Origin of the sequence: Streptomyces sp. NBC_01445 (assembly GCF_035918235.1) — a bacterium.
GTDB lineage: Bacteria > Actinomycetota > Actinomycetes > Streptomycetales > Streptomycetaceae > Streptomyces.
Window position 1 is genome coordinate 1,141,269 of the sequence record NZ_CP109485.1, and the last position, 55,281, is coordinate 1,196,549.

The 55,281-nt window shown below is 71.5% G+C and carries 54 protein-coding genes and 3 pseudogenes (2 of these 57 running past the window's edge); 29 read left to right on the plus strand and 28 right to left on the minus strand.

Annotation, left to right across the window (positions count from 1 at the left end):
• The 8 genes from OG574_RS05515 to OG574_RS05550 form a co-directional block, all read right to left on the minus strand.
• On the minus strand, positions 1-789 hold the 5' portion of the coding sequence (locus OG574_RS05515) for a universal stress protein (protein WP_326772135.1). Its footprint begins 84 nt before the window's first position; the window shows 789 of its 873 coding nt (coding positions 1-789); it begins with the start codon at positions 787-789; the stop codon falls past the left edge of the window.
• A gap of 73 nt (positions 790-862) precedes the next feature.
• A complete protein-coding gene (locus OG574_RS05520) occupies positions 863-2,134 on the minus strand; it encodes a hypothetical protein (protein WP_326772136.1) in 1,272 nt (423 codons plus the stop codon).
• Positions 2,135-2,262: 128 nt separating this feature from the next.
• Positions 2,263-3,603: an FAD-binding oxidoreductase gene (locus OG574_RS05525; RefSeq protein WP_326772137.1), complete on the minus strand. Its 1,341-nt coding sequence runs from the start codon at positions 3,601-3,603 to the stop codon at positions 2,263-2,265.
• Between the two features lie 112 nt (positions 3,604-3,715).
• Entirely contained in the window at positions 3,716-4,168 is a 453-nt protein-coding gene (locus OG574_RS05530; protein ID WP_326772138.1) for an ATP-binding protein, read from the minus strand.
• A gap of 138 nt (positions 4,169-4,306) precedes the next feature.
• On the minus strand, positions 4,307-4,678 hold the full coding sequence (locus OG574_RS05535; RefSeq protein WP_326778372.1) for a peptidase inhibitor family I36 protein: 372 nt from the start codon (positions 4,676-4,678) through the stop codon (positions 4,307-4,309).
• Between the two features lie 23 nt (positions 4,679-4,701).
• Entirely contained in the window at positions 4,702-5,250 is a 549-nt protein-coding gene (locus OG574_RS05540; RefSeq protein WP_326772139.1) for a hypothetical protein, read from the minus strand.
• A gap of 7 nt (positions 5,251-5,257) precedes the next feature.
• Positions 5,258-5,650, minus strand: a complete 393-nt coding sequence (locus OG574_RS05545) for a hypothetical protein (protein WP_326772140.1) — start codon at positions 5,648-5,650, stop codon at positions 5,258-5,260.
• 117 nt (positions 5,651-5,767) lie between these two features.
• Complete coding sequence (locus OG574_RS05550; protein ID WP_326772141.1) at positions 5,768-6,184, minus strand: hypothetical protein; 417 nt, start codon at positions 6,182-6,184, stop codon at positions 5,768-5,770.
• A gap of 270 nt (positions 6,185-6,454) precedes the next feature.
• On the opposite strand from OG574_RS05550, the gene OG574_RS05555 reads away from it, so the two are divergent.
• Positions 6,455-6,964, plus strand: a complete 510-nt coding sequence (locus OG574_RS05555) for a mycothiol transferase (protein WP_326772142.1) — start codon at positions 6,455-6,457, stop codon at positions 6,962-6,964.
• Positions 6,965-7,152: 188 nt separating this feature from the next.
• Here the strand turns inward: OG574_RS05555 and OG574_RS05560 are convergent, their stop codons facing one another.
• Positions 7,153-7,440 carry a DUF1905 domain-containing protein gene (locus OG574_RS05560; RefSeq protein WP_326772143.1) on the minus strand — a complete coding sequence of 96 codons (288 nt, stop codon included), beginning with the start codon at positions 7,438-7,440 and terminating at the stop codon, positions 7,153-7,155.
• A gap of 209 nt (positions 7,441-7,649) precedes the next feature.
• Between OG574_RS05560 and OG574_RS05565 the strand changes: the two genes are divergently transcribed.
• A complete protein-coding gene (locus OG574_RS05565) occupies positions 7,650-9,341 on the plus strand; it encodes a chitinase (RefSeq protein ID WP_326772144.1) in 1,692 nt (563 codons plus the stop codon).
• A 25-nt stretch (positions 9,342-9,366) separates the two neighbouring features.
• Here OG574_RS05565 and OG574_RS05570 read toward each other — a convergent pair whose 3' ends face one another.
• The 4 genes from OG574_RS05570 to OG574_RS05585 all read right to left on the minus strand — a co-directional run bounded on the left by OG574_RS05570 (position 9,367) and on the right by OG574_RS05585 (position 11,486).
• Positions 9,367-9,600, minus strand: coding sequence for a hypothetical protein (locus tag OG574_RS05570; protein ID WP_326772145.1), 234 nt, complete (start codon positions 9,598-9,600; stop codon positions 9,367-9,369).
• 27 nt (positions 9,601-9,627) lie between these two features.
• Positions 9,628-10,284 carry a TNT domain-containing protein gene (locus tag OG574_RS05575; RefSeq protein WP_326772146.1) on the minus strand — a complete coding sequence of 219 codons (657 nt, stop codon included), beginning with the start codon at positions 10,282-10,284 and terminating at the stop codon, positions 9,628-9,630.
• Between the two features lie 164 nt (positions 10,285-10,448).
• Entirely contained in the window at positions 10,449-10,889 is a 441-nt protein-coding gene (locus OG574_RS05580; protein ID WP_100593222.1) for an OsmC family protein, read from the minus strand.
• Between the two features lie 123 nt (positions 10,890-11,012).
• Positions 11,013-11,486: a cupin domain-containing protein gene (locus OG574_RS05585; RefSeq protein ID WP_326772147.1), complete on the minus strand. Its 474-nt coding sequence runs from the start codon at positions 11,484-11,486 to the stop codon at positions 11,013-11,015.
• Positions 11,487-11,607: 121 nt separating this feature from the next.
• On the opposite strand from OG574_RS05585, the gene OG574_RS05590 reads away from it, so the two are divergent.
• Both OG574_RS05590 and pgm read left to right on the plus strand, forming a co-directional pair.
• Entirely contained in the window at positions 11,608-12,363 is a 756-nt protein-coding gene (locus OG574_RS05590) for a Clp protease N-terminal domain-containing protein (protein ID WP_326772148.1), read from the plus strand.
• Between the two features lie 98 nt (positions 12,364-12,461).
• Positions 12,462-14,090, plus strand: a complete 1,629-nt coding sequence (gene pgm, locus OG574_RS05595) for a phosphoglucomutase (alpha-D-glucose-1,6-bisphosphate-dependent) (RefSeq protein ID WP_326772149.1) — start codon at positions 12,462-12,464, stop codon at positions 14,088-14,090.
• A gap of 77 nt (positions 14,091-14,167) precedes the next feature.
• Here the strand turns inward: pgm and OG574_RS05600 are convergent, their stop codons facing one another.
• Positions 14,168-14,857 carry a phosphonatase-like hydrolase gene (locus OG574_RS05600; protein ID WP_326772150.1) on the minus strand — a complete coding sequence of 230 codons (690 nt, stop codon included), beginning with the start codon at positions 14,855-14,857 and terminating at the stop codon, positions 14,168-14,170.
• Complete coding sequence (locus tag OG574_RS05605; RefSeq protein ID WP_100593217.1) at positions 14,850-15,623, minus strand: GntR family transcriptional regulator; 774 nt, start codon at positions 15,621-15,623, stop codon at positions 14,850-14,852. Before OG574_RS05605 ends, OG574_RS05600 begins: the two co-directional genes overlap by 8 nt.
• A 179-nt stretch (positions 15,624-15,802) precedes the next feature.
• Between OG574_RS05605 and OG574_RS05610 the strand changes: the two genes are divergently transcribed.
• Both OG574_RS05610 and asnB read left to right on the plus strand, forming a co-directional pair.
• On the plus strand, positions 15,803-16,987 hold the full coding sequence (locus OG574_RS05610) for a TIGR03364 family FAD-dependent oxidoreductase (RefSeq protein WP_326772151.1): 1,185 nt from the start codon (positions 15,803-15,805) through the stop codon (positions 16,985-16,987).
• Between the two features lie 385 nt (positions 16,988-17,372).
• A complete protein-coding gene (gene asnB, locus OG574_RS05615) occupies positions 17,373-19,214 on the plus strand; it encodes an asparagine synthase (glutamine-hydrolyzing) (RefSeq protein WP_326772152.1) in 1,842 nt (613 codons plus the stop codon).
• A gap of 79 nt (positions 19,215-19,293) precedes the next feature.
• On the opposite strand, the gene OG574_RS05620 is transcribed toward asnB, so the two are convergent.
• Positions 19,294-22,461, minus strand: a complete 3,168-nt coding sequence (locus OG574_RS05620) for a cytochrome P450 (RefSeq protein WP_326772153.1) — start codon at positions 22,459-22,461, stop codon at positions 19,294-19,296.
• A gap of 234 nt (positions 22,462-22,695) precedes the next feature.
• Between OG574_RS05620 and OG574_RS05625 the strand changes: the two genes are divergently transcribed.
• Positions 22,696-23,325 carry a LuxR C-terminal-related transcriptional regulator gene (locus OG574_RS05625; protein WP_326772154.1) on the plus strand — a complete coding sequence of 210 codons (630 nt, stop codon included), beginning with the start codon at positions 22,696-22,698 and terminating at the stop codon, positions 23,323-23,325.
• 29 nt (positions 23,326-23,354) lie between these two features.
• Here the strand turns inward: OG574_RS05625 and OG574_RS05630 are convergent, their stop codons facing one another.
• On the minus strand, positions 23,355-23,897 hold the full coding sequence (locus OG574_RS05630) for an SRPBCC family protein (RefSeq protein WP_326772155.1): 543 nt from the start codon (positions 23,895-23,897) through the stop codon (positions 23,355-23,357).
• A gap of 5 nt (positions 23,898-23,902) precedes the next feature.
• The gene (locus OG574_RS05635; protein ID WP_100593211.1) at positions 23,903-24,241 is read right to left on the minus strand and encodes an ArsR/SmtB family transcription factor; all 339 of its coding nucleotides are present in this window, start codon (positions 24,239-24,241) and stop codon (positions 23,903-23,905) included.
• A gap of 159 nt (positions 24,242-24,400) precedes the next feature.
• Between OG574_RS05635 and OG574_RS05640 the strand changes: the two genes are divergently transcribed.
• Together OG574_RS05640 and OG574_RS05645 are read left to right on the plus strand one after the other, a co-directional pair.
• Entirely contained in the window at positions 24,401-25,573 is a 1,173-nt protein-coding gene (locus tag OG574_RS05640; protein WP_326772156.1) for a dihydrofolate reductase family protein, read from the plus strand.
• A 78-nt stretch (positions 25,574-25,651) separates the two neighbouring features.
• On the plus strand, positions 25,652-26,089 hold the full coding sequence (locus tag OG574_RS05645; RefSeq protein WP_326772157.1) for an SPW repeat protein: 438 nt from the start codon (positions 25,652-25,654) through the stop codon (positions 26,087-26,089).
• On the opposite strand, the gene OG574_RS05650 is transcribed toward OG574_RS05645, so the two are convergent.
• Positions 26,028-27,056, minus strand: coding sequence for a DMT family transporter (locus OG574_RS05650; protein WP_326778373.1), 1,029 nt, complete (start codon positions 27,054-27,056; stop codon positions 26,028-26,030). The genes OG574_RS05645 and OG574_RS05650 overlap by 62 nt on opposite strands.
• Positions 27,057-27,176: 120 nt before the next feature.
• On the opposite strand from OG574_RS05650, the gene OG574_RS05655 reads away from it, so the two are divergent.
• From OG574_RS05655 to OG574_RS05665, 3 genes are all read left to right on the plus strand, one after another.
• A complete protein-coding gene (locus tag OG574_RS05655) occupies positions 27,177-27,647 on the plus strand; it encodes a phosphatase domain-containing protein (RefSeq protein ID WP_398376789.1) in 471 nt (156 codons plus the stop codon).
• Between the two features lie 188 nt (positions 27,648-27,835).
• Positions 27,836-29,755 (plus strand): tetracycline resistance ribosomal protection protein Otr(A), encoded by a 1,920-nt coding sequence (gene otr(A), locus OG574_RS05660; RefSeq protein ID WP_326772158.1) that lies wholly within the window; start codon positions 27,836-27,838, stop codon positions 29,753-29,755.
• 125 nt (positions 29,756-29,880) lie between these two features.
• Complete coding sequence (locus OG574_RS05665; RefSeq protein ID WP_326778375.1) at positions 29,881-30,930, plus strand: PHP domain-containing protein; 1,050 nt, start codon at positions 29,881-29,883, stop codon at positions 30,928-30,930.
• A 45-nt stretch (positions 30,931-30,975) separates the two neighbouring features.
• On the opposite strand, the gene OG574_RS05670 is transcribed toward OG574_RS05665, so the two are convergent.
• Positions 30,976-31,791, minus strand: a complete 816-nt coding sequence (locus tag OG574_RS05670) for a putative protein N(5)-glutamine methyltransferase (RefSeq protein ID WP_326772159.1) — start codon at positions 31,789-31,791, stop codon at positions 30,976-30,978.
• A gap of 424 nt (positions 31,792-32,215) precedes the next feature.
• Between OG574_RS05670 and OG574_RS05675 the strand changes: the two genes are divergently transcribed.
• The 8 genes and pseudogenes from OG574_RS05675 to OG574_RS05710 all read left to right on the plus strand — a co-directional run bounded on the left by OG574_RS05675 (position 32,216) and on the right by OG574_RS05710 (position 39,966).
• Complete coding sequence (locus tag OG574_RS05675) at positions 32,216-33,040, plus strand: slipin family protein (protein WP_326772160.1); 825 nt, start codon at positions 32,216-32,218, stop codon at positions 33,038-33,040.
• A 29-nt stretch (positions 33,041-33,069) separates the two neighbouring features.
• On the plus strand, positions 33,070-33,495 hold the full coding sequence (locus OG574_RS05680; RefSeq protein ID WP_326772161.1) for a nuclear transport factor 2 family protein: 426 nt from the start codon (positions 33,070-33,072) through the stop codon (positions 33,493-33,495).
• 113 nt (positions 33,496-33,608) lie between these two features.
• A complete protein-coding gene (locus tag OG574_RS05685; protein ID WP_326772162.1) occupies positions 33,609-34,331 on the plus strand; it encodes a FadR/GntR family transcriptional regulator in 723 nt (240 codons plus the stop codon).
• 126 nt (positions 34,332-34,457) lie between these two features.
• A pseudogene (locus OG574_RS05690) lies at positions 34,458-35,609 on the plus strand (sialidase family protein); the annotation flags it as partial.
• Between the two features lie 179 nt (positions 35,610-35,788).
• A complete protein-coding gene (locus OG574_RS05695) occupies positions 35,789-36,748 on the plus strand; it encodes a dihydrodipicolinate synthase family protein (protein ID WP_326772163.1) in 960 nt (319 codons plus the stop codon).
• Positions 36,745-37,674, plus strand: coding sequence for an ROK family protein (locus tag OG574_RS05700; RefSeq protein ID WP_326772164.1), 930 nt, complete (start codon positions 36,745-36,747; stop codon positions 37,672-37,674). The genes OG574_RS05695 and OG574_RS05700 overlap by 4 nt, the downstream gene beginning before the upstream one ends.
• A gap of 22 nt (positions 37,675-37,696) precedes the next feature.
• The gene (locus tag OG574_RS05705; protein WP_326772165.1) at positions 37,697-38,389 is read left to right on the plus strand and encodes an N-acetylmannosamine-6-phosphate 2-epimerase; all 693 of its coding nucleotides are present in this window, start codon (positions 37,697-37,699) and stop codon (positions 38,387-38,389) included.
• Between the two features lie 88 nt (positions 38,390-38,477).
• A pseudogene (locus OG574_RS05710) lies at positions 38,478-39,966 on the plus strand (sialate:H+ symport family MFS transporter).
• Here the strand turns inward: OG574_RS05710 and sigJ are convergent.
• Complete coding sequence (gene sigJ, locus OG574_RS05715; RefSeq protein WP_326772166.1) at positions 39,928-40,908, minus strand: RNA polymerase sigma factor SigJ; 981 nt, start codon at positions 40,906-40,908, stop codon at positions 39,928-39,930. The pseudogene OG574_RS05710 and the gene sigJ overlap by 39 nt on opposite strands.
• A 145-nt stretch (positions 40,909-41,053) precedes the next feature.
• On the opposite strand from sigJ, the gene OG574_RS05720 reads away from it, so the two are divergent.
• Together OG574_RS05720 and OG574_RS05725 are read left to right on the plus strand one after the other, a co-directional pair.
• On the plus strand, positions 41,054-41,521 hold the full coding sequence (locus OG574_RS05720) for a nuclear transport factor 2 family protein (protein WP_326772167.1): 468 nt from the start codon (positions 41,054-41,056) through the stop codon (positions 41,519-41,521).
• Positions 41,518-42,150, plus strand: coding sequence for an LUD domain-containing protein (locus tag OG574_RS05725; RefSeq protein WP_326772168.1), 633 nt, complete (start codon positions 41,518-41,520; stop codon positions 42,148-42,150). Before OG574_RS05720 ends, OG574_RS05725 begins: the two co-directional genes overlap by 4 nt.
• 62 nt (positions 42,151-42,212) lie before the next feature.
• On the opposite strand, the gene OG574_RS05730 is transcribed toward OG574_RS05725, so the two are convergent.
• Positions 42,213-42,614, minus strand: coding sequence for a hypothetical protein (locus OG574_RS05730; protein ID WP_326772169.1), 402 nt, complete (start codon positions 42,612-42,614; stop codon positions 42,213-42,215).
• A 106-nt stretch (positions 42,615-42,720) separates the two neighbouring features.
• The gene (locus OG574_RS05735; RefSeq protein ID WP_326772170.1) at positions 42,721-43,167 is read right to left on the minus strand and encodes a MarR family winged helix-turn-helix transcriptional regulator; all 447 of its coding nucleotides are present in this window, start codon (positions 43,165-43,167) and stop codon (positions 42,721-42,723) included.
• A 181-nt stretch (positions 43,168-43,348) separates the two neighbouring features.
• Here OG574_RS05735 and OG574_RS05740 point away from each other — a divergent pair, with 181 nt between their 5' ends.
• The 3 genes from OG574_RS05740 (at position 43,349) to OG574_RS05750 (ending at position 46,637) form a co-directional block, all read left to right on the plus strand.
• Complete coding sequence (locus OG574_RS05740) at positions 43,349-44,518, plus strand: serine hydrolase domain-containing protein (RefSeq protein ID WP_326772171.1); 1,170 nt, start codon at positions 43,349-43,351, stop codon at positions 44,516-44,518.
• 149 nt (positions 44,519-44,667) lie between these two features.
• Positions 44,668-45,045, plus strand: a complete 378-nt coding sequence (locus tag OG574_RS05745; protein ID WP_326772172.1) for a hypothetical protein — start codon at positions 44,668-44,670, stop codon at positions 45,043-45,045.
• 122 nt (positions 45,046-45,167) lie between these two features.
• Positions 45,168-46,637, plus strand: a complete 1,470-nt coding sequence (locus OG574_RS05750; protein ID WP_326772173.1) for a SulP family inorganic anion transporter — start codon at positions 45,168-45,170, stop codon at positions 46,635-46,637.
• Positions 46,638-46,656: 19 nt separating this feature from the next.
• Here the strand turns inward: OG574_RS05750 and OG574_RS05755 are convergent, their stop codons facing one another.
• Complete coding sequence (locus tag OG574_RS05755) at positions 46,657-47,265, minus strand: TetR/AcrR family transcriptional regulator (protein ID WP_326772174.1); 609 nt, start codon at positions 47,263-47,265, stop codon at positions 46,657-46,659.
• 124 nt (positions 47,266-47,389) lie between these two features.
• On the opposite strand from OG574_RS05755, the gene OG574_RS05760 reads away from it, so the two are divergent.
• The 4 genes from OG574_RS05760 to OG574_RS05775 all read left to right on the plus strand — a co-directional run bounded on the left by OG574_RS05760 (position 47,390) and on the right by OG574_RS05775 (position 51,509).
• Positions 47,390-48,871: a cytochrome P450 gene (locus tag OG574_RS05760; RefSeq protein WP_326772175.1), complete on the plus strand. Its 1,482-nt coding sequence runs from the start codon at positions 47,390-47,392 to the stop codon at positions 48,869-48,871.
• A gap of 132 nt (positions 48,872-49,003) precedes the next feature.
• Positions 49,004-49,234 carry a hypothetical protein gene (locus OG574_RS05765; RefSeq protein ID WP_100593188.1) on the plus strand — a complete coding sequence of 77 codons (231 nt, stop codon included), beginning with the start codon at positions 49,004-49,006 and terminating at the stop codon, positions 49,232-49,234.
• Between the two features lie 136 nt (positions 49,235-49,370).
• Positions 49,371-50,621, plus strand: a complete 1,251-nt coding sequence (locus OG574_RS05770; RefSeq protein ID WP_326772176.1) for a cytochrome P450 family protein — start codon at positions 49,371-49,373, stop codon at positions 50,619-50,621.
• A gap of 108 nt (positions 50,622-50,729) precedes the next feature.
• Positions 50,730-51,509, plus strand: a complete 780-nt coding sequence (locus OG574_RS05775; protein WP_326772177.1) for an arylamine N-acetyltransferase family protein — start codon at positions 50,730-50,732, stop codon at positions 51,507-51,509.
• Positions 51,510-51,591: 82 nt separating this feature from the next.
• On the opposite strand, the gene OG574_RS05780 is transcribed toward OG574_RS05775, so the two are convergent.
• The 4 genes and pseudogenes from OG574_RS05780 to OG574_RS52665 form a co-directional block, all read right to left on the minus strand.
• The gene (locus tag OG574_RS05780; protein ID WP_326772178.1) at positions 51,592-52,380 is read right to left on the minus strand and encodes a nucleotidyltransferase domain-containing protein; all 789 of its coding nucleotides are present in this window, start codon (positions 52,378-52,380) and stop codon (positions 51,592-51,594) included.
• The gene (locus tag OG574_RS05785) at positions 52,377-53,015 is read right to left on the minus strand and encodes a TetR/AcrR family transcriptional regulator (RefSeq protein ID WP_326772179.1); all 639 of its coding nucleotides are present in this window, start codon (positions 53,013-53,015) and stop codon (positions 52,377-52,379) included. Before OG574_RS05785 ends, OG574_RS05780 begins: the two co-directional genes overlap by 4 nt.
• Before the next feature lie 4 nt (positions 53,016-53,019).
• Entirely contained in the window at positions 53,020-54,489 is a 1,470-nt protein-coding gene (locus OG574_RS05790; RefSeq protein WP_326772180.1) for an MFS transporter, read from the minus strand.
• Positions 54,490-54,807: 318 nt separating this feature from the next.
• Positions 54,808-55,281 (minus strand): annotated as a pseudogene (locus OG574_RS52665) (LysR substrate-binding domain-containing protein); its annotated part runs 93 nt beyond the window's last position; the annotation flags it as partial.

Sequence of the window (55,281 nt, forward strand, 5' to 3'; positions counted from 1 at the left end):
CGAACGTCGGGCGCGGCGGCCCACGACCACCAGCTGGGCCCCCGCCGCCGACGCGAGAAGGACCTGGCCGGCGCTGCCGATCTCGACGTGCTCCACCACCGGCACGTCGGGATACCGCGTGCGCAGCGATTCGAGCGCCTCGCCGAGCGCCTTCTTCTCGTACGGCTCCATGCCGCCGGCCTCGTCGAGCAGCCTCAGCGAGGCAGGGCTGTACGCGTACAGGGGCGGCAGTGTCCACGCGCGGACGACCCTCAGCGTCGCGCCGCGGGCGGAGGCGGTGGCGAAGGCGAACTCGAGGACCGCGCGGCTGTCCTCGGGCGCGCCCTCCTGGCCGACGACGATCTCGCGGCCCGCCGCCTCCGGTTCGGCGCGGTCGTCGGCCCTGACCAGGACGACGGCCCGCGCCGACTCGGCGATGACCTGCTGCCCGACCGACCCGACCAGGAAGCCGACGAGCGCACCGTGTCCGCGGGAGCCGAGGACGAGGAACTCCGCGTCGGCCGCGGCGCCGAGGAGCGCGGGAACGGCTTCGTCGGACGGGGACTCGACCGACAGCGCCAGCTGGGGGTGGCCGCCGGCCACGGCGCGCCCGGCCTCGTCGGCCACACTTGTGGCCCACTCGGCCTGCGCCGCGAGATCGGGCGCGGACGCCGCCACGTCCGGCAGCGGGGACCAGGCGTGCAGCAGGCGCAGCCCGTATCCGCGGCGCACCGCTTCGCGCGCAGCCCACGCCGCCGCGGCCGAGCTCTCCGGCGATCCGTCCACTCCCGCGGTGATCCAGCGGTCCATGCGCCTGCCTCTCCGTCGCAGATCAGGTCCCGACCAGTGTGCGTCAGCGAGGCGGACAACACGTCAGAACCAGCTAGGTGCCGCCGCGTGCGGCGCCGGTGGGTGCCGTGACCGCGTCGCCGAGGTACCGCGCCCAGCCACCCGCGGGTACCTCTCCGACCTCCAGCGAGCGGAGCCGGTCGAGCACGTTCGGATCCTGGGCGTCCAGCCAGTCGACGAACTGCCGGAAGGAGACGAGGCGTACGTCCTTCTTGCCGGCGATCTCCTTGAGCGCGGCCTCGACGGCGTCCATGTAGATCCCGCCGTTCCAGTCCTCGAAGTGGTTGCCGACGAAGAACGGCGCCCGGTTCGTCTCGTACGCCCTCTTGAAGCCCGCGAGGTACGACTCGATGGCCTGCTGGCGCCAGCCCGCGTAGTTGTAGGACGGCCCTCGCGTGGAGTTCTTCGACTGGTTGGCCAGGATGTTGTAGTCCATCGAGAGAACCTCGAAGGTGTGGCCGGGGAACGGGATGGCCTGGAGCGGCAGATCCCACAGGCCCTGCCGCTTCTCGGGCCAGCGCTGCACGCCGCCGGGGGACGAGGCGTCGTAGCGCCAGCCGAGCTCGCGGGCGGTGGGCAGCAGGTTGTCCCGTCCGAGCAGGCAGGGCGTGCGGCCGCCGATGAGTTCCTTGTCGTAGTCGAACGGCAGGGGGTCGTGGTCGTGCCAACCCGTGTTCGTACGCCAGGTCTTGATGAACCAGCTCGCCTGCTCGATCTCGCTGTACCACTGCGCGGGCGTCCAGTTCGCCACGGAACCGGAGCCGGCGCAGAAGTGGCCGTTGAAGTGCGTGCCGATCTCGTGGCCGTCGAGCCACGCCTGCCGGGTGTACTTCAGCGTCTCCTTGAGGTGCTCGTCGGTGAGATACCCGACGTCGGAGGCGCCCACGGGGTTGTTGGGCGGGTCGTAGAGCCGCTTCTTCGACTCGGGCAGGAGGTACAGGCCCGACAGGAAGAACGTCATGTGGGCGCCGTGGGTCTCGGCCAGTTCGAGGAAGCGCGGGAAGAGGCCTTTGCCGACCTCGCCCGCACCGTCCCAGGAAAAGATCACGAACTGCGGTGGCGTCTGGCCGGGTTCGAGGGGGAAGGGCGACTCGGGCTGGTTCGGCTGCTTGCCGGTGTACGCCGTCGATCCGTCACCGATCAGCCGTGGAGCGGCCTTCCCGCCCAGGTCGGGGGCCCGGCCGGGGCCCGCGGGCGGGCGGGCCGTGTCGTTGCCCATCCCGCATCCGGCGAGGCCCGCGGCAGCGGCGCCAAGGCCGATCCCGAGTCCCAGACCCACGGCTCCTCTGCGGCTGATCTCACTCATCGGCATCCCAACCCGCGTCCGCGAAGGACACGTTGCGCGGCCCCCTGACGACACACGCACCGTAAGTCGGATAAGCACACAATTAGTTCATTTAGGTCGGCGCGGCGGGCAAAGCGCTGTCGAAAGGGTCAGCTCTGGCCCGGGTCGCCGACGACCTTCCCCGGGTTGAACAGGTCCAGCGGATCAAGGGTGTTCTTCACCGCGCGCTGCACCGCACAGACCTCGGGACCGAGTTCCCGCCGCATGCCGCCCCGCTTGAGCAGGCCGACGCCGTGCTCACCGGTGACGGTGCCGCCCGCGGCGACCGCGGCGCCGAGCAGTTCCTCGAACGCCGCCTGCGCCGCGCGGCGCGCCTCGGTGTCCCCGGGCGGGGTGATCAGGAGCGGGTGGAGGTTGCCGTCCCCGGCGTGCGCGATGGTCGCGATCCGCACCCCGTGCCGCTGCCCGATCTCCTCGACGGTGGCGAGCATGGCGGGCACGGCCGAGCGCGGTACGCAGATGTCCTCGGTGAGCACGGGCCCCAGGCGTTCGAGCGCCGGGTAGGCGAGCCTGCGGACGTCGAACAAGGCTTCGGCCTCGACGGCGTCGGTGGACTGTTCGGCCCAGAGTGCTCCCGCGTCCGCGAACGCCTCGGCGACTGCAGCAGCCTCCGCCGCCCCCGCGTCGCCCGGCGCGTCGATCCGCGCGAGGAGCAGGGCGGCGGCGCCGGGCTCGATCCCGAGGTGCTTCCAGTCCTCGACGGCCTGCATGCAGTGCCGGTCGAGGAGTTCCAGGGCGGCGGGCTGGAGGCCGCGCCGGGTGGTGAGCGCGACGGCGGCACCCGCCGCGACGAGGCCGTCGAAGGCGCCGACGACGGTGCGGGGTTCGGCGGCGGGCGCGGGTCGAAGGCGCAGCGTGATCTCGGTGATCACTCCGAAGGTGCCCTCCGAGCCGACGAACAGGCCGGTCAGGTCGTAGCCGCTGACACCTTTCGTGGTGCGCCGCCCGAACCGGACGCGGGTGCCGTACTCGCCCGCGGGCCCGCCCATCACGGCTTCGAGGCCGAGGACGTAGTCACGGGTGACGCCGTACTTGAGGCAGCACAGGCCGCCGGCGTTGGTGGAGACGTTGCCGCCGATGGTCGACCAGGGGGCGCTGGCGGGGTCCGGCGGGTACCAGAGGCCGTGCTCGGCGACGGCCGCCTTCAGATCGTTGTTGACGACACCTGGCTGTACGACGGCGAGCAGGTTCTCGGTGTCGATCTCCAGGATGCGGTTCATCCGCGAGAGGTCGAGGACCAGGCAGCCGTCGGTGGCGTTCGCGCCGCCCGAGAGCCCGGTGCCGGCGCCACGGGTCACGACGGGTACGGACAGCGCGGCACAGGCGCGCACCACCTGCTGTACTTCGCCGGCGTCCGTCACCCGGACCGCCGCGAGCGCTCGGCCCACCAGCGCCCATTCCGCGTCGTCGTGGCTGAGCCCGGACAGCACGTCGCCGTCCTCGATCAGCGTGAGGCCGGGCAGCGCCTTGGCCAGGTCGTTCAGGAGCTCGCGGTCGGGTGCCGTATCGATGTCGCCGTCTCCTCGCGCGAGAACCGTTCGATTACGGTCGCAGTCTAAAGACGGCCCTGATCCACTTCCCGACCGGTACCCGCTCCACGATGACCTCCGCGGCGAGCGCGTGGACGATCTCGAGACCGTGCCCGCCGATGCGCCCGGGATCCCTGACGAAGAGACGGGGCACGGCGGCGCTGCTGTCGTAGACGGTGACGGCCACCTCGTCCTTCGATCCCTCGAGATCGAGGACGTACGGTCCGTGGCTGTGGCGGTCGGCGTTGGTGACGAGCTCGCTGACCAGGAGCAGCAGATCGCCGCGGGACCTGGCGTCGATCAGGGCGCACCACTCCGACCGCAGCTGCTCGAGGAACACCTCGGCGAAGGCGCGCGCGTCGGCGATGCAGCCCGGCTCTCCGGTGTACTGCGTCGCCCGGCGCAGTGGCTCGACGGGGTCGGCAGCACCGGTCGGCATCAAGGCTCCGTCCAGGTACTCGGTCATGCGGTTCTCTCAATGGGATCGGTCGGCACAGTAACTCCCCTGCAGACCTCCTGATACCCAGTGGCGCGTGCGGCAGTCATAACCGGCCGGAACGGGCGGCTCGGCGCGCCGCCCGTTCCGGTCCCGCGGTGCGCGAGGTCAGCAGCTCATTTTCCACGTGTGGGAGTCGCCGCTGTCATTGCCCCAGCTGTTGGAGGCAATCTCCTGGCCCGGGGCGAGACAGACGGTGCCGAGACCGACGAGGCCCGGGTTCTCGTAGACCTGTACGTGGTCCTTGATACCGGGGCCCGAAATGCCATGGTTCGCCCAGGAGGAGTCCTGGTCCTGGATGGGGTCCTCCCAGTCGTGGTCGTCGCCCGACCAGTTGGTGCGCTGACCGCCGAAGTCCGCGTCCGTCCAGGCGCAGAACTGGCCGCTGGGGCACGAGGCGCCGAAGGCGGCGGACGAGGTGGCGACGGCACCGCCGAGGGCGAGGGCCACGGCCGCGAGGAGCGCGGCGGCGTTCTTGATGATCACTGTGTCTCTTTCTCTTGCTACGGAGTCCGTGGCTGGTCGGTGAGGAGGTGGCTCGCGCGGGTCAGGGCGCGCGCCCGAAGGCGCTGCCAGTCGGCGATTTCGGTGCGGTGTCCGGCCCGGACCGAGGCGAGGCCGGTCTTGCGGTAGGCCGCTTCGGGCTTGAGGTTGTTGACGACGGTCGAGACCCGGAACCAGCGGCGCTGGTCGCCGTAGAGGGCGCGCTGCGCCGAGGCCAGGCAGCCGTCGGTGTGGGCGCGCACGGAGTATCCGGTCGGCAGTCTCAGGGAGAGTTCCGTGCGTCCGGCGCCGAAGAGGGCGTCGGCCAGATGTTCCTCCTGGGCCTTCGTGCCGGGCCGCCTGCCGGGGCGCGGCGGGGTGAGTCCCCGCGCGGTGAGGCAGCGGTCGGTCAGGAGCTGGGTGGCGGCCTTGACGGTGTCGTCCGGGGAGAGTGCGGGCCCGGAGTCCGGGGCCGCACAACCGGTGACGAGCAGTCCGGCCAGGGACAGTGGGCCGAGCACGGTGAGCGCCAGGAGCGGCCGTGCCCAGGGGCGCGGTCGGTGGGTCATCGGCCGATCAGCCCGCTTCGCATCCCATCTTGTTGTCGCTGATGCCGTCGAACTTGGTGGCCCACGCCTCCCAGTTCTCGTCGTAGTCGTCCTTGCGGATCTCGCGGTAGAGGCAGCTGTTCCCCGGTCCGTAGCTGATCGCGTAGACCGTGCCGTCGACGCGGGAGTCGAAGGAGTAGGCGTGGCGCTGGGTGCCGTTCTCCGCCTCGGCATAGCCGGGTGGCGCGTAGCACCAGGCCTGGCCGTGCTGGCCCGCCTCGGTCCAGAAGCAGACCTGTCCGGGGCCCGCGGCGCGTACGGAACCGGCCGGCGCGGTGGCGACGGCGGTCGGTGCGGCGAGGGTCAGCGCGGCGGCGACGCCGGCGAGAGCGGTGGTGAGCAAGGTGGTGCTGCGGCGCATTCGAGCGGCTCCGAAAGTGTGGTGACGACGCTGTGCATGACCACAATCCCCCGGCATTTACGCAGGTAAGCGCGGCGCCACTCGTACCGGCTACTAGTCATATCGGCGCCGCGCCGATCATGCGTGTGGCACGAGCGCGGCCCTGGACGCGCGGGTGCGCTGCATCCGCAGGGAGTCGATCGACTCGGCGAGGAACTCGTATTCCGTGGTGTCGTCGCGAGTGATCAGCCGGACGAGTTTTCCGTCGGCGAGTTCCTCGGCCACTTGTTCCTGCCGCTCGATATCACCGCACCAGTCGCGCAGCGCTTCGGGGACATCGGGGACGGTGTCGGCGACCGGGGCAATGGCGTGTTCGGGGAAATGCGGATTGCCGGGGCGCGGATCGAGCCGTTCGGCTATCCAGGAGGCGCGGTCGCGCAGCCACCACATCGCGAGCGGCAGAGTGGGCGCGCGGTACGTGCCGAGCGGTACGCCGACGCGCTGACCGCCGCAGATTCCGTAGGCGGTGACATGGCACAGGAATTCCTCGTGCACGCTCTCCCCCGTCGCTCGTTCGCCGCCCTGCGGGCCTCACTTTCATTCCGTGCGTTGCGCGTGGTCCGTTCGGGTGCGCCGGGTCAGGACCGGCGAAATGATCTATTGGTCGGGCGCCATTCAACTTCCTCAGAAGACGAGTATCGGCACTTCCGACGCGCTGTCACCATGCCTTTCTGGCCAGTCTCCTGGCATATTCAGGGCCCCGAATGGCCGGAATGGAACGGGTGCGCGGGTGTGAAATCGCCTCCATCGAGGAAGCAGCACGTCATGCACTCCAAGGACGTTCTCACCGACGCGTTCGGACGGATCCACGAAACGGTTCACTCGGCAGTGGAAGATCTTTCCGCCGAGGAACTCAACACCCGGCTCAATGACGACTCGAACTCGATCGCGTGGCTGATCTGGCACCTGTCACGCGTGCAGGACAATCACATTTCCGACGCCTTCCAGACCGATCAGGTCTGGCTCGCCGACGGCTGGGTCGACCGCCTCGATCTTGCCCTGCCACCCTCCGACACGGGGTACGGCCACAGCGACAAACAGGTCGCCAAAGTGCACGTCCTGTCGGCCGATCTGCTGCTCGGCTACTTCGACGCAGTGCACGAGCACACCCTCGCCCACGTGGCAGAACTGAGCGACGCGGATCTGGACCAGGTGATCGACGACACCTGGTCGCCGCCGGTCACGCTGGGCGTGCGCCTGGTGAGCGTCATCTCGGACGATCTCCAGCACTCCGGGCAGGCCGCCTATGTGCGCGGGATTCTCGAACGCCTCTGAAACCCGGTGCGCACCCCGTGTGAATCGGGCGCACCCAGTCACTGTGTTCGCACGCTTCCAGCCATCGGAACGACGCAGTCCACTACGAGAGGAACCCCGCACAGGACTGACGGCTCCTGCGCGGAGGGGCCGCCGGCCACTCCCTACCCACGCCCAGGCCGGCGGCCCCGTATCCGCGCTCCCCGGAGTCAGCCCTCCAGCCGCTCCTCGAGCCGGATCGTGACGCGCTCCCCCGCCTCCTTGCCGATCGCCTTGCGCACATCGGCCTTGACAGGCAGCTTGTGGCGGCCGTCCCCCAGAGCCATGAACGAGCTCCGGAACGGGTGTCCGTCGACCGTGCCCCTGACCTTGACCAGACCGCGCGTCCCGAAGAAGGCGGCTGATTCGGGCCATACGACATAGGTCCAGCCGCCGTCACTCGGGCTCTTCTCCAGGACGGCGCCGAACTCCTCGTTCAGGCTGCTGGACGTGCTCATATCTGCCTCCTCGGACGTCTTCCGACATCACTGAAGACCTTCCGCACGCACGGAACTCATCGCACCCGAGAGCCCTCCGCATCGACGCCGGCGCACACCCCGACAACGGTTGAGGTCTTGACAACTCGATTGGTCTGGACCAGCTTTGGGCCCTACAGCGGTGGCCACCGTTCACTCCCGCCCCCTTCACTCCCCACCGGAGGCAGTAAGTGGACCGTGCACGCAGATGGATCGAGGGCGCACTGGCCGTCACCGCGGCCGCAGCGCTCGGCGTCACCGCTCTGGCGACCACGGCGCAGGCCGCCGACATCAACGTCGCCAAGAACGCCGGATTCGAATCGGATCTGAGCAACTGGACCTGCTCCGCCGGCACCGGTTCCGTGGTCGGCTCCCCCGTGCACGGCGGCGCCCGGGCGCTCAAGGGCACACCCACCGCACAGGACACCGCCCAGTGTTCCCAGGCCGTCGCGGTCAAGCCCAACTCGACGTACACGCTGAGCTCTTGGGTCCAGGGCAGTTACGTGTACCTGGGCGCGAGCGGCACGGGCACCACCGATGTGTCGACGTGGACACCGGGGTCCTCCGGCTGGCAGCAGCTGAGTACCACCTTCACGACCGGCGCGAACACGACGTCCGTGACGGTCTACACGCACGGCTGGTACGGGCAGAGCGCGTACTACGCCGACGATGTGAGCGTGCTCGGTCCCGACGGCGGCGGTGGCGGTGGCGATCCCGTCGTCATTCCGGCAGTCCCCGCCGGACTCGCGGCCGGTACCACGACCTCCTCCTCGGTCGACCTCTCCTGGAACCCGGTCTCCGGCGCCACCGGCTACAACGTGTACCGCGACGGCTCCAAGGTCGCCTCCGTCAGCGGCGCGTCCGCCACTGCCACCGGGCTCGCCGCCGCCACCTCGTACAGCTTCCAGGTCAGCGCGACCAACTCGGCCGGTGAGTCCGCGAAGTCGGCGGCCGTCACCGCGAAGACCGCGACCTCCGGCGGCGGTGGCGGCGGCGGCACCGTGCCCAAACACGCGGTGACCGGCTACTGGCAGAACTTCAACAACGGCGCCACCGTGCAGAAACTGCGTGACGTCCCCTCGCAGTACGACATCATCGCGGTGTCCTTCGCCGACGCGACCAGCACGCCCGGGCAGATCTCCTTCACCCTCGACCCGGCCGTCGGATACGCGTCGGCCGCCGACTTCAAGGCCGACATCGCCGCGAAGCAGGCCGCGGGCAAGTCCGTGATCCTCTCGGTCGGCGGCGAGAAGGGCAGCGTGTCCGTGAACAGCGACGCATCGGCCACCGCGTTCGCCGACAGCGCCTACTCCCTGATGCAGCAGTACGGGTTCGACGGCGTCGACATCGACCTCGAGAACGGCCTCAACTCCACCTATATGTCGAAGGCCCTGCACCAGCTCTCCGCGAAGGCCGGCGCGAAGCTGGTCCTCACGATGGCGCCGCAGACCATCGACATGCAGTCCACCTCAGGTGAGTACTTCAAGACGGCGCTGAACGTGAAGGACATCCTCACGGTCGTCAACATGCAGTACTACAACAGCGGTTCGATGCTCGGCTGCGACGGCAAGGTCTACAGCCAGGGCTCGGTCGACTTCCTGACCGCGCTCGCCTGCATCCAGCTGGAGGGCGGCCTCGACCCGTCGCAGGTCGGCCTCGGCGTCCCGGCATCGACGCGCGGAGCGGGCAGTGGCTACGTGGACCCGTCGGTCGTCAACAACGCCCTCGACTGTCTGACGCGCGGCACAGGCTGCGGCTCCTTCAAGCCCGCGCGGACGTATCCGGGCCTGCGGGGCGCGATGACCTGGTCCACGAACTGGGACGCGACGGCGGGCAACGCCTGGTCGAACAGCGTTGGCCCCAAGGTGCATTCGCTCCCGTAAGACCCTGCGGCGCTCATGGCGGCACTCAGTTCAGCAGCTGCCACAGATGGGCGCAGGCGGCGTCCTCCGTGGGATGCCGCGCGATCGTCTCGTGGGTGCCGCGCTCGTACGCGCCGGTCTCCCAGCCCCCACCGGGGTCCTCGCGCAGATAGAGAAAGTCGGTGGGGGTGGGGGACGGTTCGTGGACGCCCTCGATCCAGTAGTGGGTCGAGGGCACGGCAGCCTGCCGCAGAGCGCGCTCCAGTGCGTGCCGGTCCACGAAACCGTCCTCCTGTCCCGATCTCGCTTACGCGGGCTCGAGGTAGTCGTGTTCCAGGAGCCACTTCACGTTGAGGCGCTGGCCCTCACCGGGGTTGAGGAACGCCTGATCGAGCTTGATCTGCCGGCCGCCGCCGGGCTGCTCGAACCAGGGAGCGATCGGGCCCTGCCACACGAAGAACGGCTTGGCGACCTCGTAGACGTGATAGTCGCACGCGTAGGCGGGCTCACGGGTGTTGAGGTTCTGCGGCGGCAGCGCCCGCTTCTTGTACGCGTCCCCGGCGGGCGCCAGATAGGAGCCGTACTCCGAGCCGAACCGGTCGAGGGTCTGGCCGGGCCGCAGCTCGGTGGGGCGGCGGTCGACCTGGCCGTTGGTCTCGGTGAATCCGTCGTTCGGCGGGTACTTCCAGCTGCCGGAGTCGGCGGGCCCCTCCCAGTACTTCTTCAGGAACGCCTTCGGGCTGAGCGAGCCGGTGCGGTGGTAGGCCTTCAGGAGCGGGCCGACCGGGGCCTGCCACTTCTTGGGCAGGTACTTCGGGCCGAGCCGGGCGTCGCCTTGGAACTCACCCGTGCAGGGCTCGTGTGCGGCGGTCGCGGGCGCGGACTCCGCTGCCGCTGCGGACGGCGGCGCGGTGAGCGCCACCATCGCTCCCAGGGCGGCCAGGACCAGACGTAGGGACTTCACGCGGTCGTCTCCTCGATGCTTCGACGGATCGTCAGGTCCGCATGCACACAGTGACCATGCAGACACTCAGGGAGACTATGACGATCTTCGGCTGCGGCGGCGACATCCGGCCACCGCGCCGTTCACCCCACCTCGAAGACGAGCCGGCCCGCCGCGAAGACGAGTCAGCCCGCCATGAAGACGAGCGTGCCGTCCGGGAGTCGCGCCTCGATCCGGGCGCCGTGTTCCACGGTCCGGCTGACGGTGCAGTACTTCTCGTGGGTCAGGCGCACACCGCGTGCGAACGCGTCGGCGGCGTGCTCGTCGCCCTCGGGCAGCTCCACTTCGTAGCTGACGCGCACCGCTCCGACGCGGCCGTCGTCCTCGGGCCGCGACACGGACTCCACAACGATGCGCAGTCCGTCGTGTTCGACGGTGCGGGCCGTGCGGTCGGTGACCAGGCCGCCGCAGCCGCCGAGCGCGGCGAGGAGCAGCTCGACCGGGGTGAACGACGGCTGCACGTCGGGGTCTTCGGCCGCCCCGATGCGGACCTCGGCGCCGCGGTCGTTGCGTGCGGTCCAGTCGCGGAAGCCGTTGCGGACGGTCTCGATGCGGTAGTCGGCCATGTCGGGTGGTTCTCCCTCGCTGCGGTCGCCCGGTCCTGCTCGTCCCCGGCACCGTACGGGCGAGGGGGCGTGGGGCGGCGCAGGCCGGACCGTCGGGCGGGCACGAATGCCCGCTCGGTCGCGTCAGGCGGTGGGGAGGCGTCCGCCGCACCGTGCACAGTAGGCCGCCGTCGCGTCGTCGGAGACCCGGTCGCAGGCGGGGCAGATCCGGCTGAGCAGGCAGGCCGGTTCGCCGCCCTCGCGGGCCGGGGTCCGTGCGATGGTCAGGCCGGGGCGCCTGCGGTGGGCGGTGAGGTAGGCGAGACCGTCGGGGCCGGCCGTCAAGGAGCGCCGTTCGCCACGCGCTATGAACACGAGGGCGCCGGGCGCGAGTTGCTCCTCCTGGTCGGCGTACCGGAGCGACCCGCCGCCTTCGAGGACGACGAGCAGGACGTCGAGGTCCGGCTCGACGTGCTCGGCCACGACGGTGCCGGGCCGCAGCCGGACGATGTTCGCGTCGAGCTGCCGGGCCGCGCCGTCGAGCTTCCAGAGGGCGCCTGTCCGTGACTCGTCCGCCGCACGCAGCACGTCCGTAAGTAGCACTCGGGCCGACGGCATGGCTCTCCTCGTTCAGCGGTGGGTACGTCGTGGACTCCGCAGCCTACGGCGTGCGCGGGGCACCTCCAGCGACTGTCAACTAACGGTTGACACGCTCACGCTGTCAACCTACGGTTGTCACATGACGGAATCTGCGAAGCCCGTAGGCATGACCACACCCGTACGCCTCGACGACCTGATCGACGCCATCAAGAAGGTCCACACCGACGCACTCGACCAGCTCTCCGACGCCGTGATCGCCGCGGATCATCTCGGCGACGTCGCGGACCATCTGATCGGCCACTTCGTGGACCAGGCACGCCGCTCCGGGGCGTCCTGGACCGACATCGGCAGGAGCATGGGGGTCACCCGGCAGGCCGCCCAGAAGCGGTTCGTGCCCAAGGCCTCCGGAGAGGCCGGTGAGCTCGACCCCAGCTCGGGCTTCGGCCGCTACACCCCGCGGGCGCGCAACGTCGTGATGTCCGCGCAGAACGAGGCCCAGGCCGCCGGCAACGACGAGATCCGGCCCGAACACCTCGTCCTCGGCCTGCTCGCCGAACCCGAAGGGCTCGCCGCACAGGCCATCCGGGCCCAGGGCGTACTCCTGGACACCGTGCGGCAGAACGCGACGGCCACGCTGCCTCCGGCCGTCTCCGACGTGCCCGGCCTCGTCAAGTTCGACGCGAACGCGAGGAAGGCCCTGGAGCTGACCTTCCGCGAGGCGCTGCGCCTGGGCCACAACTACATCGGTACGGAGCACATCCTGCTGGCCCTCCTGGAGCAGGAGAACGGCGCGGGCACCCTCGCCGAGTCCGGCATCGACAAGGCCGCCTCCGAGGCACACATCGCGAAGACGCTGGCCGCGATCGTCAAGGAGCGGACGAAGCAGGAGTCCTGACGGCCCGTCGACCGGCCGGGTGTCCCGGAGTGTGCGTGGCGCTCCGGGACACCCCTGCGGTCATGCGTCGCCCGGGGCCCGGATGGGAGACTGCCCCCATGACTGAGCGCGCAGGAACCCAGGCCAGGCCGGAGGATCTCGTCGACGTCGACGAACTCGTCGACGCGTACTTCACCAAGGTCCCCGATATGGACCGCCCCGAGCAGCGCGTCGTCTTCGGCACGAGCGGGCACCGGGGCTCCAGCCTGGACGGCGCGTTCAACGAACGGCACATCGCGGCGATCACGCAGGCCATCGTCGAGTACCGCACGGCCGAGGGCATCACGGGCCCGCTGTTCATCGGGCCCGACACCCACGCCCTCTCGCGCCCCGCGCTCGACACGGCACTCAGCGTCCTCGCGGCGAACGGTGTACGTGTCTTCGCCGACATCCACGACAGCTACGTGCCGACCCCGGCGCTCAGCCACGCCATCCTGCGCTGGAACAGCACCGCGCCCGACGAGCTCGGGCAGGCGGACGGCATCGTCATCACGCCGAGCCACAACCCGCCGCGCGACGGCGGCTTCAAGTACAACCCGCCGCACGGCGGCCCCGCGGACTCCACGGCGACCTCCTGGATCGCGCGCCGCGCCAACGAACTGCTCGCCGACGGCAACCGGGACGTGCGCACCACGAAGGACGTGGCTCCGGAGTCGTACGACTTCCGTGAGCGGTACGTCGAGGAGCTGAGCTCCGTCATCGACACCGACGCCATCCGGGCCTCCGGGCTGCGCATCGGCGCCGACCCGCTCGGCGGGGCGAGTGTGCACTACTGGGCGCGGATCGCCAAGATGTACGGACTCGACCTGACGGTGGTCAACCCCGAGGTGGATCCGACCTGGCGGTTCATGACGCTCGACTGGGACGGCAAGATCCGGATGGATCCCTCGTCGGCCCCCGCGATGGCGTCTGTCCTCGCGAAGCGGCACGACTACGACCTGCTGACGGGGAACGACGCGGACGCAGACCGGCACGGCATCGTCACGCCCGACGCCGGTCTCATGAACCCGAACCACTATCTCGCCGTCGCGATCCACTACTTGGCCACGCACCGCACCGGCTGGCGGTCCGATGCCGCGATCGGCAAGACGCTGGTGTCGAGCGCCGTCATCGACCGGATCGTCGCGTCGCTCGGCCGGGAGCTGCTCGAAGTCCCGGTCGGGTTCAAGTGGTTCGTGCCGGGGCTCGTCGACGGGTCGGTCGCCTTCGGCGGCGAGGAGAGCGCGGGCGCGAGCTTCGTGCGCAAGGACGGCGGCGTCTGGACGACCGACAAGGACGGCATTCTTCTCGCGCTGCTCGCGGCCGAGATCACTGCGGTGACCGGCAAGAGCCCGTCGGAGTACTACGCCGAACTCGCCGCGGAGCACGGCTCGTCCTCGTACGCGCGCGTGGACGCGAAGGCGACCAAGCGGCAGAAGGCACGGCTCGCCGAGCTCAGCGGCGACGCGATCACCGCGGACACCCTCGCGGGCGAGCCCATCACCGGGAGGCTCAGCCACGCGCCGGGCAACGGCGCCGCGATCGGCGGTGTGAAGGTCACCACGGAGAACGCCTGGTTCGCCGCACGACCGAGCGGCACGGAGGACGTGTACAAGATCTACGCCGAATCGTTCCGCGGCCCCGACCACCTGGCCCAGGTGCAGACGGAGGCGCAGTCGATCGTGGACGCGGCGCTCGCGGAGGACTGACGGAACGTGGGGCGGCAGTGCGCGGGCTTCGGCCCGAGCACTGCCGCCCACGTCCCTTCGCTGTACTCCGCGTACGACTACTCCGCGGTCGTCGCCTCCGCGAGGCCCGGCACCTCGGCGACGCTGTCCAGCACGTAGGTGTGCGGGTGCAGTTCGAGCTCCGTGCGCGGGAGCTGGCCGGTGAGGACGCCGACGACGACGCCCGCGCCCGCGTGGTGCCCCGCCTGCAGGTCGACCGCGGTGTCACCCGCGACGAGCACCTTGCGGACGTCCACGACGCCGGTCTTCTCCATCGCCCGGTGGATCATGTACGGGGCGGGGCGGCCGCGGACGACCTCGTCGGCGGTGACGACCGCGTCGAGGTTGCCGCCCTCGCCCGTGGACCAGCCGAGCGACGCGAGCAGCGGCAGGGCGACGTCGTCGCTGAATCCGGTGGTCAGGGCGACCTTGATGCCCCGGGCGCGCAGTTCGGCGAGGGCCTTGTCGGCCTGGGCTATGGGCTGCGGCGGGACCTCCGCGTAGCGCTGCTTCAGGAACAGGCGGAAGACCCCGTACTGCCGCTCGACGAGCTCCGCGTCCGGGGTGCCGCCGCCGAGGCGGACCAGGGCGTCGATGGCCTCGCGCTTGTCGGTGCCCATCCAGGTCTGGAGGTCCTGCGCGTCGACGGTCACGCCGGTCGACTCGACGGCGTGGCGCAGCGCCTCGTACACCGCGCCGTGTTCCTCGATCGTCGTGCCTGCCATGTCGAAGACGGCGAGTTCAATCACTGGGGTTCTCCTCGTCAGTGCGGTACCGGCCGACGACGGTGCGTCCCTCGGCGGTGTTCTCGATGGTGAAGTTGGCGAGTGTGGGCAGATAGCGGTCGTCGGCGTACTCCAGGGGCACGCCGTCCCGCGAGAGCGCCAACCGCCTTACGCGCAGCAGGGGTTCGCCCGGCTCGATGCCGAGGAGCGACGCGTCCTGCGTGTCGGCGGCGATGGCGTCGATGGTGTGGCGGGCGTGGTGCAGGTCGACATCGCGTGCGCACAGCGCCTCGTAGATCGAGCCCGCGTCGGGGTCCATGTCGAACAGGTGCCGGCCGACGTGGAGGACGAACGTGGAGCGCTCGACCATGACCGGCACACCGTCCAGGTGACGCAGCCGGACCAGGTCGACCACGGGTTCGCCCTCGTCGAGGCCGAGCCGTGCGGCGGCCTCCGGGGAGGCCCGGCGGCGGGCGACCTCGACGGTCAGCTGCCCCGGTTCGCGGCCGATGGATCTGGCCCACTGCGTGAACGACATGAGCGACGCGAAAGGCTGCGACGGGGCTGCTCTGCGGGCGACGGGCGGCTTGCCCCGACCGCCGACGAGATGCCCGTCGGACCGCAGTATCGACAAGGCCTGCCTCACCGGCCCGCGGGAGGTCCCGAACTCTTCGCAGAGCTGGGATTCGCTCGGTACCGGCTCGCCCTCCGGCCACTCACCGGACTCGATACGCCGCAGGAACTCGGCGCCGAGCTTCTCGTGGAGCGGAACACCCTTACTTGTCTTCACAAGATGACTATGGCAGCTCGACCCGCCTCCCCTCAAGGCCCGCACGTGGCCGGTGCAGGGCCTTCAGGTGACGTTTCGGGGCCGTCCACCCCCACCCCGGGGCACGGAAGGTAAACAGACGGAAAACTTGTACACACAAGTCTTGCCCCATGCGCCCAAGGCCTCGCACGCTGCAATCCATGAGCATCACAACAGCGTCCCCCTCCACCCCTTCGCCCGCCTCCGAGCTGCCCAGCGGCCGCAGCGACCTGGTCGTCGTCGGCGCCGGGGTCGTCGGCCTCGCCCACGCCTTCGAGGCCGCCCGGCGCGGGCTGACCGTCACGGTCATCGAGCGGGACTGGCAGCCCGTAGGGGCTTCGGTACGCAACTTCGGGCACTGCTGCATCACGGCACAGCGCGGCGACCTGCTGGAACTCGCCTACCGCTCGCGGGCCGGATGGCTGGAGGCCGCGAAGAGCTCGGGCCTGTGGGCCAAGGAGGCCGGCGCGCTCGTGGTGGCGAGGTCGGAGGCGGAACTGGCGGTCCTGGAGGAGCTGCGCGAGGAGCGCGGCGCGGACACCGTCCGGCTGCGGACCCGCGAGGAGGTCGCGGGCGAACTCGGCCGGGGCGCCGACGCCGGCGACATCGTGGGCGGCGCCTTCCTCCCCGACGACCTGCGCGTCAACCCCCGCGAGGCCGCCCCGGACCTGGCCGCATGGCTGTCCATACAGCCCAACGTCACCGTGGTGTGGGGCACGAACGTGAACGGCGTCGAGGAGGGCACCGTCCACACCGGCCGCGGCCCGGTCCACGGCGACCGGATCCTCGTCTGCGTGGGTCACGACCTGGACCGCCTGTACCCCACGGCGGCGGAGGAGCACGGCATCGAGCGCTGCCGCCTCACCATGGCGCGCGTCGCGGCGCCCGACGCCTTCCGCACGAACGCGGCGATCCTGACCGCCACGTCCATGCTGCGCTACGACGCCTTCACGGCCATGCCGTCGGGGCCGAGGCTGCGCGAGGAGGTTATCGGTCACAGCCCCGAGCTGCTCGACGTCGTCGCGAACGTCATGTTCACCCGGCTGCCCGACGGAACGGTCCTCGTCGGTGACTCGCACGCCTACGGGCGGACCGCGATCCCCTTCGAGGACGAGCCGACGGCACAGCTGCTGCTCGACTCGGCGGCCAAGGTCCTCGGCACGGGCGATCTCCAGGTGAAGGAGCGCTGGCAGGGCGTCTACGCGAGCAGCGGCAGCGGCCCCCTCCTGGTCCGCGACATGGCACCCGGCGTACGGGCCATCTCGGTCACCTCCGGCATCGGTATGACACTCTCCTTCGGCCTCGCCGCAGCCACGTTCGACGAGTCCCTGGCCGCGACGGCCTGACCGACCACCCCGGCACAGACGGCAGCCCGCGCCGCGAGCGCGTCTCGCGGCGCGGGGCCCGGCACCACGCAGCACCGCGGCACGTCGCCCCCCGGCCGTGACGGCCTGAGGACCGCGGGGTCCGGCCAGGAGTTGATCAAGTTTTTGCCCTTGGCCGGATCCCGCCCGTGCGGCCCGCCCGCATTCCGGCAGTGACCGGCGCGCCGTCGCGATTTGCGATGGGGACCGTTCCACCCTGTCAAGCAAAGAGCGGCCGAAACCGTCGGGTCACCGGCCTCCGCCGGGTTACCGGCGCGTTGACCGTACACAGCGCCATGTCACACGCTCGACATATAGGTGCTGGATACAACTGATTCGGCGCCAGAACGGCATGCAGGAGGAACGTATGTGTGGCATCACCGGCTGGGTCTCCTTCGATCGCGACCTGCGCGCTTCGGCCGACACATTGGATGCGATGACGCAGACGATGGAGTGCCGCGGCCCGGACGACCGCGGCACGTGGACCGAGGGGCCCGCGGCGCTCGGCCACCGCAGGCTGGCGATCATCGACCTGCCGGGCGGGCGTCAGCCGATGACCGCCGAGACACCGCGCGGCACCGTCGCGCTCGTGTACTCCGGCGAGACGTACAACTACACGGAACTCCGCCGCGAACTGACCGGACACGGCCACAGGTTCACCACCGAATCCGACACCGAGGTCGTGCTGCGCGGCTACCTGGAGTGGGGCGAGGGGCTGGCCGAGCGCCTCAACGGCATGTACGCGTTCGCCGTCTGGGACGGCCGCGAGAACAAGCTCGTGATGATCAGGGACCGCATGGGCATCAAGCCGTTCTATTTCTACGAGACTCCGGACGGCGTCCTCTTCGGGTCCGAGCCCAAGGCGATCCTCGCCAATCCGCTCGCGAAGTCACGCGTGACGTTGGACGGCCTGCGGGAGCTGTTCACCATCGTGAAGACGCCGGGCCACGCGGTCTGGGACGGGATGCACGAGGTGGAGCCGGGCACCATCGTGACCGTCGACCGGAGCGGGCTGCGGCAGCGGGCGTACTGGACGCTGGAGACCCGCCCGCACACCGACGACCGCGAGACGTCGATCGCGACCGTGCGCTCGCTCCTCGACGACATCGTGCGCCGCCAGCTCGTCTCCGACGTGCCGCGCTGCACGCTGCTGTCCGGCGGCCTCGACTCGTCCGCCATGACGGCGATCGCGGCGCGGCAGCTCGGTGAACAAGGCGAGACCGTACGCAGCTTCGCCGTGGACTTCGTGGGCCAGACGGAGAACTTCGTCGCCGACGGGATGCGCGGCACACCCGACACGCCGTACGTGCACGATGTGGCGAAGGCGGCCGGCACCGACCACCGCGACATCGTCCTCGACTCGAACGAGCTGGCCGACCCCGAGGTGCGCGCCCGGGTGATCCGGGCCCGTGACATCCCCGCGGGCTTCGGGGACATGGACGCGTCGCTCTATCTGCTGTTCCGGGCGATCAGGGAGCACTCGACCGTCGCCCTGTCGGGCGAGTCCGCCGACGAGGTGTTCGGCGGCTACCTCCAGTTCTTCGACGAGGAGGCGCGCAGTGCCTACACGTTTCCGTGGCTGGTGCGCATGTCCCAGCACTTCGGCGACGACTCCGACGTCCTGCGCGGCGACCTGGCCGGCGCCCTCGACCTAGACGGATACGTCCGCAACAGCTACGCGGGCGCCGTGCGCGGCATCCAACGTCTGGACGGCGAGAGCGACTTCGAGTTCCGGATGCGCAGGATGTGCCATCTGCACCTGACCCGTTTTGTGCGGGTCCTGCTCGACCGCAAGGACCGCACGAGCATGGCCGTCGGACTGGAGGTGCGCGTCCCGTTCTGCGACCACCGGCTCGTCGAGTACGTGTACAACACGCCCTGGTCGCTGAAGTCGTTCGACGGCCGGGAGAAGAGCCTGCTGCGCGAGGCGACCGCGGACGTGCTGCCGAAGTCGGTGTACGACCGGGTGAAGAGCCCGTATCCGTCGACGCAGGACCCGAAGTACGCCGTGGCACTCCAGAACCAGGCGAAGGATCTGCTCGCCCGGCCGTCGCACCGGGTGTTCGACCTGGTCGACCGGGAGCGGGTGGCGCGGGCCGCGCACCGTGACGTACCGCAGACCGAGCAGGCGTCCCGGCGCGGGCTCGAACGCACGCTGGACCTCGCGCTCTGGCTCGACATGTACAGCCCTGAGCTGGTCCTTTCCTGAGGAGCCGGGTCCGCTCCGGCGGCAGCGTGCGGCGTCGGCCGGACGCTGCCGCCGGGGCGGAGCCATGTCCGCGGAGTCCTCAGCCCGCGTAGACGTCCTCCACGTAGCGTCCGTCCACGATCAGACCGGCGAGCCAGCGCTCGGCCGCGTCGTCGTCGGCTCCCGGTGTGCGGTCCCGGAACAGGACGCGGAACGCGTCGCGCACGCCGGGCGCCATCCGGGCCCCGTCACCGCAGACGTAGACGCGCGCCCCGGCCCCGAGCAGCGCCCACAGTTCGTCTGCCTCGGCGGCCACCCGGTGCTGGACGAAGGCGTGGCCCGCCTCGGGCGCCTCACTGAAGACGGGGCGCAGGGAGACGGCGCCCGCGGCCTCGGCGGCGCGCAGTTCGTCGGCGTGCAGGAAGTCACCTTGGGGGTGGTCGCAGCCGAAGTAGCACAGGGCGGGCGCGAGCGGGGTGCCTGCGGCCAGCAGCGCGCCGCGGTCGGCGACGGCGCCGCGGAACGGGGCGAGGCCCGTCCCCGCGGCGATCATGACGACCGGGGTCTCCGAGTCGTTCGGGACGCGGAAGACCTCGCGGCACGGCTGGACGCGCGCGAGCACCGTGTCACCGGGCCGCAGCCCGGCCAGGTACGCCGATCCGGTGCCGCGGAACCGGCCGCGGCCCGAGCGGGCCGGGGCGTCGAGGACGGACACCATGAGGTCGGCGTGCGTGGGGCTCCGCTCGGTGCTCGACGAGATCGAGTAGTGCCGGGGCTTCAGCGGCGGGAGCAGGTCGAGGAGTTGCGGCCAGGTCAGTGCGCCGCGCAGGGCGGGGTGGTCCTCCACGAGTTCGACGAGCGTGCGCGGGTCGTCGGCGAGGTCCGCGAGCGCCGCCTTTTCGGGAGGGCATGGGTTCGCCTGGGCGAGCAGCGCCACCTGGTCCGGGGTGGGAAGGTGTCCCAACTCGACGTGGGAGGTGAGGAGTTCACGGACGGTCAGCGGGCGGTCGAGCGCGAGCCCGTCGCGGCGCGGGCGCCGGGCCCTGATGTCGAGGACCGTGTCCAGGCCGACACCGAAGGCGGCGGCCGTCCGCTCGACAAGCGCGGGATCCTGGGCGGGCAACACCGTGAGATGGTCGCCCGTGCGGTACGTGACGCCCTCGGGCAACGCGAGACGCACGAAGCGCTTGGTGCGCGGGTGGTCGGGCGCGGTGAGGGAACTTGCCTCGGTGACGGTGAACGGGACGAGCCCGTGCCGGGCTGCCGCGGCGTCGAGCGGCCCGCCGCCGATCTCCCGGATCTCGTACGCGTCCTCGGGCTCCGCGGCATCGGCCGGAGCCGCGTCGGGATCCCCGTACTGCGTGAGGAGCGCCGCGCGCAGCCCGGTCGTGAACGTGCGGACGGTGGCGTTGAGGTCGCCGGAGGCGTCGGCCGCGGCGCGCTCGCACAGGCGGGTGCCGCCGAGCGCGTCGAGCCGTTCGTCGATGCGGGTCGGTACGTGCTGGTAGGTGGCCGCCCAGTTGCGGTCACCCACGCCGAGGACCGCGTAGGTGACGTCGTTCGCGGCGCCGTCCTGCGCACCGTCGAGCCAGGCCGCGAACTCGGCCGCGTCGTCGGTGGGCCGGCCGTTGTAGGAGGCCGCGACCACGACGACGGGGCGGTCGGTGGGCAGCGCTCCCGCGTGGGTGTCGAGCGGTGCGACGGCCGTGTCGCAGCCCAGCGCGGCGACGTCGTCGGCGAGCTGCTCGGCGAGGCCGCGGCAGGTCCCGTAATTGCTGCCGTGCAGGAACAGGACCCCGGTGCCGGGCCGCACCCGGGCGGGCAGCGTGTCCGGCGCGGCGGTCCGCTCCTCCACGGGCGCGTGGCCCGGCAGGGCCGGGTGGTTCCGGTCGGCGGAGGTGCGCGGGACGAGCGTGAGGGTGAAGCCCTCGGGCTTGAGCGTCAGCGTCTCCTTGACCGTGAGCTCGTAGTCGGCGTGATCGACGAGCCGGTAGCGGTGCACCAGGAGAGCGAGCAGCATCGTCGCCTCGTGGAGCGCGAACTGCCGCCCGATACAAGCGCGTTCACCAGTTCCGAACGGCTTGAAGGCGTGCGGCGAGCGCGCGGCCTCCGCCTCGGGTGTGAACCGGGAGGGGTCGAACAGCTCCGGGTTGTCGCCCCACACGGGCTGCCGGTGCAGCATCGGCGCGAGGACGGTGACCGCCTGCCCGGCGCGCAGCGGGATGCGTCCGCCGAGGAGCGTGTCCTCGCGCGCGTGGCGGCTGAACGCGGCCGCGGTCGGCCACAGGCGCAGCGCCTCGTTCAATACCTGCCGCGTGTACGTGAGCCGGCCGACCTCGTCGAAGGTGGGCTCGGGGTCGGCCGCGTCCCCGAACAGGGCGTCGGCCTCACGGCGTACGAGGTCGAGCACGGCCGGGTGCTTGGCCAGGTAGTACAGCGCGAAGGACATCGCGCCGGAGGTGGTCTCGTGGCCCGCGATGAGGAAGGTGATGACCTGGTTGCGGATGTTCGCCGTGTCGAGCGCGCTGCCGTCGGGGTGGCGGGCGGTGAGCATCAGGCCGAGCAGGTCGTCGCCTTCGGGCGCGTCGGTGCGCGCCGCGATGACGTCGTCGACCACCTGCGCCAGATAGTCCGCGTCGGCCTTGAACGCGGCGTCGGCGGCCGAGTGGTCGGCCCCGGGCGTGCGGGCGAGCCGCTTCATCGACCATTCGAGGCAGCGGACCATGGCCTCCACGAAGGGGTGCGGCTCGGAGCCCTCGAAGGACCCGAAGTCGTAGCCGAAGCCCGCGAGTCCGATGGTGTCGAGGGTCATCCGTGTCATGTCGCCCGGCACGTCCACGGGGCTGCCCGAGCGCGCGGCGCGGTCCCAGGACTCGATGAGGCGGCGGGACACCTGGTACATCACGGGGTGGTAGGTCCGCATGGAGCCCAGGGCGAACGCGGGCATGAGGATGTCGTGGGCGCGGGCCCAGTTCGGTTCGTCGTTGTACGCGGTGAAGAGGCCGTCGGACGTGAAGTGGCGGACGTTCTCCAGGGCCGGGCCGACGTGCTTGGCGAACCGGGTCTCGTCGGCGAGTTCGGTGACGAGGTCGAGGTCGCTGACGAAGAGGGCGTCGCGGCCGTGCAGCCTGCGCACGAGTGCGGGGCCGTGGCGGCGCGTCAGCTCCATGGCCTGCTGGAGCGGCGCGGGTCCCGGACCCGTGGCGGAGATGTCGATGAGCGGAAGGCCGTCGGTGGGGGCCGGCGGGAGCAGCGCGGAGTCGGGCATGGGGGCGGCAACTGCCTTTCGCGGTACGGAGTTCGATGCCTGTCCAGCTTGGTCCCGCGGCCCCACCGGGCCGGGCCTCCGCACTGCATGATTGTGTAGTGACCTGCGGCGATCCGTGCTTGCGCTCGCGGGGCGGACGTGCCATGGGTCCGGACGCGGCATGGCGCCGGACCGGACATGGGTCCGGACGGTGACGGTCACGGCACCGGACGTGACATGGGAAAGGGGTGCGCGATGGACGGCGTGCTGTGGCGCAATCGCGCGATGCTGCTCTTCGACCGGATCCCGATGCCCGTCGCGGTGTGCGAACCCCGCGGGACGATCATGCTGGCGAACGCGGCGATGGCCGCGGAGTGCGACACCACTCCCGGCCGCCTGAAGGGCCGGGACATCCTGCACCTGTTCCGCCCGCGGGACGAGTCGCAGCTCCACCGGATCGCCGAGGCGCTGCGCCTGCGGCGGCGCTCCCGCTACCAGGTCTCGGTCACCTGGGAGACGCCGGACGGGGCGCTGCGGGAGGGCGAGCTGACGGTGGATCCGGTCAGCGACACCGTCGAGCGGACGCCGGATCTGCTCGTCATGCTGCGGGTCGTCGGCGAACGCCCGGCCACGCTGCCCGACCGGCCGCGGGCGACGGCCGGCGCGGCCGAGTCACGCATCCTGGAGCTGCTCGCCGCCGGCGCGACCACGGCACAGGCGGCCCGCGAAACGGGCCTGACCACGGACGGCGTCAACTACCACCTGCGGCGCCTGACCCGCCGGTGGGGCGCGACGAACCGTACGGAACTGGTCGCGCGCGCCTACGCGTCGGGCGTGCTGATGCCAGGGGTGTGGCCACCGCGGGCCGCGGCACCGGACGGCTGACCGCTGACCGCTCTCCGTAAGGGGCAGGGTTACGCCTCGTCCATGCCGGGGACCGGCGCCCCCGAAGGCAGTCCGGCCTCGACGTAGGCGTCGTAGTGGATCTTCCACGGGGCGAGCGTCCCCGCGTGCGGGCCGTCGAAGTTCTCGCCGCGGTCGGCCGCGTCCAGGGCGGTGAGGCAGACCTCCCAGCCCGCCGCGTTGCGGGCCGCGGTGTCGGCGGCCTCCAGGACATTGGTCAGGGTGAAGCGGGTGCGGCCGGCGTCGAGCGCCTCAAGGTCGAAGCGGAGTTCGTCGCCACCCCAGCTGAAGGAGAGGTGGCGCGGGGCGTCCACGGCGAGGACGCGGCCGGTCGACTCCGGCATGTTCGGGTCGCCGTGGAAACGGATCACGCCGCCTGCGCGCAGCTCGATCTCGACCTGGGAAGGGAACCAATGTGCGAGCTCGGCAGGATCGGTGACGTATCGCCAGACCCGCTCGATCGCGTGGTCGTACGTGCGGGTGAAGCGGATGGCGGGGCGGCCGTCGTCGAGCGGGGCGTAGCTGCCGGTGGGTCCGGGGTGCGGGGTGGTCATGGCCTTCAGTCCTTCGCTGGTTCGTCGTCCTCGGGGGCGTGGGCGTCGAGACGGCGCCCGAGTGCGTCGAGGCGGTCGTTCCACAGGCGCCGGTAGGGCTCGAGCCAGGCGTCGAGCTCGGCGACCGGTCCTGGCCGGAGCCGGTAGACGCGTCGCTGGGCTTCCTGCTCGACGTCGACCAGGCCCGCCTCGCGCAGTACCCGCAGGTGCTTCGAGGTGCTGGGCTGGCTCAGGCCGCACGCCTCGACGATCTCACCGACGGGCCGCGGACGCTCGAGCAGCAGCGCGACGATGGCGCGGCGGTGCGGGTCGGCGAGCGCGGTCCAGACGGCAGGTGCGGGCATGACTCCAATATGCCTCACCGGTTATATGCTGGTCAAGGAATATAAGACGCTGCCGTGGTCGATGCGGCTGCGATGACGACCGTCTCGGCCGCGGCAGGTCCCGGATAGTGTTCGAAGGTTGAAGCAGCACAGCTCTCGCCACCCGGACCCGGAGCCGCCATGTCACAGCCGTCCCGCCCGTACGTCCTGCTGTCCGCCGCCGTCTCGCTCGACGGCTGCCTGGACGACGCGGGGCCCGAGCGCCTGCTCCTGTCCGGCGCCGAGGACTTCGACCGGGTCGACGCAGTGCGCGCGTCGTGCGACGCGATCCTCGTGGGGGCGGGCACTCTGCGGGCCGACCGGCCGCGGCTCCTGGTCAGGTCGGCGCAGCGGCGCGCCGACCGGGTGGCCGCCGGGATGCCCGCGTATCCGCTGAAGGTGGCGGTGACCGCGTCGGGCGAACTGGACGCTGGAGACCCGTTCTGGACGACGGGCGGCGACAAGGTCGTGTACACCACCGACGCCGGGGCGCTCCTGGCGCGGGAGCGGCTCGGCGCGCTCGCCGAGGTGATCGCCCTCGGGGAGACCGTCGACTGGGCGAGACTGCTCGACGACCTGGCCTCGGCGCACGATGTGCGGCGCCTGATGGTGGAGGGGGGCGCCCAAATCCACACCCAGCTGCTCCAGAGCGGTCTGGCCGACGAGGTGCAGCTGGCGGTGGCGCCGCTCGTCGTGGGCGAACCGGACGCCCCCCGGCTCTTCGGCCCCGGCCCGTACCCCGGCGGCAGCCGGCACCGGATGCGGCTCCTGGAGGCCCGCCCGGTCGGCGACGTGGTCCTGATGCGGTACGCGCCCTGCGCGCCCGGCACCGATGACTCCCCCACCGCTGCCGACCGGCACTGGCTCGCCCTCGCCTGCACCCTCGCCGCCGACTGCCCGCCCTCGGAAACGGCGTTCAGCGTCGGCGCGGTGATCGTCGCGAGTGACGGCACGGAGCTGGCGCGCGGGCACTCACGCGAGGCCGGTGACCCGGTCGTGCACGCCGAGGAGGCGGCGCTCGCCAAGATCGACCCGGCGGACCCCCTGCTGAGGACCGCCACCGTCTACAGCAGCCTCGAACCGTGCGCCCGGCGCGCGTCACGGCCCAAGACCTGCGCCCGGCTCATCCTCGACGCGGGCGCGCGGCGCGTGGTGACGGCCTGGCGCGAGCCCGACACCTTCGTGGCGGGCGCCGACGGCATCGGAATCCTGGAGGGCGCGGGCGTGATCGTGGCGGAGATCCCGGACCTCGCCGAGGCGGCGATTCATCCCAATAGGCACCTTATTCTCGCCCCGAGTACACATAAGGAATGAATAAGCGCAGAATGAAGAGTGCGTGGCAGCCCGCCGCGCTACGCGGTCAGACTTCGAAACCCTAAGGAGTCGATTCTCATGGCCGACGTTCACCACAGGCCTGACCTCTCCAGTCACCCTGATGTCTCGGAAATGCGGGACCGGTACGCGCGCGTACTCGGTGGCCGCGATGTGGCGCTCATGGACGCACCGGTCTTCCTGATCGGTCTCTACTGCGCCATCTCTCCCTGGGTGGTCCACTACAGTGCCAACCAGCCACAGCTCGCGACCCATAACCTGATCATGGGCATCGCGATCGGAGTCCTGGCCGTCGGGTTCGCCGTCACCCCGACCCGGATGTACGGCCTCAGCTGGGCCATGTGCGCCATGGGCGCCTGGATGATCATCGCGCCGTGGGTCGTGGGCTCCAGCCCCGACCTGGGAGTCATCCTCAACAACGTGATCATCGGTGGTCTCATCCTCGTGCTCGGGATCTTGTGCGCGAGCCTGTCGATGAAGGGCAGCCGGGCAACGTAGCAGGCAACGCCGCCCCACAAGAGTCGGCAGATCCAACGGAATCGGGAGTCACTGACGGCCCGGGAGCGCTCACACCGCTCCCGGGCCGTCGCCGCTCCAGGGTGACGAGGGCGATGCCCGCGCAGGCGGCGGCGAGCAGCGCGGCCTCGGTGGCTCCCGGAGCGGACGCCGTGCCCACGACCCAGTCACCGATCCGCACCGTGAACGGCACGGCGAGCTGGACGGCGGCGGTGAACACGGGCCCCTTGAGCAGGATCAGCCGGTGCTGCACCAGATAGGCGGGGGCGTACACGGCACCCCCGAGGAGCGCGATCCCCGCCCACTGCGCCGGCGACGGCGGATGCGCGAGGAGCCCCGGCAGGGTGAGGGGCAGCAGCATCACGGTGGCGGCGGCGAGGAGCACCGGCAGTACGGCAAGTGGCGGCAGACCGGCGAGAGTGCGCCGGTAGAGGAACCCGTACACCGCGAACCCGAGCATCCCGGCGAGCGCCAGGAGCAGGCCCGGTGCGTCGAGGGTGCCCTGGCCGCCGAGTGCCGCGTATGCGCCGGCCGCCGCTGTCGCGAGGAGGGCGCCGGCCACGGAGCGCCGGCTCGCGCGCTCGCCGAACCAGAGCGCGCCGATGGCCACTCCCGCACACGGCATGAGGGCGACGACGAGATTCGTGAGGGAGGTGCCTACGCGCGGGATGGCGAGGAGGGTGCCCGCGGCGTATCCGGCGAAACCGAGCAGGGCCAACAGGCAGACCAGCCAGGGGCGTTGGACGACTCGGCGCATCCGCACGCGCCCCGATGATCGGGCGGCGGCGAAGGCGGTGAGGACGACGCAGCACACCGCGGTGCGCCCCGTGGCGACCGTCAGGGGACCGGCGGCCTCGACGAGGGCGCCCGACATGAGCCAGGTCCCGGCGAGCAGCGCGACGAGTACGGTCGCGAGCAGCGGCACGAGTGCGCGACGTCCCGTGAGCATCAACTCCACGTACTGCCTCCGTGGTTCGGGATTCGGGGATTCTCCTAGATACTCTCGCCTCCTCTGAGCCGTGGTCACCCGTCCGTCGAACGAACTGTTCACACAGGGAATGGAACGCAGATGAGCGAATCCGATTCCGGGCCCCCGTCCGAGTCGGGCGCCGGGGTCCTGTGGGAGGCAGGCGCCCCCGGCGTCCTCCTCCTGCCGTCCGGACGGATGGTTCGCGGGCGCGGTCTGCGCCGCCCGCTCCCGCCGGGCCCCTCGCCCTCGTACGCGGTGCATCTCCTCGGCCGTCGGCCGCCCGGCGTCCCGTGGGAGTCGCGGTGGCTGCGGTGGCCCGACTTCTGGCTGCCGAGCAGCCGCGATGAAGCCCGGAAGGTGTTCGCGGACGCGTGGGAGCGGGCCGCCGGGGAGCGGGTCGAGTTCGCGTGCGGCGGTGGCCACGGGCGGACCGGGACGGCACTGGCCTGCCTGGCAGTCCTGGACGGCGTACCGGCCGAGCGCGCAGTGGAGTTCGTGCGCCGGAACTACGACGCGCAAGCGGTGGAGACGCCCTGGCAGAGGCGGTACGTGCGGTACTTCGCCGGCTGACCCCACCCGCGAGAGCCGGCGGGGCATCGCGAGCGCCGGGCCACGGAAAATGAGTTGCGCGGGCCTGGCGGTAGCCCCGCATCATGGTCGGGCCACGCCCCCGACAGCCCTGGAGCACGGAATGCGTCATTCCTTCGAAGCAGTTCAGCGCCCTGACCGGACGAACTCTTTCGAGGACTCGACCTTCCATGCCTTCCCAGCCCACGCGGCACACCCTGAACATCGGCATTCTCGCCCACGTCGACGCCGGTAAGACCAGCCTCACCGAGCGCCTCCTCTTCGACACCGGCGCGATCACCCGCCTCGGCAGCGTCGACGCGGGCGACACCCGCACCGACACCGGCGAGATCGAGCGGCAGCGCGGCATCACGATCCGCTCGGCCGTCGCCGCGTTCACCGTCGGCGACGTCCAGATCAACCTGATCGACACCCCTGGGCACTCCGACTTCATCGCCGAGGTCGAACGCGCCCTCGAAGTCCTCGACGGCGCCGTGCTCCTGCTGTCCGCCGTGGAGGGCGTCCAGGCCCAGACGCGGGTCCTCCTCAAGACCCTGCGCCGACTGCGGCTGCCCACCCTCGTCTTCGTCAACAAGATCGACCGGGCGGGCGCGCGGGACGAAGCGCTGCTCGACGAGGTCCGCCGCCGTCTGACCCCGCACGTCGTGCCGCTCACGAAGGTCCACGACGCGGGCGGCCCGCAGGCCCGGACGGTCCCGCGAAGCCTCGACGACCCGGCTGTACGGGCCACTGTCGCGGAAGCGCTCGCCGAGGTCGACGACTCGGTGCTCGCAGGTCTGGTCGACGGCCCCGAACCGACCGCCGCCGAACTGCGCCGGGTCCTCGCGGCACGCACCGCGGACGGCTCCGTGCACCCCGTCCTGTTCGGCTCGGCCCTCGGCGGCCAGGGCGTCGCCCAACTCATCGAGGAAATCCCCCGGTTGATCCCTTACCGTCCCGCCGCACGGACCCCCGGCGCCGCACCGTGCGGCAGCGTCTTCGCCGTCCGACGCGGCCCGGTCGGCGAGCGGTTGGCCTATCTCCGTCTGTACGAGGGAGAAGTGACAGAACGTCAACGTGTGACGTTTCTCCGGGATGCGTCCGACGGCTCCGTCACCGAGATCCCCGGGCGCGCCACCGGCCTCGACGTGGTGGGGCGAACGACCCACACGCTCACGGCCGGGAACATCGGTGAGCTGCGGGGCGTGCCGGACGTCCGGGTCGGCGACCGGCTCGGCCCACGCGACGGCCTTGACCGGGCGCCCGGCTTCGCGCCGCCCACGCTGGAGACACTCGTACGCGCCGTGCGGCCCGGCCGCTCGGCGGCGCTTCGGACCGCGCTCCTCGACATCGCGGGGCAGGATCCGCTCATCCACGCGGAGGCCGCGCCCGACGGAAGCACGGCGCTGCTGCTCTACGGCGAGGTGCAGAAGGAGGTCCTGGCCGCGACCCTCGTCCAGGACTACGGCATCGAGGCCGTCTTCGAGCCGAGCCGCATCCGCTGCGTCGAGCGCCCCGCAGGCACCGTCGAGGTGTACGAGGACATCACGAACAACCGCGAGACGGGATTCTGCGCGACCGTCGGGCTGCGCGTGGAGCCGGGACCCCGGGGTTCCGGGCGGGTCTTCGCGTACGAGACGGAGCTGGGCGCGCTGCCCCGCGCCTTCCACCAGGCCATCGAGGACACGGTCCACGCGACGCTCGGCGAGGGGCCTCGCGGTTGGTCCGTGACGGACTGCCGGGTCACGCTCGTCCGCTCCGGGTTCTGGTCACCGATCACTGTCGCCGGGGACTTCCGGGGGCTGACGCGGCTCGTACTGCGGCGCGCGCTGGAGCGGGCGGGGACGACGGTGCACGAGCCTGTGCACGCGTTCGAGGCGGAGATCCCGCTGGACGCGCTCGCCGCCGTGACGGCCCGGCTCTCCGCAGCGGAGGCCGAGTTCGGCAACACGACGGGCGGCACCACGTCCTGGGTGGTCACGGGCACGCTCCCGGCCCGCAAGGTGCGGGAGGCCGAGCTCGCTCTGCCGGGTCTGACGCGCGGGGAGGGCGTGTGGTGGTCCCGAGTGTCCGGCGACCGGCTCGTCCGTACGCCGGAGCATGCGGCGTAGACAAGAGGCACTCCCCTCCGTGTCTGGCCTCCACGGCCTCGCGTGTCGCGGCGCACGCGGGGCTGAGCGACGCTGGAGGGAAGCGGTACGCGACGCGGGAGCGGGAGGTGGCGAAGGGCATGGCCATGGAACCCGTCGAGGCGCTGGAGCGGGTCGCCTTTCTCCTGGAGCGCACGCTCGCGCCCCCGTATCGCGCCGGAGCCTTCCGTACCGCCGCCCAGGTGCTCGGCGCGCTGCCCGAGGGGGAGGTGGCCGAGCGCGCCGCGGCCGGGACGCTCGAATCGCTGAAGGGGGTCGGGCCCAAGACGGCTCAGGTGGTGCGGGAGGCGCTGGCAGGCGAGGTACCGGCCTATCTGGAGGGCCTGGAGAGTGAGGGCGCGGCGGCGCCGCTCACCGACGGCGGCGAGCGGCTGCGCGCATTGCTGCGCGGCGACTGCCATCTGCACTCCGACTGGTCGGACGGCGGCAGCCCCATCGAGGAGATGGGCCGAGCGGCGATCGCCCTCGGTCACGAGTGGGCGGTGCTGACCGACCACTCTCCGCGCCTGACGGTGGCACGCGGCCTGTCGCCGGAGCGGTTACGTGAACAGCTGGCCGTAGTAGCGGAGTTGAACAAGCGCTGGGCGCCCTTCCGGCTGCTCACCGGCATCGAGTGCGACATCCTCGCCGACGGGTCCCTCGACCAGGAACCCGAACTCCTCGACCGGCTCGACCTGGTCGTCGTGTCGGTCCACTCCAAGCTGCGCATGGACGCGCCCGCGATGACGCGCCGGATGGTGGCCGCCGTGACGAACCCGCTCGCCGATGTGCTCGGACACTGCACGGGACGGCTCGTGACGGGACGGAACAAGGTCGGACGGGGCCGCCCCGAGTCGGAGTTCGACGCCGAAGCCGTGTTCGCGGCGTGCGCGGAGTCCGGCACCGCGGTCGAGATCAACAGCCGCCCCGAACGCCTCGACCCGCCGCGCCGGCTCCTGCGCGAGGCCGTGGCGGCGGGCACGCTGTTCTCCGTCGACACGGACGCGCACGCACCGGGGCAGCTCGACTGGCAGCACCTCGGCTGCGCCCGCGCCGAGGAGTGCGAGGTACCGGCCGACCGCGTGGTGAACACCTGGCCGGCCGACGAACTCCTCGCCTGGACACGCACGCGCCGGGCCCCGAGCCGGGCGGGGTAGTGCGGGACGCAGAGGGCCACGTCCCCACACCGCCGCGCACGGTCGCTACCCCTCCCCCGCCGCGCCCCGCTTCGTTCCGATGACCACGGTGGCGTACAGGTCGTCGTCCGTCACGACCCGGGCCGACAGACCGCTGCGGATGACCGCCGCGACGGCCTCGGCGGCCTGCTGTTCGCTGGTCTCCACGAAGAGGTGCCCGCCCGGGGCGAGCCACTGAGGCGCCCCGGCCGCGACGCGGCGCATGATGTCGAGCCCATCGGCGCCTCCGTCGAGCGCCATGCGCCGCTCGTGGTCACGGGCCTCGGGCGGGAGCAGGGCGACGTCGCCGGTGGGAACGTACGGGCCGTTGGCGGCCAGGATGTCGACGCGGCCCCTGAGCCCTGGGGGCAGGGGCGCGTACAGGTCGCCCTCGTGGACCTCGCCGCCGAACGGCGACACGTTCCGGTGGGCGCAGCGCACGGCCGCCGGGTCCAGATCGGCGGCGTGGAGTTCGGCGGGGTCGGCGTGGGTGGCGAGTGCCGCGGCCACCGCGCCGCTGCCGCAGCACAGATCGAGGACGACGGCCCCGGCGGGCGCGAGGGCGGCCGCCCGGCGGGCGAGGAACTCGGTGCGGCGCCGCGGGACGAAGACACCGGGTTCGAGCGTGATACGCAGACCGCAGAACTCCGCCCAGCCGACGACATGTTCGAGGGGCAGGCCCTCCACGCGGCGCTCGACCATCGCGGCGAGTTCGTCCGGCGTACGAGCCGTCGAGAGGAGGATGTCCGCCTCTTCCTCGGCGAAGACACAGCCCGCTGCGCGCAGCCTGGCGACGGCGGCGGGGTGGTCGTGGTGTGACGGGGGTGACGGGTGAACCGACATGTATGAAGCGTGACCTTTCGGGATGCCGATGGGGCTCCCGATGACCTGCGGCCACCTACGTACGGCGGACCGCGCGGGTCTGCGGAGGGAGCACCCGACCTGACACAGCGGTAATGGGGCTCACCTCCTCGGCCGAAGCGCTGCTGGGAGCGGTAACACTACCCCAGCCGTCGCCGTGGCCCGGCCGGGAGTTGGGCCCGGGCGCGAGCGGCCCTCCGGCCGCCGGAAGGGCCCGTTCGGCGCGCATCGGAGGGCCGGACGCGGTCACTCCGCGTGAGCGATCGACACTCCTCGCCCATTTGGAGACTTCGGGCATATCGTGGATTAAGCGGACCAAACCGCTCACGCACACCGTCGCCGGCTTACGCACCCCGAGCCGGCCTCCGCACATCGAGCTGGACGACTCAAAAGACAGGGGGTCGCCATGCTGGCGGAACTGCTCACGGCCGTGGCCGCGGCCGCCTCGTTCGGCGCTGTCTACGCCGCCGCGGCGGCCCGTGTGGTCAAGCAGTACGAGCGAGGCGTGGTCTTCCGCCTTGGCCGGCTGCACGGCGCGGTCCGTGGGCCGGGCTTCACCACCGTCGTCCCCGGTATCGACCGGCTGCACAAGGTCAACATGCAGATAGTGACCATGCCGGTGCCCGCCCAGGACGGCATCACCCGCGACAACGTCACCGTCCGGGTCGACGCCGTCATCTACTTCAAGGTCGTCGACGCCGCCAACGCGATCGTGCAGGTCGAGGACTACCGGTTCGCCGTCTCGCAGATGGCCCAGACCTCACTGCGCTCCATCATCGGCAAGAGCGACCTCGACGACCTGCTCTCCAATCGCGAAAAGCTCAACCAGGGCCTTGAGCTGATGATCGACAGCCCGGCCATCGGCTGGGGCGTACAGATCGACCGCGTCGAGATCAAGGACGTGTCGCTGCCCGAAACGATGAAGCGGTCCATGGCGCGGCAGGCCGAGGCCGACCGTGAGCGGCGCGCCCGCGTCATCAACGCCGACGCCGAACTCCAGGCCTCCAAGAAACTCGCCGAGGCCGCAGCCCAGATGTCCGAACAGCCCGCGGCGCTCCAACTCCGGCTCCTGCAGACCGTGGTGGCCGTCGCCGCCGAGAAGAACTCGACCCTCGTACTGCCCTTCCCGGTGGAACTCCTGCGCTTCCTCGAACGGGCACAGCAGCCCGGTCCCCCACCGCCCGCCGTCGAGGAGGGCGAACACAAGAAGCCGGCGAGCTCCGAGGAATGACGGCGCCACGGGGGCGCGTTCGCACCCACATGGACACAGCTGACGCGGCACGGCGGTTCGTCGAGACCTGGGAGCGGGGCTGGACGCGGCACGACGTCCCGGCGCTCCTCGCGCTCTACCCGGAGGACTGCGTGCACCGCTCGATGCCGTTCAGGGCGCCGCACCGGGGCCGGGCGGCGCTCGCCGACTATCTGCGCTGGTCGTTCGAGGACGAGCGCCCGCTCGACGTGCGGTTCGGGCCTCCGGTGGTCGGGCCCGACGGACTGGCCGTGGCCGAGTTCCGGGTGGTGGCCGAAGAGGGCGGCGAGGTCTCGACGCTGGCGGGCTGCGTGTTCGTACGGTTCCGCGGTGACGGGCTCGCAGTCGAGACGCGGGACTACTGGCACCAGACCAGTGGTCGGCAGGAGCCCGAAGGGGCACTGTTCCTCGGAGCCGACGGCGGCAGGACGCCTTGAGGGGCGGGGTTGCCGGCCCACCCGGCCCCGGACATCTGATGTCCGATGCCTTGGTAGCGTAGAAGCGGCCCGGGCCGCGGGTCCAGGCGCGTCCAGAGGTGGGGAGACCGCTCATGCCCGGTACCAGGCCGGTCCGGCCGCTGCTCAGGCAGGAAGTCGCCGACGGCATCAAGCGGTACATCCTCGAGAACAAGCTGCACCCCGGCGATCCGCTGCCCACGGAGACGGAGCTGTGCGAGGCGCTCGGCGCGAGCCGATCCAGCGTCCGCGAGGCGGTCAAGATCCTGCACGCGCTCGACATCGTCGAGGTCAGGCACGGCCACGGCACGTACGTGGGACACCTGAGTCTGTCCGCGCTGGTGGAGAGCCTGACGTTCCGCGGGCTGCTGAGCCCCGACGACGACGTGCAGGTGCTCGCCGACCTCGTCGACGTGCGTGAGCTGTTCGAGCGCGGCATGGCCGAGCGGATCGTCGCGTCGCTCAGCGGCGAGCAACTCGACGCGCTGGAACGCCTGGTGACCCGGATGAGCGACGCCGGCGTCGGCGGCGACGGCCGGGGCCTCATCGAGGCCGACCGCGCGTTCCACGCCCTGCTCGTCGCGCCGCTCGGCAATGACCTGATGGGCCAGCTCTCGATGGCCTTCTGGGATGTGTACGCCATTGTGGCCCCGCAGATCGACGGCTTCACGCACACCGAGCAGGCGGAGACCGTCGCCGCACACCACAGCATCGTGACGGCGGCCCGCGCGGGCGACCCGGTGGCGTTCGTCCAGGCCATCGGCGAGCACTACGCGCCGGTCCGGCGGCGCATCTCCGAGGCCCGCACGCGCTCTTGACGGCCTTCTGCGGCGCCCCTAGGGTCCCTCAACGAACAGGACATCTGACGTCTGCTGTCTTCCTCGCCGTACGGACATCTGACGTCTGATGTGCTCGCAGAACCTCCGCAGAGATGAGAGCCGTCCATGCATCGAAGAATGCTCGTCGCACTGATGTCCGCCGGACTTCTCGCCCTGGGATCGGGGACACCCGCCCTCGCCCACGGCGACCAACGCCCTGATCATCAGGGCGAGTTGACCTCCCAGGACCTCGCCACCCGGGGAGACGGATTTCCGCAGTACCGGATACCGGCCCTCACCACGTCCACACAGGGCACGCTGATCGCGGCCTACGACGGCCGGCCAACGATGGCCGATCTGCCCAGCCACATCGCCCTCGTGGTGCGGCGCAGCACGGACGGCGGCGCCACCTGGAAGGCGCAGCAGGTGGTGCGGAGCGAGGCCGCCCCGAAGGGGTTCGGCGACCCGAGCCTGCTCACCGACCGCACCACGGGCAGGATCTTCCTCTTCCACGCCGCCTCGGTGAACCAGGGCTTCGCCGGGGCGCACACCGGCAACAGCGACGACGATCCCGACATCCTGCACGCCGACTACAGCTACTCGGACGACGACGGGGTGACGTGGCACCACCGCCGCATCACGTCGATGGTCAAGAACCCCGCGTGGGGCGGCCTGTTCGCCGCGTCCGGTGAGGGCATCCAGCTGCGCCACGGCCCGCACAAGGGGCGCCTCCTCCAGCAGTACGCGATCCGGATCGACGGCGCGAACTATGCGGCGAGCGCGTACAGCGACGACCATGGCGCGACCTGGAGGATGGGCGAGCCGGTCGGGCCGGGCGGCGACGAGAACAAGACGGTGGAGCTGTCCGACGGGACCGTCATGCTCAACAACCGCTCGGCGCCGTACCGGACCATCGCGTACTCCACGGACGGCGGGGTCACGTACACGCCGTTCACGCCCGACCCGCAGCTGCCCGACCCGGCGAACAACGCGTCGATCATCCGGTACGCCCCCGACGCGCCGCCGAGCGACCCCCGCTCGAAGTGGCTCCTGTTCAGCAACACCGAGGACACCCGGGCCCGCCGCAACCTCACCGTCAAGATGTCCTGCGACAACGGCAGGACGTGGCCCGTGAAGAAGGTCGTCGACCCCGGCGCGGCCGCCTACTCCACCCTGACCCGCCTGCCGGACGGACGCGTGGGCCTGCTGTACGAACGCGGCGACTACCAGTACATGACGTACGCCTCGTTCGACGTGAAGTGGCTGGGCGGCGGGTGCGGGCGCCGTTGACGCCCATGTGACCACACGATCCCTGCGACCGGGTGACCGTCGCGGGAATGTGACCTCCACCCCTTGACCACCCCCGCGGGGCGCGACTTAAGGTGGCGCCAGGACATAGGACGTCTTACGTCTGATGCCCTACCCCCTCTGAACCGAAGAGAATCCGGAGCGCCGCCATGCCCCTGACCGCACCCCTGCGCGGGGTCGTCCCGCCCGTCTGCACCCCCCTCGACGAGGCGGGCCAGGTGGACACCGCCTCCCTCGCCCGTCTCGTCGAGCACCTCGTCGCGGGCGGCGTGCACGGACTGTTCGCGCTCGGCTCGACCAGCGAGGTCGCGTATCTGACCGACGAGCAGCGTGCCGTCGCCCTGCGGACCGTCGTGGAGACGGCGGCGGGCCGGGTCCCCGTGCTCGCCGGTGTCATCGACACGACGACCGCGCGCGTCATCGCCCACGCGCGCGTGGCCGCCGAGCTCGGCGCCGACGCCCTGGTCGCCACCGCGCCCTTCTACACGCGCACCCACCCCAAGGAGATCGCGGGCCACTTCCGCACCCTGCGCGCGAGCGTGGACCTGCCGCTGTTCGCGTACGACATCCCGGTCGCCGTCCACAGCAAGCTCCCCGCGTCTCTGGTGCGCGAGCTCGCCGAGGACGGCACGCTCGCCGGCCTCAAGGACAGCAGCGGCGACGAGGGCGGGCTGCGCCGGCTGATCGTCGAGCTGGGCGGCCGCGACGGCCGCGCGGACGGGCCCGCCCCGCACTTCTCGGTACTCACCGGATCCGAACTCACCGTGGACTGCGCCCTGTTGGCCGGCGCGGACGGCGTCGTGCCCGGCATCGGCAACGTCGATCCCGCCGGATACGTGCGCCTCTACGACGCCGCGCTGGCCGGTGACTGGACGCTCGCCGCCAAGGAGCAGGAGCGTCTCGTCGCGCTGTTCGGGATGGTCGACGTCGGCCCCGAGGCCGACATGGGGCGCAGTTCGTCCGCACTCGGCTCGTTCAAGGCGGCGCTGCGGCTGCTCGGGGTCATCGAGTGCGGCGACACGGCGTTCCCGCAGATCCAGCTCGGCGCGGAGTCCGTCGCCGAGGTCGCGCGGCACCTGCGTGCTGCCGGGCTCGCGCCGGTCCGATGACGGTCACGGGTCCCGCGATCGGCCTCGACCTCGGAGGCACGAAGATCGCCGCCGCGCTCGTGGCCCCGGACGGCACGGTCCTGGCCCGGCACACCCGGCCCACGCCCGCCGCCGACGGACCCGGCGCCGTGCTCGACGCGCTCGCCGACGCGGCCCGCTCGGTCGACGGCGGCGCAGGGCCCGCCGCACTCGGGGTCGCGGCGGCCGGGGTGATCGACCCTGTGACCGGCACGGTCACCAGCGCCACCGACTCGATCCGCGGCTGGGCGGGCACGGCGCTCGCCGCCGGTCTCGCGGCCCGTACGGGACTCCCGGTGGCGTGCGACAACGACGTACGCGCGACGGCGGCTCCCGAACTGGCCGCCGCCGGCGCGGGCGCGTCCCTCGTCTACGCGGCGATCGGCACCGGTGTCGGCGGCGCGGTGGCCGTGGGAGGGCGCATGGTGCACGGAACGGCGGGCATCGCGGGCCACCTCGGCCATGTGCCGAGTCCGGAAGCGGCGGGGCTGCCGTGCACCTGCGGCGGCACGGGCCACCTCGAAGCCGTCGCCTCGGGGCCCGGGATCGCCGCGCTGTACGGGCGGCTCACGGGCCGGCCCGTGGAACGCCTGGAGACCGTGGCCGAGCGGGCCGCGTCGGGTGAGGAGCCTGCCGTGCGCGCCATCGTGACGGGCGCGGTCGCCGCGGGCCGGGTCCTGGGCGGACTCGCGAACACGCTCGGGCCGGACCGGGTCGTCGTCGGAGGCGGAGTGCCCCACATCGGGCCGCTCTACCGGGACGCGCTGACCGAGGCGTTCGTCTGCGAACTCATGCCGCCGTTGGCTCGCCTCCGGCCCTCCAGGCCCCTCTTCGGGGCCGACGCCGCCGTCATCGGCGCCGCGCGCCTGCCCTCCCAGGTGCCGCTGCACGCGCCGCCGCAGTCCTGAACACCCCTCCCTGGAGTCCTCGATGAACGACCCCGCGCCCTCGTCCCCCGTCGCCGACCTGCTCAAGGGCCGGCTGATCGTCTCCTGTCAGGCGCCGCCCGGCGATCCCCTGCGCGACACCGACACCCTCGTACGGCTGGCGCGGGCCGCCGCGGCCGGCGGGGCGGCCGGGATCCGGGCCAACGAACCCGAGGTCGTCGCCGCGATCTCCGCCGCCGTCGACCTGCCGCTCATCGGGCTGTGGAAGGACGGCGACACCGGCGTCTACATCACGCCGACCGTCCGGCACGCCCTGGCCGTCGCCGAGGCGGGCGCCCACATCGTCGCGGCCGACGCGACCGCGTGCCCCCGCCCCGACGGCGGCACGTTCGCCGACATCGTGGCCGCGGTGCACGCCGCCGGGGCCCTGGTGATGGCCGATGTGGCGACCCTCGACGAGGGCGTCGCCGCGGCCGCCGCCGGCGCGGACCTCGTGTCCACGACGCTGTCCGGCTACGTTCCCGGCTCCCCCCGCCAGGACGGCCCCGACCTCGAACTGGTCGCCGCGCTCTCGGCCACGGTGGACGTCCCGGTCGTCGCCGAAGGCCGTATCAGCACCCCCGAAGAGGCCGCGCTGGCGCTCGCGCGGGGCGCTCACAGCGTCGTCGTCGGCACCGCGATCACCGCGCCCACCGCGCTGACCTCGCGTTTCGCGGCCGCACTCCCCCGTACGTAGTTCCCGCTCACCCCCCACACAGGCCGTACCGCACCCCACACCGCAGACGGGACTCGACGGTGAGTCCTTCCGGCATCCTGGAGTAATCGTGCACACCACAGCCAAGCCACCGCTCCCCTGGTACCGCGAGGTGAGCCGCCCCCATTGGAAGGCGTTCTTCGCCGCCTGGATCGGCTACGTCCTCGACGGGTTCGACTTCGTCCTGATCACCCTCGTACTGACCGAGATCAGCTCGGAGTTCGGCCTGAGCACCGTGCAGGCCGCGAGCCTGATCTCGGGCGCGTTCATCACGCGCTGGCTCGGCGGAGCCGTCCTGGGCGCGCTCGGCGACCGGTACGGCCGCAAGCTCTCGATGGTCCTCAGCATCCTCCTGTACTCCCTGGGCACGTTCGCGTGCGGCTTCGCCTGGGACTACACGAGCCTGTTCGTGGCGCGCCTCGCGATCGGGATGGGCATGGCCGGCGAGTACAGCGCCAGCGCCACGTACGTCATGGAGAGCTGGCCCACGCGCGTGCGCAACCGGGCCAGCGGGTTCCTGATCTCGGGCTTCTCGATGGGTTCGGTGCTCGCCGCACAGGTCTACAACTGGGTCGTGCCCACGCTGGGCTGGCGCTGGATGTTCTATGTGGGCCTGGTCCCGATCGTTGTCGCGCTGTGGATGCGGCGGGCGCTGCCGGAGGCGGCGGACTGGAGCGAGCGAGTCGGTCGGCAGGCAGTCGGAGAAGGAGCGGCCGAACCCGTTCCGGCCGCTGTTCGCCACGCCCGCCAGGGCGACGGTGAACGTCGTCCTCGCCGTGGCCGCCACCGTGTCGCTGTTCGCGATCTTCACGCCCGTCGGCGACGGGCTCGTGCCCGCGCTGTCCGCCGTGGCCGCGGTGGCGCTGATCGCGTTCGCCGTGCAGCTGGGCGGGCGCAAGAGCTGGCTGCTCTATGTGTCGATGATCGTGACGATCTTCTTCGCGTTCCTGTACTCGTGGCCGATCCAGGCGCTGCTGCCGACGTACCTCAAGACCGAGTTGGGCTACTCGCCGGGACAGGTCACCGACGCGCTGTACTTCGCGGGTTTCGGCACGATGGCGGGCTGCTGGCTCGCGGGCTTCGCCGGGGACTGGATGGGCACGAAGAAGGCGTACGCGCTGACGCTGCTCGCCTCGCTGGTCTTCGTCTTCCCGGTGTTCGCGGTGCGCGACAACCTCTTCCTGCTCGGCGTCCTGCTCTTCGTGCTCCAGGCGACCAGCTTCGGCATCTCCGGGCTGCTGCCCCGGTACATCGGCGGCCACTTCCCCACCGAGAACCGCGCCGCCGCGCTGGGGTTCACGTACAACGTGGGTGCGCTCGGCGGAGCCGTCGCGCCGGTGCTCGGCGCGCATCTCGCGGCGGGCATGGACCTGGGGCGCGCCCTGGCCGTGCTGACCTTTGCGGGCACGGTGATCGTGGTCCTGCTGGTCGGCTTCGACATACCGGGCCGTCTGAACCGCCTCACCGACCCGGACGGCACCGTCGACCACCTCGCCGAACCTGCGCCGCATGCGGCGACGTCACCGTCCGACGGGCAGGTCCCCGCGGCGTCCCGCTGACACACGGGCCCCGCCGCGGCCACCCTCTGTCCAGGGGCGGAGCTTCTCCGGATTGCGTACCGCCCAGATGTGGGTGATCCGGTTGCCGGCGACGCGGAAGGCGAACACGGTGACCGTGACGCCGTCCTGCTGGGCGACCAGGCCGGGCCGGCCGTTGACCGTACGCTCCAGCAGTGTCTGGTCGGGTGCGAGGCGGGCGACGTTGAGATAGGCGTGGGCGACCCGTTCGCGACCCGTGACCGGCCGCCGCAGGGCGCCGACCAGGCCCCCGCCGTCGGCGATCACGGTGGCGTCGGGATCGAGCAGGCCCACGAGGGCGCTCACGTCCTTCGCCGCCCAGGCCTGCTTGAACTCCCGGACGATACCGGCCTGCGCGGTCGTCGGCCCGGCCGGAGCCTGGGAAGCGCGGATGCGGCGGCGGGCCGAGGAGGCCAGTTGGCGGCAGGCCGCCGGCGTACGCCCGACGATCTCGGCCACCTCGGCGAACGCGTAGCGGAAGACGTCGTGAAGGATGAAGGCCACGCGTTCCGCCGGCGTCATGGATTCCAGTACGACGAGGAACGCCATGTCGACCGACTCGTCGAGGGTGATCCGGTCCGCCGGGTCCGCCGTGACGCCGTCGGTCCACTCCCGGCGTTCGGGAAGCGGTTCCGGGATCCACTCGCCCACGTAGCGCTCCCTGCGCGCACGGGCGGAGCCGAGCAGATTGAGGCAGATGCGGCTGGCTACCGTGGTCAGCCAGGCGCCGGGGACTTCGATGGCGTCGCGTTGCGGCCGGTCCATGGCGTACCAGCGGACGAACGTCTCCTGCACGACGTCCTCGGCGTCGGCCAGCGAGCCGAGGAGCCGGTACGCCAGATTGATCAGCTGGCGCCGCTCGCTCATGATCGCGCTCAGGCCCGGATCGGCCTGGCCTTGTGCCGTGTCGGTTCGGTTGGCCATGGTGTCGCGCACTCCCTTGCCTCGGCCTCGTCACTGCCCTCCATCTCTTTGACGAGACAGCCCTCCGGAATGTGACGTCGTTCGCGTCGCCTCACATTCCGGAGGGCTGCGTTGTCGTACGAGGTATACGGAACGGAGGAAGCCGATGACCGACTTTCAGGCGATTGCCGACCGCGTCGAGATCGAGGCGCTGCGCGGTGAGTTCACCGACGCGGCGATGATGCGCGACCGCGCCCGCCTCGCGTCCCTGTTCGCGGAGGACGGCGTGCTGCGGATGCCCGACGTGCCCATCGAGATGAACGGCCGGGAGGAGATCCGCACCGGGGGCGAGCGGCTCCAGGCCCAGTGGGACTTCTTCGTGCAGAACACGCATCCGGGCGTGATCCGGATCGACGGCGACACCGCGACCGGCCGCGCCTACATGCAGGAGATCGCGCGCATGCAGAGCGGTTTCCAGGGCCTCAACTACGCGATCTACCACGACCGATACCGCCGCACCGACGAAGGCTGGAGGTTCACCGAACGGGTCTACGAGATCCGGTACTTCGACACCACCCCGCTGACGGGCTCGGCTCCGGCCGGGGACATCCACGCTGCTCAGGAGGCACGATGACCGTCTCGACTCCGGCCACGCCGTTCACCGGCCCGGCGCCCGCGGACCGCTTGGAGCGGGCGGCCGCCGCGCTGGCGGCGCACCGCTTCACCGTCGAGATCCTGGATGACGCCGCCGCCGCGCGGACCCGGGTCCAGGAGCTGATCCCGGAGGACGCCAGTGTGTTCACCGCGGCCAGCGAGACGTTGCGACTGTCCGGCATCGACGACGACATCAACACCAGCGGCCGGTACCGGGCGGCCGTCAAGCCCCGCGCGGTGACCATGGACCGGGCCGCCGAAGCGGACGACATCCGGCGCCTCATCGCCGTCCCGGACGTCGTCGTGGGCAGCGTCGCCGCGCTCACCGAGACCGGCTCCCTCGTGGTGGCCTCGGCGAGCGGGAGCCAGTTGCCCGCGTACGCCGGTGGCGCCGGGCGCGCGATCTGGGTCGTCGGGGCGCAGAAGGTGGTGCCCGACCTGGACACCGCGCTGCGCCGCCTCGAGGAACACGCCCTCCCGCTCGAAACCGCCCGCGCCCTGGAGGTGTACGGACAGTCCAGCTCCGTCAACCAGCTCCTGGTCCTCAACGCGCAACCCCTCACGGGCCAGGGAATCGTCCTGCTGCTCCGCGAGGCGATCGGGTTCTGAACCGACGCTTGACGGGGCCTCCCCCAGCTGACGCCGGGGGAGGCTCAGGGCGCGTGTGGGTGTCAGGCCGTGACGTCGATGTACGTCGAGGGGCCGTAGCTGGATCCGCTGACCGGGGTGACGTACATGCGGACGGTCCTGCCCTCCTCGAGGTCTCCGCCCTTCCACGGGCTGCAGTAACCGGCGGTGTGGCCGCGGGTGTCGATGCTCCGGTCCATTTTCCCGTCGTAGTTGTAGTCGAGAGCGGTCTCGATGCCCCAGCCGTCCGACTTGGTGTCGCAGGCGCGGATCGCGTCGCCGGGGATCGAGCCGTCCGGATCGGCGTTCCAGGTGGCGTTGCCGGCGCCGCTGGGCGCGTAGATGGTGACCGTTCCGGCCCAGGCCTGGCCCTGCAGACCGGCGACGAGGCCGATCGCGCAGGCACCGGTGGCGAGCGCTCTGATCACGGTGTTTCGGGTCTTCATGATGTCCCCTCCCCTTGCCGGCGGGCCGGTGCCCGCCGACGCTCGCGGAGGAGAATGCCATACCTAGATCAACTTCGGGAGGCGGGGCGCCCGTTCCCGGTACCGCTCACTTCTCCACCAGTCGCTCCATGAGCGCGGTGGCCTCGGCGAGCGTGCGCAGTTCGGCGTCGTCGAGCTCGCCGGCCAGGGCTTGGACGAGCCAACTGTGCTTGGCGGCGCGGACCGAGGCGAGAGTGTGCCGGCCGCTCTCCGTGATGGCGACGACCGACTGACGGCCGTCGTCCGGGTCGGGCGTGCGCGCCACGAAGTCCTGTTCCTCCAGGGCGGCCAGGGTGAGCCGCATCGACTGGGGCCGCACGTACTCGGCGCGCGCGAGGGCGGCCGTGGTGGCGGGACCTTCGCCGTCGAGGCGCGCCAGTACGGTTCGCTGCGTCGGGGTGAGGAGGCCGCCGGGCGACGCGGTGCGCAGCCGCCTGAGCAGCCGTCCGACGACGGCCGACAGATCGGCGGCCACCTGTTCTGCGAGCGGCTCGTCCGCGGTTTCTCGCTGCATGGCCTCACCGTAGAAGGTCGACAGGCAGCCTTGCAATTTCACCGCATTTCGCCTGCCGGGTCGGCGTGGTGAAACCATCCGCCTCGCCCCTCTTCCCGCCGGTCCGACCAGTCGGTATGTTCACCTCCTGCGGACCCATATCGACTCGACCTGCCTCACCGCTTCGGCCCACGGAGACGTCATGACCCAGCACGCGCCCGGCATCCAAGGACACTGCGACGCGCGCTTCGACGCCGTCCGCGCCACCTTCGAGGAGAACTTCGACGAGCGCGGCGAACTGGGCGCGGCCTTCACCGTCCTGATCGACGGCGCGCCCGTCGTCGACCTGTGGGGCGGCTGGGCCGACGCGGCCCGCACGCGCGCGTGGGAGCGCGACACGGTCGTCAACGTGTGGTCGACGACCAAGGGGCCGACCGCCCTGTGCGCCCACATCCTCATCGACCACGGCCTGCTCGACCTGGACGCACCGGTCGCCACGTACTGGCCGGAGTTCGCCGCGGCCGGCAAGGACGGCGTCCTCGTACGGCATCTGCTGTCGCACCGCGCCGGGCTGGCCGGACTGCGCGAGCCGCACTCCCTGGAGCAGCTCTTCGACTGGGAGCTCACCACGTCCCGGCTCGCGGCGCAGGAGCCCTGGTGGGAGCCCGGCACGGTCTCCGGCTACCACGCGTTGACATACGGGTTCCTGGTCGGCGAGGTCGTCCGGCGCGTCAGCGGACTGCTGCCGGGCGCGTTCCTGGAGCGCGAGGTGACGGGCCCGCTCGGCATCGACTTCACGATCGGACTGCCGGACAAGGAGTCGGGCCGCGCGGCGGAGATGGTGCACCCGCGCGCGCAGGCCGACAGCGAACAGACCGCGATCTTCGCCCAGTTGGCGCCGGCCGCCCTCGCCGCGCTGACCAATCCGATCGCGGGCGCGTCCGAGGCCAACACCGCGGCATGGCGCGCCGCCGAGATCCCGGCCGCCAACGGTCACGGCACGGCGCGCGCCGTCGCCGCGCTGTACGGAATCGTCGCGGGCAAGGGCCGGTCCGGTGACCACCAGGTCCTGTCCCCGGAGGCCGCCGAGCGGATCCGCGAGGGTCAGGGCAGCTGTCGCGACCTGGTCCTGGGCGCCGGGTTCACGCACGAGACGGAGCTGGGCCTCGGCCTCTGGCTGAGCGGGCCGAACGGCTCGTACGGGCCGAACCCGCGCGCGGTCGGACACGACGGCTTCGGCGGCTCCTTCGGCTCGGCCGACCCCGAGTCGGGTGTCGCGATGGGCTATGTGATGAACCGGATGGGTCCTCACATCGCCGACGATCCGCGGAAGATGGCCCTGATCAGCGCCGTGTACGACGCTCTCGGCTGACATCCGACCGCCGGAAACCGGCCACCACGCGCCGTCCCGCGCGCCCTTACCGCCGCGCAACCTTACGGTAACCACATGGGCAGTTCGCCAGGCTAATCTGCTAACTGCCCATGAGGATTACGAGGCGACGCGACCAGGGAGCCGACCGGATGGCACGCGGCACGACGACAGCAAGGGCCTGCCTGATGGCCCTCACCGTCGGCATGCTCGTCCTCCAACTCCTGGTCAGGAGCGCCCCGTCCGCGTCCGCCCACGATTCGCTGGCACACACCGGCGGCCCGGTCGCCACCTGCGACGACACCGAGCTGCCCCGGAGTTCGTCCCACCACTACCTGCCCCGCGACCGGTACCGCGCCGAGGAGTACGTGCCCCACGGCACCGTGCGCGGGGCCGTGTGCCCGTGGCAGGTCCAGGCCGGGGAGCCCGGCGTCGCGCCGACGGCAGGCGCCGGCGAGAGGTCCCCGCACCGCCAGCCGAGACGGGCGGCCGACTCCCTCCCCGTCATACTCCAGGTCTTCCGCTGCTGAGAGCGCCCGAGGGCAGGAGCAGTTCCCGCGGGTCTTCGGCACACCCTCCTGCCCGCCTCCCGTGACACTCCGCACGTGTAGGACTACGCGCCCCGCACGGGGCGCGCTGGAGGTATGCGCTCGTGAAGCGTTTGGTACCGCGGCAGGACTTCGCCGCGTCTCTCGTCGTGTTCCTGGTCGCCCTGCCGCTCTGCGTGGGCGTGGCCGTGGCGTCCGGCGTCCCGGCCGAACTCGGCCTCGTCACCGGCATCGTGGGCGGTCTGGTAGCCGGGTCCATGCCCGGCAGCAGTCTTCAGGTGAGCGGGCCCGCGGCCGGGCTCACCGTGCTCGTGTACGAGGCCGTGCAGGCGTACGGCCTGCCGGTGCTCGGCGTCATCGTGCTCGGGGCAGGGCTGCTCCAGCTCCTCATGGGCAGCCTGCGCCTGGGCCGCTGGTTCCGGGCGATCTCCGTAGCGGTCGTCGAGGGCATGCTCGCCGGGATCGGTCTCGTACTGATCGCCGGGCAGCTCTACGCGATGGCCGACACGCCAGCCCCCGCGTCGGGGCCGGACAAACTCGCCGGGCTGCCCGGCCTGTTGATCGACTCGGCCTCCTCGTCGAAGGCGCTCGCCGCGCTCGCCCTCGGCGTGGGCACGATCGTCGTGCTGCTCGGCTGGAAGCGGCTGCCCAAGGCGGCCCAGGTGGTGCCCGCGCCGCTCGCCGCGGTGGGGCTCGCGACGCTCGCGGCCGCCGGGTTCGGCCTGCCGGTCGCGCGGGTCGAGGTGCAGGGTCTGATCGAGACCGTGCAGCCGCCCGGCGCCGACGCGTTCGGGCAGCTCGCGAGCGTCGGGGTGCTCGGCACCGTCCTCGCGTTCACCCTCATCGCCTCCGCCGAGAGCCTGTTCAGCGCCGCCGCCGTCGACCGGATGCACGACGGGCCGCGCACGTCGTACGACAAGGAACTCATCGCGCAGGGCACCGGCAACACCGTGTGCGGGCTGCTCGGCGCACTGCCGCTGACGGCGGTGATCGTACGCAGCGCCGCCAACGTCCAGGCGGGCGCCCGCACCAAGGCCTCCCGGGTCCTGCACGGCGTGTGGCTCCTGCTGTTCGCGGCGCTGCTGCCCGCCGCGCTCGGCGTGATCCCGGTCGCCGCGCTCGCGGCCGTCCTGGTCCACGCGGGCTGCAAGCTCATCCCCGTACGGCAGATCGCGGGGCTGTGGCGTGAACACCGGGGTGAGGCCCTGATCCTGATCGTCACGGCGGTGTCGATCGTCGCCGTCAGCATGTTCGAGGGCGTGCTCATCGGTCTGGCGCTCGCGGTGGCGAAGACGGCGTGGGAGGCCTCGCACGTGCGGCTCGACGTCATAGACAAGGGCGCGGGACCGATCCAGGTGTATCTGACGGGCAACGCGACCTTCCTGCGGTTGCCGAAGATCCTCGACACCCTGGAGGCGCTGCCTCAGGACCGGCCCGTCGTGCTCGACCTGTCCGGTCTTCACCACCTCGACCACGCCTTCGGGACGGCGCTGCGGAACTGGGCGGACCGGCACAGCGGCGCCGGCACGGAGCCCGTCAAGGTCACTCCGGGCCAGGCGACTCCGGGGGGCTGAGCCCGGCCCGTGCGGCGCGCTACGACGTGATCGCCCCGAGCAGGGCCCGCGCGCACAGGTCGCGTACCTGATCCCGTGACAGCTCCGGCTCGTCGAGCCACTCCAGGCACACGGCCACCATGAAGGCCAGCCAGCCGCGGACGGCGAGCCGGAGCACGGGGGATTCGCCGTCGATGTGGGAGCTGTCGGGGTCGGCGGCGAGCGCCTCGACGATCTGGCGCTCCTGCGCGGCCAAGCCCCGCCGGTACACCTGGCGCACGGCCGGGTCGCCCGCGGCCTCGGCTCGGTGAAAGGCGCGGAAGCCCTCGCCGTGGGCCTCCACATAGCCGAGGAACGTGTCCAGGCCCACGGCGATCTGCTCGCGCACGGGGATCCCGGGAACAGCTGCCGTCAGGCGCAGCATCCGCTCGCTCTCGCGCTGGACGACGGCGGCGAAGAAGTCCCGTTTGGTCGGGAAGTAGTGGTAGAGCAGCCCGCGCGAGACGCCGGCGATCTCGGCGACCTGCTCGATCCAGACGTCGTCGTACGTGCTCTGCGCGAAGAGCCGCGCACCCACGCTGAGCAGCTGTTCTCGGCGCTCCTCCGTGCTCAGCCGACGGCGCGTGCGCTCCTGCTCCCTGGCGGCCATGACAGCACTTTACCCGCATTACTTGACGTGAATTCAATAGCGGGACCACACTGGGAAGCGTATTGAACCCACGTATAACAGCGGCTCGGGTACACGCACTCTCTACGTCCAGCAGGTGGGGATCATGGCTCAGTTGACGCAGCCGGCGACGGATTCGACACCGCCGAAGGGCTTTCGCAGCGCCGAGCTCGGCTGGCCCGGACTCGACCGGATTCCGCACCCGCCGCGACGGGTGCCTTTCGTCGGCGACATCCTCGGCGCGAACGTGCGCACGCCGGTGCAGGACTCCATGCGGATCGGCAAGGAACTCGGGCCCGTCTTCCGCCGCAAGGCCTTCGGCAACGAGATCGTGTTCGTCTGGGGCACGCGGTTCGCCGCCGACATGGCCGACGAGTCGCGCTTCGCCAAGCATGTCGGCCTGGGCGTGGCCAATCTGCGGCCGATGGCCGGTGACGGCCTGTTCACCGCGTACAACCACGAGCCCAACTGGCAGCTGGCTCACGACGTACTCGCTCCCGGCTTCGGCCGCGACGCGATGGCGGGCTACCACCCGCTGATGCTGGACGTCGCGGGGCGCCTGATGGCGGCCTGGGACGCCCGGGAGGCGGCGGGCGAGGCCGTGGACGTGCCCGGCGACATGACGAAGCTGACCCTGGAGACGATCGCTCGGACCGGTTTCGGCCATGACTTCGGGTCGTTCGAGCGGGAGCGGCCCCACCCGTTCGTGACGGCCATGGTCGGCACGCTGTCGTTCGCGCAGCGCCGCAACGTGGTGCCACCGGCGCTCGCTCCCCTGCTCCTGCGGAGCGCGGAGCGGCGCAACGCCGCGGACATGGCGTACCTCAACCGAACCGTGGACGACGTCGTCGCCGCGCGGCGGGCCGCGTCCGGATCACGCACCGGCGGGCAGGGCGACCTGCTCGACCGCATGCTGGAGGTCGCCCACCCCGACACCGGGGAGCGGCTCTCCCCCGAGAACATACGGCGCCAGGTCATCACATTCCTCGTCGCCGGACACGAGACGACGTCGGGGGCGCTGTCGTTCGCGTTGCACTATCTGGCGCACCACCCCGACGTCCTCGCGAAGGCGCGCGAAGAGGTGGAGCGGGTGTGGGGCGACGCGGACGAGCCCGCGTACGAGCAGGTGGCCAAGCTCCGCTATCTGCGCCGGGTTCTCGACGAGTCCTTGCGGCTGTGGCCGACGGCTCCGGCGTTCGCCCGCGAGGCCACCGTCGACACGACACTCGGGGGGATCCACCCGATGCGCAGGGGCGCTTGGGCGCTGGTCCTGACTGCGCTCCTGCACCGCGACCCGGAGGCGTGGGGTGACGACCCGGAGGCCTTCGACCCGGACCGCTTCGCTCCGGCCGCCGTGCGTTCGCGCGCCCCGCATGTCTTCAAACCGTTCGGCACAGGTGCGCGGGCGTGCATCGGCCGCCAATTCGCCCTGCACGAGGCGACGTTGGTACTCGGCCTGCTGCTTCGGCGTTACGACCTGCACCCCGAACCGGGCTACCGGCTGCGCGTCGCGGAACGCCTGACGCTGATGCCGGAGGGCCTGCGGCTCAACCTGGGACGCCGGGCGAAGGTCCGTACGGCGGACTGAGTTCGACACCTGAGTTCGACGGCTGAGCCCCCCTCGGCTCTCGCGTCGAAGGCGAATTGTCAGACCCGTGCGCAAGAGTGGAGGCACATGTCTGTACATCCACGTCTTCGCCGAGCTGAGGGGCCCATCGATATGAACGCGACCAGGAGTGCCGAACTCGCCGCGGCCCAGGCCTGCCTGCGCCTGCTGCACACCGCGCGCGCCGCACTGACCGGATGCGAGCCGGCGACCGCCGCCTCGCTGCTCGCCCTGCCGATCGCGGAGGCCGACGAGGCCCTGGACAGGGCGGGACTCGCGGGAAACGAGGCGTGGCTGCTGGAGAAGCTGTACGACTTGGGAACGGAGAAGCGCGTTCATACGTGAGGTAGGTGTAGTCGTCCGTAGGTGAGGTATGCGTGTTCGTCCGCAGGTGAGGTACGTATGTGTTCGTCCGCAGGTGACGGGCGTACGTCCACTTCCCGCGTTCCCCCGCATTACCGCGACCGGTCAGGAGAGCTCGTTGACGATCCCACCCGTGGTCCCGCACCGCATCGACCCGGCCGGTGGCTGCCCGCACGCGGCGAACGCGCGGCTGCTCGACCAGGGCGTCGTCGCCCCTGTCGTGCTGCCCGGTGACGTCGAGGGCATGGTGGTCCTCGGCCACGACGCCCTCAAGGACTTCCTAGCGCACCCCGATGTCGCCAAGAGCGCCCGGCACTTCACCGCCCTGGTCGAGGGCCGTATACCCGACGGCTGGCCGCTCATGACCTTCGCGACCGTGCCGGGCATGACGACCGCGGACGACGAGGACCACCGGCGGCTGCGGTCGCTGGTGAGCCGGGCGTTCACGGCGCGCCGCGTCGAGGCGCTGCGGCCGCGGGTCGAGGAGCTGACCGGCGAGTTGCTCGACGCTCTGGAGGCAGCCGTGGCCGAGGGCGAGGACGTCGTGGAGCTGCGGCGGCAGTTCGCGCTGCCGCTCCCGATGAGCGTGATCTGTGAACTGCTCGGTGTGGACGAGGAGTTCAGGGGACGGCTGCACCATCTGTCGGGGCAGGTCGTGGCCACCGACATCGGCCCACGCGAGGCAGTGGCCGCCAACCGTGAGCTGGTGTCCGTCCTCGCGGCGGTCGCCGCGTCCCGGGCGAGCCGGCCGGGCGACGACCTGACGAGCGCGCTGATCGCGGCGCGCGAGGAGGACGGCGACCGGCTGAGCGAGCAGGAGCTGATCGGCACCCTGCTCCTGATGATCGTCGCCGGGCACGAGACGACGCTGAACCTGATCACGAACGCCGTGCGCGCCCTGTGCGCCCACCGCGACCAGCTCGACCTCGTCCTGTCGGGCGGGGCGTCCTGGTCCGACGTGGTGGAGGAGACCCTGCGCTGGGACAGCCCCGTCAGCTACTTCCCGTTCCGCTACCCGACGTGTGATCTGACGGTGGAGGGCACGGTGATCCCCCGGGGCACTCCGGTGCTCGCGGGCTACTCGGCGGCGGGGCGTGACCGGAGCGCGCACGGCCCGGACGCCGACCGGTTCGACGTCACCCGAGCCTCGGCCGCCCGCCACATCTCGCTCGGCCACGGCCCGCACTACTGCCTGGGGGCGCCGCTCGCCCGCATGGAGGCCACCATCGCCCTGGAGCGCCTGTTCACCCGTTTCCCCGGTCTCGATGTCGCCGCGCCCGACGCGGAGCTCGCGCGGAAGGCGGGCTTCGTGGGCAACAGCGTCGACCAACTCCCGGTGCGCCTGCGGCCGGTGGCCGGGGCAGCCTGAGGGACGGCTCCCGGGGGTACTGGTCCGCTGGTCCTAGGCCGCGCGACCTGGGTCGATACGGTCCTTCCGCCCGTGGCCCAGGTGCGCCCGGCCCCCCAGACTGACCCCATGGACGCCTCACGCACCGACGCCTATCTCCGCCGCATCGCGACACCGCGCCCCGCGGCGCCGACCGCGCAGGCACTGCGCACCCTGCACCTCGCGCACCAGCGGACGGTCCCGTTCGAGAACCTCTCGATCCACCTGGGCGAGGACATCTCCATCGATGAGGACGCGATCGTCGCCAAGCTCGTGGACCGCCACCGCGGCGGCTTCTGTTACGAACTCAACGGCGGCTTCGCGGCGCTGCTCACCGCGCTGGGCTTCGAGGTGTCGCTGCTCCAGGGCCGGGTGTACGGCAAGGACGGGCACCTCGGCATCCCGTACGACCATCTCGCCCTCCGGGTCCGTACCGTCGACGGGGCCGATCTGCTCGCGGACGTCGGTTTCGGGGCGCACAGCCACTTCCCGCTCGACCTCGGTGAGCGGGGGGAGCAGCGGGACCCCGGCGGCGTCTTCCGGATCGCCGAGACGAAGGAGGGCGACCTGCGTGTGTCCAAGGACGGGGTGCCGGAGTACCTCCTCGAACAACGCCCGCGCGAGCTGCGGGACTTCGAGGCCGGGTGCTGGTACAACTCCACGTCGCCGCAGTCGACGTTCACGCGGTCGCTGGTCTGCTCGCTGGTCACGGACGAGGGCCGGCTGACCCTGAGCGGACGCACGCTGAAGACGACAGCCGGCGGCGAGCGCCACAGTACGGAACTCGCGTCCGACCGGGAGGTGCTGGACACGTACCGCGACTCGTTCGGCATCGAGCTCGACCGGGTGCCGCCGGACCCAGCCGCCTGAATCCGGCCCTGCGGCCCTGCAGCTGTGCACCTCTACGGCTGTGCACCTCTGCGGCTCTCCGGTCTCTCCGACTGCCCGGTTCTCAGCTGTCGGCGGTGTGCTCGGCGACGGTGCGGTCGAGTGCGGGGACGAGCCAGTCGAGGGTCAACTCCGCGCGGCGCGTGAGCCACCCGGGATCGGGGGCGGTGTCGGCCGGGCCGCCCTCGTACCGTCGGCGTTCGATGTCCGCCACGACCTCGGCGGGCGCGCCCAGTTCGGTGAGGACGGCGAGTGCCTCGGCCTTGCTGACAAGGGTTCCGTCGCGCAGGGTGACCGTCGCCCGGGCCAGGACCATCAGTCCCAGGTCGACCCAGACATTCTCCAGCCACAACTCGGGGCGCCCGGTCCTGGGCCGCCAGTAGCCGGTCAGGTCGGTGAGGATGTACTCCCTGAGCGTGCGGTCGTCCACCGGCGGCAGGGTGCCCGCGATGGCGTCTCCATGGAGCACGAGGCCGTAGGTGTGGAGTTCGCGCCGGGTGATGGGCGTGACCGGGCGGGCGTAGGCCTCCCGGTGGGCCCAGGTGAAGTGCGTACGGTCAGGGTCGTCGAGGTCCCCGTGCGGCATGTAGGAGCAGTGGAGGTGGGCCGCGAGGGGCAGTTCCGCGTCGATTCCCTCGTGCAGCGTGGCGAGCCGTGTCTCCTCGTCCGGCTTGAGCGGGTGCGGGACGACGGCGATCAGGTCGAGGTCGCTGCGCCCTTCCTGGTAGTCCCCGCCGGCGAGCGACCCGTGCGCCCACAGGGAGAACGGGGCAGGCAGTGTCTCGCGCAGCCCGGTCAGAAAGCGGTCGAGCAGGTCGGTCGTGGCCGCCGGATGTGCCTCCGCTGTAGTCATCCGGTCAGTGTGCCAGGAGTCAACTGGGCTTGTACGGCTGGTCCGTAGCGTTCGGTGATCTCTTCTACCGAGGCGGAGCGCACATGGGGGCCGCGTGCGATTCCGTACATGACGCCGAGACCGAGGAGCAGGGAGACGGCGAGCTCGGCGCGCAGGCCCGCATCCGGTCCGCGCAGGCGCTCGGCGAGGCGGTCGCTGACCTGCGCACGGAAGTTGGCGCGCAGGATGTCGCCCTGTTCGCCGTGGAGCGGGGCGAACACGATGCGCAGGATGGGGTCGGCGCCGTGCTCGGACTGGCCGGTGAGGAGGTGGCGCACCATGTGCCGGCCGAGGTCCTCCAGGGGGGCGTCGAGGAAGGTCTCCACGTCCGCCTCGAAGTTCATGACCTGGGAGAACAGGGCGTCCTTGTTGCCGAAGTACTTGAGGATCAGCGGGGCGCTGACCCCGGCGCGCTCCGCGACGGCCTTGAGGGTGATGTCGGTGTGCGCGTGCCGGGCGAGGAGGTGGCGGCAGGCGCGGATGATCGCGGTCTTGGTCACCTCTGCGTCGCGGCGCGCCGGCCCCGACCGGTGGTCATCTCTCACACCGGAGGTGGATTCCGACTCGGCGGACGCCGTCGGGGCCGGGCTCGTCACGGGGTCACGCTCCTTCGAGGGCCTTGTCCGTCCGCCCGGTCGTGCCGCTGACGGACTTGTGCCCTCCATTGTCCGCCGCGTCGGCAGGGACGGTGAACGCCGCCGCTATCACCACGAGGGCGACCGCACCGGCCATGAGGAAGGCCATCTGATAGCCGCGCAGTGCGGGGAAGCCGGCGCCGGTGGCGTGGTGGACGAGGATCGCTGCGACGGCGGCGCTCGAAACGGCCTGGCCGATCGTCCGCATCAGGACGTTCACGCCGTTCGCGGACGCTGTCTGGCCCGCGGGAACGGCCCGCAGGATGAGGGTGGGCAGCGCCGAGTACGCGAACGTGGTGCCGGTCGACACGATCGCGGCACCCAGGACGATCACCCACAGGTCGCGGCTGTCCGCGATGCGGACGACATAGCCGAGCGCCATCGCGGCGCCGCCGATGGCGAGGCTCACGCGGGGGCCGCGCGCGGCGGAGACGCGGGCCGACACCGGCGAGAGAAGCAGCATGATCACGCCGTTGGGCAGCAGGCACAGGCCGGTCTGCACGATGGAGAGGCCGAGCCCGTAACCGCTGGACCTGGGCGCCTGGACCAGCTGCGCCGTGACGAGCGAATTGGCGTAGAAGGCGAATCCGGCGAGCAGGGCGGCGAGGTGCGGCAGGCCGACGCGGCGGCCCACGGCGAGCCGGAGGTCCACCAGCGGACGGTCGGCCCGCAGCTGCTGCCACGACCACAGCGCGAGGATCACGACGGCGCCGGCGAACAGGCCGACCACGCGGGCGCTGCCCCAGCCCCACTGGCCGCCCTGTGACACGGCGAGCAGCAGGCAGACGAGGCCGCCGGCGAGCCCGGCCGCGCCGAGTGTGTCGAAGCGGCCCGGTTCGCGTACGGGCGACTCACGCACGGCCCAGCAGGCGAGCGCGAGGCCGAGCGCGCCGAGGGCGCTGGTCGCCCAGAACATGACGTGCCAGTTCGCGTACTGGACGATCAGGGCGGCGAGCGGCAGGCCGAGCGCGGCGCCGATCCCGACGGTCGAGCTCATGAGGGCGACCGCGGATCCCGTGCGATGGGGCGGGAGTTCGTCGCGCAGGATGCTGATGGAGAGCGGAACGACCGCGGCGGCCGCGCCCTGGAGCGCGCGGGCCGCGATCAGGACACGGATGTCGGAGGTGAGCGCGCACAGCACCGACCCGCCGGTCATCAGCCCCAGCGCGAGCAGCAGCACGCGCCGCTTGCCGTACATGTCGCCCGCCCTGCCGAGCACGGGGGTGAGGACGGCGCCGGCGAGGAGGGTCGCGGTGACTGTCCAGGAAACGGCGCCGGGCGAGGCTCCGGTCAGCCGGGGCAGGTCGGGCAGCAGCGGGACCACGACCGTCTGCATGACGGCCATGAGGATGCCGCCGAAGGCGAGGACCGGGATCGTCAGCCGGCCGCGCAGGCCAGGCAGAGGAGCCATTTCGGGGCTTATGTCGGTATTCATGTCGGGGTTTATCGGGGGCTCCATGGACGCTCCAGTGGACGCCTCCAGGGCGGGGGCGGGAGGTGTGGTGAATTCCTATTCACCTTTGTGGTGAATCAGTATTCACCAGAGCCCTCGCATATGGCCAGAGCAACCGAACGAAGCCCGCACATACCCCTGCATACCAGCCCGAAAAGTCAGCCCGTCGCCTCCTCGCGCACCGCATCGACGAACCCCTGGAGGGCCTGCTGCGAGGGGGCCGTGTCGCGGGTGGCAGCACAGATCACCCGGATCCCCTCCGGTTTGCGGACCTTGCGCAGGACGACATCGGGGGTGCCGGTTCCTCAAACCCATCAGAGGCATCAGCCCGATGCTCATTCCGGCGGCGATGAAGCCCTGAGCGGTCGCATAGCCCTGACTTGCGACGGAGAAATCGGGGCCGAATCCGGCGGCGGCGCAGGCGTCGCGGACGATTTCGTGGCAGGGGCCCGCGACGCCCTCGGTGTCGACCCAGGGTTCGCCGGCGAGCTCGGCGAAGTCGATGGCGCGCCGTTCGGTGAGCGGGTGGTTCCTGGGCTCGGACGAGGCACGACCAGTGCGGCGACGGTCGGCTGTCTCCGGCCCGTCGTCTCGGTGGCGCTGGGCGCCGTCGTGCTCGGCGAGGGCCCTGTCGGCGCGGGTGGTGACGGGGGTGGCGGTCGGGCCGGCCGGGGTGGGGACGACGCGCAGGGCTACGGCCCGCGAGGTGACGCCCGGCGTCTCTGCGGGGGCGGCGATTCCTGTTCCGGCCGCGGACCGCCAGCCATACTGCCG

What these genes read in the sequence shown, in the direction of transcription:
- OG574_RS05520 (WP_326772136.1), bottom strand. Translation starts at nt 2,134, where the DNA reads ATGAGTGAGATCAGCCGCAGAGGAGCCGTGGGTCTGGGACTCGGGATC.
- OG574_RS05530 (WP_326772138.1), bottom strand. Translation starts at nt 4,168, where the DNA reads ATGACCGAGTACCTGGACGGAGCCTTGATGCCGACCGGTGCTGCCGAC.
- OG574_RS05540 (WP_326772139.1), bottom strand. Translation starts at nt 5,250, where the DNA reads ATGACCCACCGACCGCGCCCCTGGGCACGGCCGCTCCTGGCGCTCACC.
- OG574_RS05545 (WP_326772140.1), bottom strand. Translation starts at nt 5,650, where the DNA reads ATGCGCCGCAGCACCACCTTGCTCACCACCGCTCTCGCCGGCGTCGCC.
- OG574_RS05555 (WP_326772142.1), top strand. Translation starts at nt 6,455, where the DNA reads ATGCACTCCAAGGACGTTCTCACCGACGCGTTCGGACGGATCCACGAA.
- OG574_RS05560 (WP_326772143.1), bottom strand. Translation starts at nt 7,440, where the DNA reads ATGAGCACGTCCAGCAGCCTGAACGAGGAGTTCGGCGCCGTCCTGGAG.
- OG574_RS05580 (WP_100593222.1), bottom strand. Translation starts at nt 10,889, where the DNA reads ATGGCCGACTACCGCATCGAGACCGTCCGCAACGGCTTCCGCGACTGG.
- OG574_RS05585 (WP_326772147.1), bottom strand. Translation starts at nt 11,486, where the DNA reads ATGCCGTCGGCCCGAGTGCTACTTACGGACGTGCTGCGTGCGGCGGAC.
- OG574_RS05590 (WP_326772148.1), top strand. Translation starts at nt 11,608, where the DNA reads ATGACGGAATCTGCGAAGCCCGTAGGCATGACCACACCCGTACGCCTC.
- pgm (WP_326772149.1), top strand. Translation starts at nt 12,462, where the DNA reads ATGACTGAGCGCGCAGGAACCCAGGCCAGGCCGGAGGATCTCGTCGAC.
- OG574_RS05610 (WP_326772151.1), top strand. Translation starts at nt 15,803, where the DNA reads ATGAGCATCACAACAGCGTCCCCCTCCACCCCTTCGCCCGCCTCCGAG.
- asnB (WP_326772152.1), top strand. Translation starts at nt 17,373, where the DNA reads ATGTGTGGCATCACCGGCTGGGTCTCCTTCGATCGCGACCTGCGCGCT.
- OG574_RS05620 (WP_326772153.1), bottom strand. Translation starts at nt 22,461, where the DNA reads ATGCCCGACTCCGCGCTGCTCCCGCCGGCCCCCACCGACGGCCTTCCG.
- OG574_RS05625 (WP_326772154.1), top strand. Translation starts at nt 22,696, where the DNA reads ATGGACGGCGTGCTGTGGCGCAATCGCGCGATGCTGCTCTTCGACCGG.
- OG574_RS05630 (WP_326772155.1), bottom strand. Translation starts at nt 23,897, where the DNA reads ATGACCACCCCGCACCCCGGACCCACCGGCAGCTACGCCCCGCTCGAC.
- OG574_RS05635 (WP_100593211.1), bottom strand. Translation starts at nt 24,241, where the DNA reads ATGCCCGCACCTGCCGTCTGGACCGCGCTCGCCGACCCGCACCGCCGC.
- OG574_RS05640 (WP_326772156.1), top strand. Translation starts at nt 24,401, where the DNA reads ATGTCACAGCCGTCCCGCCCGTACGTCCTGCTGTCCGCCGCCGTCTCG.
- OG574_RS05645 (WP_326772157.1), top strand. Translation starts at nt 25,652, where the DNA reads ATGGCCGACGTTCACCACAGGCCTGACCTCTCCAGTCACCCTGATGTC.
- OG574_RS05650 (WP_326778373.1), bottom strand. Translation starts at nt 27,056, where the DNA reads ATGCTCACGGGACGTCGCGCACTCGTGCCGCTGCTCGCGACCGTACTC.
- OG574_RS05655 (WP_398376789.1), top strand. Translation starts at nt 27,177, where the DNA reads ATGAGCGAATCCGATTCCGGGCCCCCGTCCGAGTCGGGCGCCGGGGTC.
- OG574_RS05665 (WP_326778375.1), top strand. Translation starts at nt 29,881, where the DNA reads ATGGAACCCGTCGAGGCGCTGGAGCGGGTCGCCTTTCTCCTGGAGCGC.
- OG574_RS05670 (WP_326772159.1), bottom strand. Translation starts at nt 31,791, where the DNA reads ATGTCGGTTCACCCGTCACCCCCGTCACACCACGACCACCCCGCCGCC.
- OG574_RS05675 (WP_326772160.1), top strand. Translation starts at nt 32,216, where the DNA reads ATGCTGGCGGAACTGCTCACGGCCGTGGCCGCGGCCGCCTCGTTCGGC.
- OG574_RS05680 (WP_326772161.1), top strand. Translation starts at nt 33,070, where the DNA reads ATGGACACAGCTGACGCGGCACGGCGGTTCGTCGAGACCTGGGAGCGG.
- OG574_RS05685 (WP_326772162.1), top strand. Translation starts at nt 33,609, where the DNA reads ATGCCCGGTACCAGGCCGGTCCGGCCGCTGCTCAGGCAGGAAGTCGCC.
- OG574_RS05695 (WP_326772163.1), top strand. Translation starts at nt 35,789, where the DNA reads ATGCCCCTGACCGCACCCCTGCGCGGGGTCGTCCCGCCCGTCTGCACC.
- OG574_RS05700 (WP_326772164.1), top strand. Translation starts at nt 36,745, where the DNA reads ATGACGGTCACGGGTCCCGCGATCGGCCTCGACCTCGGAGGCACGAAG.
- OG574_RS05705 (WP_326772165.1), top strand. Translation starts at nt 37,697, where the DNA reads ATGAACGACCCCGCGCCCTCGTCCCCCGTCGCCGACCTGCTCAAGGGC.
- sigJ (WP_326772166.1), bottom strand. Translation starts at nt 40,908, where the DNA reads ATGGCCAACCGAACCGACACGGCACAAGGCCAGGCCGATCCGGGCCTG.
- OG574_RS05720 (WP_326772167.1), top strand. Translation starts at nt 41,054, where the DNA reads ATGACCGACTTTCAGGCGATTGCCGACCGCGTCGAGATCGAGGCGCTG.
- OG574_RS05725 (WP_326772168.1), top strand. Translation starts at nt 41,518, where the DNA reads ATGACCGTCTCGACTCCGGCCACGCCGTTCACCGGCCCGGCGCCCGCG.
- OG574_RS05730 (WP_326772169.1), bottom strand. Translation starts at nt 42,614, where the DNA reads ATGAAGACCCGAAACACCGTGATCAGAGCGCTCGCCACCGGTGCCTGC.
- OG574_RS05735 (WP_326772170.1), bottom strand. Translation starts at nt 43,167, where the DNA reads ATGCAGCGAGAAACCGCGGACGAGCCGCTCGCAGAACAGGTGGCCGCC.
- OG574_RS05740 (WP_326772171.1), top strand. Translation starts at nt 43,349, where the DNA reads ATGACCCAGCACGCGCCCGGCATCCAAGGACACTGCGACGCGCGCTTC.
- OG574_RS05745 (WP_326772172.1), top strand. Translation starts at nt 44,668, where the DNA reads ATGGCACGCGGCACGACGACAGCAAGGGCCTGCCTGATGGCCCTCACC.
- OG574_RS05755 (WP_326772174.1), bottom strand. Translation starts at nt 47,265, where the DNA reads ATGGCCGCCAGGGAGCAGGAGCGCACGCGCCGTCGGCTGAGCACGGAG.
- OG574_RS05760 (WP_326772175.1), top strand. Translation starts at nt 47,390, where the DNA reads ATGGCTCAGTTGACGCAGCCGGCGACGGATTCGACACCGCCGAAGGGC.
- OG574_RS05765 (WP_100593188.1), top strand. Translation starts at nt 49,004, where the DNA reads ATGAACGCGACCAGGAGTGCCGAACTCGCCGCGGCCCAGGCCTGCCTG.
- OG574_RS05775 (WP_326772177.1), top strand. Translation starts at nt 50,730, where the DNA reads ATGGACGCCTCACGCACCGACGCCTATCTCCGCCGCATCGCGACACCG.
- OG574_RS05780 (WP_326772178.1), bottom strand. Translation starts at nt 52,380, where the DNA reads ATGACTACAGCGGAGGCACATCCGGCGGCCACGACCGACCTGCTCGAC.
- OG574_RS05790 (WP_326772180.1), bottom strand. Translation starts at nt 54,489, where the DNA reads ATGAATACCGACATAAGCCCCGAAATGGCTCCTCTGCCTGGCCTGCGC.